General features: G+C 62.9%; 58 protein-coding genes and 1 pseudogene (2 of these 59 cut by a window edge). 37 read left to right on the top strand and 22 right to left on the bottom strand.

All coding sequences use genetic code 11. The features are described from left to right. Positions 1-325 carry the end of a LysR family transcriptional regulator ArgP gene (locus F3J15_RS12135; protein WP_069250391.1) on the top strand. The gene continues 569 nt to the left of window position 1, outside the view, so 325 of the gene's 894 nt are visible here — the last part of the coding sequence; the start codon falls outside the window, past its left edge; its stop codon occupies positions 323-325. A 53-nt stretch (positions 326-378) separates the two neighbouring features. On the opposite strand, the gene fnr is transcribed toward F3J15_RS12135, so the two are convergent. From fnr to F3J15_RS12150, 3 genes are all read right to left on the bottom strand, one after another. Next, a complete protein-coding gene (fnr, locus tag F3J15_RS12140) occupies positions 379-1,125 on the bottom strand; it encodes a fumarate/nitrate reduction transcriptional regulator Fnr (RefSeq protein ID WP_085038217.1) in 747 nt (248 codons plus the stop codon). Positions 1,126-1,228: 103 nt separating this feature from the next. Continuing rightward, entirely contained in the window at positions 1,229-1,696 is a 468-nt protein-coding gene (locus F3J15_RS12145) for a universal stress protein (RefSeq protein ID WP_069250393.1), read from the bottom strand. Between the two features lie 577 nt (positions 1,697-2,273). After that, positions 2,274-2,684, bottom strand: coding sequence for a DUF3005 domain-containing protein (locus tag F3J15_RS12150; RefSeq protein WP_069250394.1), 411 nt, complete (start codon positions 2,682-2,684; stop codon positions 2,274-2,276). Between the two features lie 278 nt (positions 2,685-2,962). Here F3J15_RS12150 and F3J15_RS12155 point away from each other — a divergent pair, with 278 nt between their 5' ends. Further along, positions 2,963-3,196, top strand: a complete 234-nt coding sequence (locus tag F3J15_RS12155; protein ID WP_069250395.1) for a hypothetical protein — start codon at positions 2,963-2,965, stop codon at positions 3,194-3,196. A gap of 137 nt (positions 3,197-3,333) precedes the next feature. Further along, complete coding sequence (epsC, locus tag F3J15_RS12160; protein ID WP_069250396.1) at positions 3,334-4,254, top strand: serine O-acetyltransferase EpsC; 921 nt, start codon at positions 3,334-3,336, stop codon at positions 4,252-4,254. A 45-nt stretch (positions 4,255-4,299) separates the two neighbouring features. Here epsC and F3J15_RS12165 read toward each other — a convergent pair whose 3' ends face one another. The 3 genes from F3J15_RS12165 to F3J15_RS12175 all read right to left on the bottom strand — a co-directional run bounded on the left by F3J15_RS12165 (position 4,300) and on the right by F3J15_RS12175 (position 6,756). Next, positions 4,300-5,103 carry an SDR family oxidoreductase gene (locus F3J15_RS12165; protein WP_166891177.1) on the bottom strand — a complete coding sequence of 268 codons (804 nt, stop codon included), beginning with the start codon at positions 5,101-5,103 and terminating at the stop codon, positions 4,300-4,302. Beyond that, positions 5,103-5,735 carry a GTP cyclohydrolase I FolE gene (folE, locus tag F3J15_RS12170; RefSeq protein WP_069250398.1) on the bottom strand — a complete coding sequence of 211 codons (633 nt, stop codon included), beginning with the start codon at positions 5,733-5,735 and terminating at the stop codon, positions 5,103-5,105. Before folE ends, F3J15_RS12165 begins: the two co-directional genes overlap by 1 nt. A gap of 94 nt (positions 5,736-5,829) precedes the next feature. Further along, positions 5,830-6,756, bottom strand: coding sequence for a LysR family transcriptional regulator (locus F3J15_RS12175; protein ID WP_166891180.1), 927 nt, complete (start codon positions 6,754-6,756; stop codon positions 5,830-5,832). 116 nt (positions 6,757-6,872) lie between these two features. On the opposite strand from F3J15_RS12175, the gene pobA reads away from it, so the two are divergent. The 7 genes from pobA to F3J15_RS12210 all read left to right on the top strand — a co-directional run bounded on the left by pobA (position 6,873) and on the right by F3J15_RS12210 (position 13,816). After that, on the top strand, positions 6,873-8,105 hold the full coding sequence (pobA, locus tag F3J15_RS12180) for a 4-hydroxybenzoate 3-monooxygenase (protein WP_069250400.1): 1,233 nt from the start codon (positions 6,873-6,875) through the stop codon (positions 8,103-8,105). A gap of 141 nt (positions 8,106-8,246) precedes the next feature. Next, positions 8,247-8,960, top strand: coding sequence for a 3-oxoacid CoA-transferase subunit A (locus F3J15_RS12185; protein ID WP_011356717.1), 714 nt, complete (start codon positions 8,247-8,249; stop codon positions 8,958-8,960). 11 nt (positions 8,961-8,971) lie between these two features. Beyond that, positions 8,972-9,628, top strand: a complete 657-nt coding sequence (locus F3J15_RS12190) for a CoA transferase subunit B (protein WP_034189746.1) — start codon at positions 8,972-8,974, stop codon at positions 9,626-9,628. Between the two features lie 88 nt (positions 9,629-9,716). Beyond that, positions 9,717-11,090 carry a 3-carboxy-cis,cis-muconate cycloisomerase gene (locus tag F3J15_RS12195; protein WP_166891184.1) on the top strand — a complete coding sequence of 458 codons (1,374 nt, stop codon included), beginning with the start codon at positions 9,717-9,719 and terminating at the stop codon, positions 11,088-11,090. Continuing rightward, complete coding sequence (gene pcaD, locus F3J15_RS12200) at positions 11,090-11,875, top strand: 3-oxoadipate enol-lactonase (RefSeq protein ID WP_089498043.1); 786 nt, start codon at positions 11,090-11,092, stop codon at positions 11,873-11,875. The genes F3J15_RS12195 and pcaD overlap by 1 nt, the downstream gene beginning before the upstream one ends. A gap of 10 nt (positions 11,876-11,885) precedes the next feature. Beyond that, positions 11,886-12,272 carry a 4-carboxymuconolactone decarboxylase gene (gene pcaC / locus F3J15_RS12205; protein WP_046548861.1) on the top strand — a complete coding sequence of 129 codons (387 nt, stop codon included), beginning with the start codon at positions 11,886-11,888 and terminating at the stop codon, positions 12,270-12,272. 185 nt (positions 12,273-12,457) lie between these two features. Further along, positions 12,458-13,816 carry an MFS transporter gene (locus F3J15_RS12210; protein ID WP_166891187.1) on the top strand — a complete coding sequence of 453 codons (1,359 nt, stop codon included), beginning with the start codon at positions 12,458-12,460 and terminating at the stop codon, positions 13,814-13,816. 60 nt (positions 13,817-13,876) lie between these two features. Here F3J15_RS12210 and F3J15_RS12215 read toward each other — a convergent pair whose 3' ends face one another. From F3J15_RS12215 to F3J15_RS12240, 6 genes are all read right to left on the bottom strand, one after another. Further along, positions 13,877-14,125, bottom strand: coding sequence for a hypothetical protein (locus F3J15_RS12215; RefSeq protein ID WP_166891189.1), 249 nt, complete (start codon positions 14,123-14,125; stop codon positions 13,877-13,879). A 110-nt stretch (positions 14,126-14,235) separates the two neighbouring features. Next, positions 14,236-14,850, bottom strand: a complete 615-nt coding sequence (locus F3J15_RS12220) for a LysE family translocator (RefSeq protein ID WP_166891192.1) — start codon at positions 14,848-14,850, stop codon at positions 14,236-14,238. Positions 14,851-15,524: 674 nt separating this feature from the next. After that, entirely contained in the window at positions 15,525-16,046 is a 522-nt protein-coding gene (locus tag F3J15_RS12225) for a flavin reductase family protein (RefSeq protein WP_166891195.1), read from the bottom strand. A gap of 34 nt (positions 16,047-16,080) precedes the next feature. Continuing rightward, a complete protein-coding gene (locus tag F3J15_RS12230) occupies positions 16,081-17,481 on the bottom strand; it encodes an MFS transporter (RefSeq protein ID WP_166891197.1) in 1,401 nt (466 codons plus the stop codon). A 43-nt stretch (positions 17,482-17,524) separates the two neighbouring features. Beyond that, the gene (locus F3J15_RS12235; RefSeq protein WP_166891200.1) at positions 17,525-17,842 is read right to left on the bottom strand and encodes a DUF1330 domain-containing protein; all 318 of its coding nucleotides are present in this window, start codon (positions 17,840-17,842) and stop codon (positions 17,525-17,527) included. A 1-nt stretch (position 17,843) separates the two neighbouring features. Next, positions 17,844-18,131 (bottom strand): DUF1330 domain-containing protein, encoded by a 288-nt coding sequence (locus tag F3J15_RS12240; RefSeq protein ID WP_166891203.1) that lies wholly within the window; start codon positions 18,129-18,131, stop codon positions 17,844-17,846. Positions 18,132-18,533: 402 nt separating this feature from the next. On the opposite strand from F3J15_RS12240, the gene F3J15_RS12245 reads away from it, so the two are divergent. From F3J15_RS12245 to F3J15_RS12295, 11 genes are all read left to right on the top strand, one after another. Continuing rightward, entirely contained in the window at positions 18,534-19,610 is a 1,077-nt protein-coding gene (locus F3J15_RS12245) for a beta-ketoacyl-ACP synthase III (protein ID WP_166891206.1), read from the top strand. A gap of 3 nt (positions 19,611-19,613) precedes the next feature. Continuing rightward, a complete protein-coding gene (locus tag F3J15_RS12250) occupies positions 19,614-19,844 on the top strand; it encodes an acyl carrier protein (RefSeq protein WP_166891209.1) in 231 nt (76 codons plus the stop codon). After that, positions 19,844-21,061, top strand: a complete 1,218-nt coding sequence (locus tag F3J15_RS12255; RefSeq protein WP_166891212.1) for a beta-ketoacyl-[acyl-carrier-protein] synthase family protein — start codon at positions 19,844-19,846, stop codon at positions 21,059-21,061. The genes F3J15_RS12250 and F3J15_RS12255 overlap by 1 nt, the downstream gene beginning before the upstream one ends. A 53-nt stretch (positions 21,062-21,114) precedes the next feature. Continuing rightward, positions 21,115-22,938: an acyl-CoA dehydrogenase gene (locus tag F3J15_RS12260; protein WP_166891215.1), complete on the top strand. Its 1,824-nt coding sequence runs from the start codon at positions 21,115-21,117 to the stop codon at positions 22,936-22,938. A gap of 38 nt (positions 22,939-22,976) precedes the next feature. Further along, positions 22,977-23,402, top strand: coding sequence for a thioesterase family protein (locus tag F3J15_RS12265; RefSeq protein ID WP_166891218.1), 426 nt, complete (start codon positions 22,977-22,979; stop codon positions 23,400-23,402). Positions 23,403-23,411: 9 nt separating this feature from the next. Further along, positions 23,412-24,287, top strand: a complete 876-nt coding sequence (locus F3J15_RS12270) for a fumarylacetoacetate hydrolase family protein (RefSeq protein ID WP_166891221.1) — start codon at positions 23,412-23,414, stop codon at positions 24,285-24,287. Between the two features lie 87 nt (positions 24,288-24,374). Next, the gene (locus F3J15_RS12275) at positions 24,375-25,817 is read left to right on the top strand and encodes an FAD-linked oxidase C-terminal domain-containing protein (RefSeq protein ID WP_166891224.1); all 1,443 of its coding nucleotides are present in this window, start codon (positions 24,375-24,377) and stop codon (positions 25,815-25,817) included. Between the two features lie 104 nt (positions 25,818-25,921). Then, a complete protein-coding gene (locus tag F3J15_RS12280) occupies positions 25,922-26,689 on the top strand; it encodes a 3-oxoacyl-ACP reductase family protein (RefSeq protein ID WP_345891456.1) in 768 nt (255 codons plus the stop codon). A 104-nt stretch (positions 26,690-26,793) separates the two neighbouring features. Then, complete coding sequence (locus F3J15_RS12285; protein ID WP_166891324.1) at positions 26,794-28,104, top strand: LLM class flavin-dependent oxidoreductase; 1,311 nt, start codon at positions 26,794-26,796, stop codon at positions 28,102-28,104. A 138-nt stretch (positions 28,105-28,242) separates the two neighbouring features. Beyond that, positions 28,243-28,875, top strand: a complete 633-nt coding sequence (locus F3J15_RS12290; RefSeq protein WP_166891230.1) for a glutathione S-transferase N-terminal domain-containing protein — start codon at positions 28,243-28,245, stop codon at positions 28,873-28,875. Positions 28,876-28,955: 80 nt separating this feature from the next. Continuing rightward, a complete protein-coding gene (locus tag F3J15_RS12295) occupies positions 28,956-29,933 on the top strand; it encodes a fatty acid desaturase (protein ID WP_166891232.1) in 978 nt (325 codons plus the stop codon). A gap of 45 nt (positions 29,934-29,978) precedes the next feature. Here the strand turns inward: F3J15_RS12295 and leuB are convergent, their stop codons facing one another. The 3 genes from leuB to F3J15_RS12310 all read right to left on the bottom strand — a co-directional run bounded on the left by leuB (position 29,979) and on the right by F3J15_RS12310 (position 32,316). Next, entirely contained in the window at positions 29,979-31,052 is a 1,074-nt protein-coding gene (gene leuB / locus F3J15_RS12300) for a 3-isopropylmalate dehydrogenase (RefSeq protein WP_166891326.1), read from the bottom strand. Positions 31,053-31,057: 5 nt separating this feature from the next. Beyond that, positions 31,058-31,237: a hypothetical protein gene (locus F3J15_RS12305; RefSeq protein ID WP_166891235.1), complete on the bottom strand. Its 180-nt coding sequence runs from the start codon at positions 31,235-31,237 to the stop codon at positions 31,058-31,060. A gap of 167 nt (positions 31,238-31,404) precedes the next feature. Then, the gene (locus tag F3J15_RS12310) at positions 31,405-32,316 is read right to left on the bottom strand and encodes a LysR family transcriptional regulator (RefSeq protein ID WP_166891238.1); all 912 of its coding nucleotides are present in this window, start codon (positions 32,314-32,316) and stop codon (positions 31,405-31,407) included. 549 nt (positions 32,317-32,865) lie between these two features. Between F3J15_RS12310 and F3J15_RS12315 the strand changes: the two genes are divergently transcribed. The 3 genes and pseudogenes from F3J15_RS12315 to F3J15_RS12325 all read left to right on the top strand — a co-directional run bounded on the left by F3J15_RS12315 (position 32,866) and on the right by F3J15_RS12325 (position 35,138). After that, positions 32,866-33,968, top strand: a protein-coding gene (locus F3J15_RS12315; protein WP_166891241.1) for an IS3 family transposase whose coding sequence is annotated in 2 segments (ribosomal slippage) — positions 32,866-33,877 and positions 33,877-33,968 — 1,104 coding nt in all. Because the reading frame shifts where the segments join, the coding sequence is not laid out codon by codon here. Positions 33,969-34,012: 44 nt separating this feature from the next. Then, complete coding sequence (locus F3J15_RS12320) at positions 34,013-34,315, top strand: hypothetical protein (RefSeq protein ID WP_240158587.1); 303 nt, start codon at positions 34,013-34,015, stop codon at positions 34,313-34,315. A gap of 121 nt (positions 34,316-34,436) precedes the next feature. Continuing rightward, positions 34,437-35,138, top strand: a pseudogene (locus tag F3J15_RS12325) (IS6 family transposase). 42 nt (positions 35,139-35,180) lie between these two features. On the opposite strand, the gene F3J15_RS12330 reads toward F3J15_RS12325, so the two are convergent. Together F3J15_RS12330 and F3J15_RS12335 are read right to left on the bottom strand one after the other, a co-directional pair. Further along, on the bottom strand, positions 35,181-35,471 hold the full coding sequence (locus F3J15_RS12330) for a hypothetical protein (protein ID WP_240158588.1): 291 nt from the start codon (positions 35,469-35,471) through the stop codon (positions 35,181-35,183). Between the two features lie 820 nt (positions 35,472-36,291). Next, positions 36,292-36,699: a nuclear transport factor 2 family protein gene (locus F3J15_RS12335; protein ID WP_166891244.1), complete on the bottom strand. Its 408-nt coding sequence runs from the start codon at positions 36,697-36,699 to the stop codon at positions 36,292-36,294. A 157-nt stretch (positions 36,700-36,856) separates the two neighbouring features. On the opposite strand from F3J15_RS12335, the gene F3J15_RS12340 reads away from it, so the two are divergent. The 11 genes from F3J15_RS12340 to F3J15_RS12390 all read left to right on the top strand — a co-directional run bounded on the left by F3J15_RS12340 (position 36,857) and on the right by F3J15_RS12390 (position 47,611). After that, a complete protein-coding gene (locus F3J15_RS12340; RefSeq protein ID WP_166891245.1) occupies positions 36,857-37,384 on the top strand; it encodes a MarR family transcriptional regulator in 528 nt (175 codons plus the stop codon). Between the two features lie 345 nt (positions 37,385-37,729). After that, entirely contained in the window at positions 37,730-38,902 is a 1,173-nt protein-coding gene (locus F3J15_RS12345) for an MFS transporter (RefSeq protein WP_166891278.1), read from the top strand. A 28-nt stretch (positions 38,903-38,930) separates the two neighbouring features. Then, positions 38,931-39,515, top strand: a complete 585-nt coding sequence (locus tag F3J15_RS12350) for a hypothetical protein (RefSeq protein ID WP_205190786.1) — start codon at positions 38,931-38,933, stop codon at positions 39,513-39,515. A gap of 52 nt (positions 39,516-39,567) precedes the next feature. Further along, complete coding sequence (locus F3J15_RS12355; RefSeq protein WP_166891281.1) at positions 39,568-40,389, top strand: AfsA-related hotdog domain-containing protein; 822 nt, start codon at positions 39,568-39,570, stop codon at positions 40,387-40,389. Between the two features lie 59 nt (positions 40,390-40,448). Beyond that, on the top strand, positions 40,449-41,123 hold the full coding sequence (locus F3J15_RS12360) for an HAD-IB family hydrolase (RefSeq protein ID WP_166891284.1): 675 nt from the start codon (positions 40,449-40,451) through the stop codon (positions 41,121-41,123). 11 nt (positions 41,124-41,134) lie between these two features. Beyond that, the gene (locus tag F3J15_RS12365) at positions 41,135-41,653 is read left to right on the top strand and encodes a DUF2165 family protein (protein ID WP_166891287.1); all 519 of its coding nucleotides are present in this window, start codon (positions 41,135-41,137) and stop codon (positions 41,651-41,653) included. Between the two features lie 10 nt (positions 41,654-41,663). Next, the gene (locus F3J15_RS12370; protein WP_166891290.1) at positions 41,664-42,140 is read left to right on the top strand and encodes a MarR family transcriptional regulator; all 477 of its coding nucleotides are present in this window, start codon (positions 41,664-41,666) and stop codon (positions 42,138-42,140) included. Positions 42,141-42,201: 61 nt separating this feature from the next. Further along, positions 42,202-43,665, top strand: coding sequence for an efflux transporter outer membrane subunit (locus F3J15_RS12375; RefSeq protein WP_166891293.1), 1,464 nt, complete (start codon positions 42,202-42,204; stop codon positions 43,663-43,665). A 43-nt stretch (positions 43,666-43,708) separates the two neighbouring features. Further along, a complete protein-coding gene (locus F3J15_RS12380; RefSeq protein WP_166891296.1) occupies positions 43,709-44,884 on the top strand; it encodes an HlyD family efflux transporter periplasmic adaptor subunit in 1,176 nt (391 codons plus the stop codon). 16 nt (positions 44,885-44,900) lie between these two features. Beyond that, positions 44,901-46,454 (top strand): DHA2 family efflux MFS transporter permease subunit, encoded by a 1,554-nt coding sequence (locus tag F3J15_RS12385; protein ID WP_166891299.1) that lies wholly within the window; start codon positions 44,901-44,903, stop codon positions 46,452-46,454. A 68-nt stretch (positions 46,455-46,522) separates the two neighbouring features. Next, positions 46,523-47,611, top strand: coding sequence for a hypothetical protein (locus F3J15_RS12390; protein WP_166891302.1), 1,089 nt, complete (start codon positions 46,523-46,525; stop codon positions 47,609-47,611). Positions 47,612-47,696: 85 nt separating this feature from the next. Here the strand turns inward: F3J15_RS12390 and F3J15_RS12395 are convergent, their stop codons facing one another. The 4 genes from F3J15_RS12395 to F3J15_RS12410 are packed head-to-tail and all read right to left on the bottom strand — an operon-like array spanning position 47,697 to position 53,348. Then, complete coding sequence (locus tag F3J15_RS12395) at positions 47,697-47,978, bottom strand: PAAR domain-containing protein (RefSeq protein ID WP_166891305.1); 282 nt, start codon at positions 47,976-47,978, stop codon at positions 47,697-47,699. A 30-nt stretch (positions 47,979-48,008) separates the two neighbouring features. Continuing rightward, positions 48,009-48,806: a hypothetical protein gene (locus F3J15_RS12400; protein ID WP_166891307.1), complete on the bottom strand. Its 798-nt coding sequence runs from the start codon at positions 48,804-48,806 to the stop codon at positions 48,009-48,011. An 18-nt stretch (positions 48,807-48,824) separates the two neighbouring features. Next, complete coding sequence (locus F3J15_RS12405) at positions 48,825-50,546, bottom strand: LysM peptidoglycan-binding domain-containing protein (protein ID WP_166891309.1); 1,722 nt, start codon at positions 50,544-50,546, stop codon at positions 48,825-48,827. Between the two features lie 30 nt (positions 50,547-50,576). After that, on the bottom strand, positions 50,577-53,348 hold the full coding sequence (locus F3J15_RS12410) for a type VI secretion system Vgr family protein (protein ID WP_166891311.1): 2,772 nt from the start codon (positions 53,346-53,348) through the stop codon (positions 50,577-50,579). A 308-nt stretch (positions 53,349-53,656) separates the two neighbouring features. On the opposite strand from F3J15_RS12410, the gene F3J15_RS12415 reads away from it, so the two are divergent. Both F3J15_RS12415 and thrS read left to right on the top strand, forming a co-directional pair. Next, positions 53,657-53,833, top strand: coding sequence for a hypothetical protein (locus F3J15_RS12415; protein WP_166891313.1), 177 nt, complete (start codon positions 53,657-53,659; stop codon positions 53,831-53,833). An 814-nt stretch (positions 53,834-54,647) separates the two neighbouring features. Beyond that, positions 54,648-55,856 carry a threonine--tRNA ligase gene (gene thrS / locus F3J15_RS12420; protein WP_166891315.1) on the top strand — a complete coding sequence of 403 codons (1,209 nt, stop codon included), beginning with the start codon at positions 54,648-54,650 and terminating at the stop codon, positions 55,854-55,856. 287 nt (positions 55,857-56,143) lie between these two features. Here the strand turns inward: thrS and F3J15_RS12425 are convergent, their stop codons facing one another. Then, positions 56,144-56,249, bottom strand: the final stretch of a protein-coding gene (locus F3J15_RS12425) for an MFS transporter (RefSeq protein WP_166891317.1). It continues 1,115 nt past the right edge of the window; only the last 106 of its 1,221 coding nucleotides appear in the window; its start codon lies off the right edge, out of view; it ends in the stop codon at positions 56,144-56,146.

Here is a 56,249-nt window from a genome sequence, read left to right on the forward strand (position 1 = left end):
CCGCGCGCCGTGCGTGATGTTCAATCCGAAGGACGGGCTGCAGGCGCGTTTCATCCGGCGCGTGACGCGCGCGGATCTCGATCCGCCGCAGCACTGGATACCGCACGTCGCGGGCTACCTGCGTGCGTGCGAAACGGGATTGGGATGGGGGATGTGTCCGGACCGGATGGTCGACCGCCAACTGGCGGCGGGTGAACTGGTCGACATGTCGCGCGGGCGAACGATCGACATCGACCTTTACTGGCAGAGCTGGCGTTTGTCGATCGGCTGGCTCGACGATTTCAGCGCGGCGCTGAAGGCGCGCGCCGCGCTGTTTCTCGATTGACCGATCGCGTGACGCAGGCGGCGCGCGAGAGGGGCGCGCCGTGCGGCATCACATCAGACGTGATGCAAACCGTCGAAATCGACGATCTGGACGTGGCGGCCCTGCATTTCGATCAGGCCGCGCTTCTGGAATTTCGACAGCGTGCGGCTGACCGTTTCGAGCGTCATGCCGAGGTAGCTGCCGATGTCTTCGCGTGTCATCCGCAGGTTGAATTCCGACGGCGAGTAACCGCGCTTCAGGTAGCGCGACGAGACGTCGAGCAGGAATGCGGCGACACGTTCTTCGGCATTCAGCGAACCGAGCAGCATCGTTTGCGACGTTTCGCGCACGATCTGTTCGCTCATCAGCTTGTGCATGCGCAGTTGCATCGAACCGGCTTCCGAGCAGAGCGTCTTGAGCGCGCTGTACGGAATCACGCAGACCGAGCTGTCTTCCAGCGCGACCGCGGTGCGCGGATGCGTGTCGTCGCAGATGCCGTCGAGGCCGAGCGCTTCGCCGGCGAGATGCAGGCCGGTGACCTGCTCGCGGCCGTCGTGGCGGGTCGCGACGGTTTTCAATGAACCCGAGCGCACGGCGTACAGGTTGTCGAATGCGTCGCCTTCGCGGAACAACGCTTCGCCGCGCTTGACGGGGCGCGCCGCGCAGATGACCGACTCGAGGCGACTGAGCGCTTCGGGCGCCAGGCCCTGCGGCATGCACAGGTGCCGCATTGCGCACGACGAGCAGTGCGCGGCCTGGCGAGGAGCCCAGCTACCGGCATGAGGCGTGGCGGCGGGACGTGTGGCGACGGGCGTCAGCATGATCGTTTACTCCGGCGTTGAATCGACGGAATCATTGTCCCACCGCAACTTGGCGCTGTCGGGTGACAAAACGTCGCGACTGCCCGCGCATGCCGAACGCTGTTTACGCGGCCGGTTCGTCGACGTTGGCGGCAGCCGGAATCAGCAGCACGGGCAGCGTCGCGTGGCGCACGCATTGCTCGGCGATGCTGCCGAGCACGAGACGGCGGAACCCGCGGCGGCCGTGCGTGCCGAGTACGATGAGATCGGCACCGAACGCTTTCGCGCCGTCGAGGATCAGTGACGACACGTCGTTGAGCGACGTCGCTTCGCCCAGCTTCGTCTCGCCTTTCACGCCCGCTGCCTGCATCAGCGCGGTGAAATCCTTCGCGAGTGCGTTGCCCTGCGCGACGAGCTGATCGCGCAGCACGGATGGATCGTAGCCGGGCACGTTGTAGTAGATCGCGGCGTTCTCGACGACGTAGAACGGTTGCAGCTCGGCACCGTGCGATTTCGCGAGCGCCAGCGCGGCATCGAACGCATGGCGGGACGTGTCGCTGCCGTCGACGGCAACCAGAATACGCTTGTACATAGTGTCTCCGAGTGGCGGGTTGAAACGAAGTCGGCCGGATGGCCGATCGGGCTGGGCAATGCGCAAGGCTGCGAGGCAGAGTAAACCAATGACCGGGACTTTGCAGTGAGGTGCCGGTCGTGCCGCGCGGCGGCGCCGCTTCCGTTTCCGCGGCGCACTGGCATGCATCTGGCGCATGCTGCGACGCGCGACGCGTGTCGTGCGACGTGGTGGTCGCTGTTGTCTGCATCGTCGGCGGGAAGGCATGCGCGCGCATCGGCGTCGCGCGTGGCGCACGCACACGCGCACGCCGATCGCATCGACACGGCACGACGGTCACGCGGATGCATTGCCCGCATCGCCATTCAATCGCAACCGCGGCGTTTCGACATGACCTCGATCAACGCATGTGCGTCAGCGCAATTCACGACGTGCATGGCACTGCCGGTGCCGCTGCGTGGAATCGTTCGTTCGTGCATCGTGCATCGTGCGGTTGCCGGTGCAGGATCGGCACACGATCGCGTATGTCGATCCCCGGCCATCGGCTGTCGGCCGATACCGGGTCGCAATCGAACGATCGATTCAAACGCCGCGCCGGCTATCTCGGCACGGCGGTCAGCTCGAAGACGCGTTCCGGCCGACGCTGGTGGCCGGGCCAGTACGTGCTGCCGTACATCCGGTGGACGGGGCCGAACAGCGCGTCGCTCATGGGCGGCGGCGCGTCGAAGCCCTTCTCGATCACCATGTAGCCGGCACGCAGCGCGAACGCCGGATGATTGCCGCCGGGGCGGCTGTCGAAACCGGCGAAGCCGTCGCCGGCTTCCGGCATCGCATTGACGAGCGACGCGTTGCTGCGCGTGATTTCGTCGGGCGAGATCGGTCCGCCGCCGGCAAGGCGCGACGCCTCACGGTTCTTGCCGTCGGTGTCGACCGTGCTGTCGTGCGTGTCGTCGTTGTCGAGCTCGATGCTGCGCGGACGCGAACGATCGGTTTGATCGGATGATTCCATCGCGGCTCTCCTCGCGGCGAAGCGTTCCGGATCGAAGCAAATCCCGTTCCGGGCGTGACGGGAAAAGGCGCGCGGGCGATCGCCGCGGTCGCGCGACGCGCACTGATTTGTCATGATTTATTTCAGCTAGAAGACCCGTTTTCTACAGAGTATGATTCTTTTCCTGCGAAGCGGCGACAGGGGATTCGGTCGCGCCGCCTCTGCCCGCGCCGGGGGGCCGCAGCACCCTTAAAGACGGGTAGTGAACAACAAAGCAAGGGACTAGAGGTGGCGGATTCATGCAAGCGACTACTGCCTTCACGCACCGCGGTTATCTGTTGAACTGCGCGCCCGCGCGTACCAGTGACGGTTCGTTCAAACCCTACGTCGTGATCTCCCGATCGAGCGACGGGGAACTCGTTGCGAACCGATTTTTCCCGATCGAGCTCCAGTTCAACGACGAAAGCGACGCGATCGCGCACGCGCGCGACTGGGCCGTGCGATGGATCGACGCGAGCAGCATCACGATCTGACGCCGTCGCGATCCAGTGCCATCGGCCGTCCGGCCGATCCCCGGCGTGCCGCTCCCGGACGGAAAACGCGGTAATCTTGCGGAACCCGTCACTTTATTAGCGGCCGTGCGACCGAGCGCGGCCGCCTGCATTGGCATATGTCGACATCACCCGCCCGTCAGTGGGGCCTTGAAGAAATCGTTGCCGGCTTGCGCGAGTCGCGCGAGGAACTCCATCGTACGCGCCATCCGCGTGGCATTCGCGAACTGCCGTCGCGCGATGCGATCTGCAAGATTGTGACCGGCCTGCGCGCGTCGATGTTTCCGACGCACTACGGCGCCCCCGATCTGACCGACGAAAGCGTCGACTTCTACGTCGGCCACACGCTCGAGAGCACGCTGCGCATTCTGTCCGAACAGATCCGCCGCGCGCTGCCGTTCCTGCCCGAGCATGCCGATACGCCGTTCGCGGAGCTCGACGAACGCGCGTTCGAAATCGCGCGCGAATTCGGCCGGCAGTTGCCGGCGGTCCGCGCGCTGCTCGTCAGCGATATCCAGGCCGCGTATGCCGGCGATCCGGCCGCGCAGCACATTACCGAGATCCTGCTGTGCTACCCCGGCGTGCTGGCGATGATGCATCACCGGCTCGCACACGCGCTGCACCGGCTGGGCGTGCCGCTGCTGGCGCGATTCATCAATGAAATCGCCCACTCGGCTACCGGCATCGACATCCACCCGGGTGCGCAGATCGGCCCGAGCTTCTTCATCGACCACGGCACGGGCGTCGTGATCGGCGAGACGGCGATCATCGGCGAGCGCGTGCGCGTGTACCAGGCCGTCACGCTCGGCGCGAAGAGCTTCCCCGCCGATGGCGACGGTGCGCTGGTCAAGGGCAATGCGCGGCACCCGATCGTCGAGGACGACGTGGTGATCTACGCGGGCGCGACGATTCTCGGCCGCGTGACGATCGGGCGCGGCTCGGTGATCGGCGGCAACGTATGGCTCACGCACAGCGTGCCGCCCGGCACGAGCGTCGCGCAGGGCAAGGTTCGCGAAGGCGGGAGCGCCGACAAGCCGTAACGCGGCGCGCGGCCGACGGCTGCCGGCCGCCACGGCGCACACCGGTCAGTGCTTGCCGTCGGGCGCGCGGTGCTTGTACAGCACGTCCTGGTCGACGCGGATCAGGTTCTGCCCCGCATCGACGACGAAATCCACGCCGTTGTACGCATTGCCCGTCAGCATCAGGATCGCGCTCGCCACATCGTCGGGGCCCGCGATGCGCGCGAGCGGCGTCGATGCGCGGCTCGCGTGTTCGAAGTCGGCTTGCGTCTGGTCGTCGCTCGGCAGCATCAGCCCGGGGAACACCGCATTCACGCGCAGCACCGGCGCGGACGACAGCGCGAGCATCTGCGTGAGGTTGCCGAGCGCGGCCTTCGCGACCGTATAGCTGAAATGGTCGCGGTGAAAGTTTTCCTTGATCTTCTGGTCGACCACATTCACGACGACACCCTGCGCGCCGGCCGCGCGAGCCCGTTCGTAGAACGCGCGCGTGAGCAGGATCGGCGCGCGGCAGTTGACGGCCCACGCCTGGTCGAACGCCGCGAGGTCGAAGCTCGGGAAATGGTCCTGCCAGAACACCGATGCGTTGTTGACGAGCACGTCGAGGCGCCCGTAGCGCGCATACACCTGGTCGATCAGCGCGGTGATCTGCGCGGCATCCGACAGGTCGGCCTGCAGCGCTACCGAATCGTGCCCGCGGTCGGCGATCGCACGGGCCGCTGCCTGCGCGGCATCGGCCGAACGGTCGTAATGCACCGCGGTGCGATAGCCGTGCGCGGCGAAATACTCGGCGAACGCGCGCCCGGCCCGGCGCGCGGCGCCGGTCACGAGCACGACGGGCGCGTGTGCCGCTTGCTTCGTCTGCTCCATTACGTATTCGTCAGGTTCACTGAAGAAGGATTCGCGACGATCGACAGGAATTCGCGCCGCGTCGACGGATCGGTGCGGAACGAGCCGAGCATGCGCGACGTGACCATCTCGACGCCCGGCTTGTGCACGCCGCGCGTCGAGATGCACTGGTGCGCGGCTTCGAGGATCACGCCGACGCCCTTCGGCTCCAGCACGTCGAACAGCGTGTCGGCGATCTGGACGGTCATCTTTTCCTGGATCTGCAGGCGCTTCGCGAACGCGTCGACGAGGCGCGCGAGCTTCGAGATGCCGACCACGCGATGGTTCGGCAGATAGGCGACGTGCGCGCGGCCGATGATCGGCACCATGTGGTGCTCGCAGTAGCTCTCGAAGCGGATGTCCTTCAGCACGATCATTTCGTCGTAGCCGTCAACTTCGCTGAACGTGCGCGCGAGGATGTCGCGCGGCTCCAGCGCATAGCCGGCGAAGAACTGCTCATAGGCGCGCACGACACGTGCGGGCGTGTCGATCAGGCCTTCGCGCGCGGGATCGTCGCCGGCCCAGCGCAACAGCACACGAACGGCGTCTTCCGCTTCTTCACGGCTCGGGCGGGATGCGGCCGGCTCGGGCCGCGCGGACTTCTTTTTAGCCATCTATCTGCTCCATTGAATGCCGCCGCCGGGGCGGCGCGGAATCCGGGCATTGTTTCATGCTTTCGCGGGGCGCGTGTGCGGCCCGGCACTCACTTCACTGCGGCCATTCGTCCTGCTCGTCGTTGAACAGCGACGCGACGACGCCGCGCAGCCACGCGGTGCGCGGATCGTTGTGGTACTTGCGATGCCAGTGCTGCTTCAGGTCGAAGCGCGGCAGCGCCAGCGGCGGCTCGACCGGCACGATGAACGCATGCTCGGCCGCATATGCGTAGCCGATCGCATGCGGGACCGTCGCGATCAGGTCGGTGCGGCTCAGGATGAACGGCAGGCTCATGAAGTGCGGCGTCTCGAGTACCGCGCGGCGCTGCATGCGCTGCTTCGCGAGATATTTCTCGAGCACTTCCTGGCTGCGGCCTTCGGCGCGCACCACCGCGTGCCCGCACGTGAGGAATTGCTCGACCGTGAACGGCGGCGCCTGCTCGAACGGATGGCCGCGCCGCATCAGGCACACGAACCGGTGCGTGAACAAGCGCTGCTGGAAGAAGTTGTTGCCGTCGAGATCCGGGAAGTAGCCCACCGCGAGATCGATCGAACCGGCTTCGAGGCCACGGCCGACTTCGTCGTGCGCGAGCGAGACCGAGCGCAGGTTCGCGTGCGGCGCGCGCGTCGCGAACGCCTGCAGCAGCTTCGGCAGGAACACGATCTCGCCGACGTCCGACAGCGCGATCGAGAACGTGTGCGTGCTCGCGGCCGGGTCGAAATCGTGCGGCGCGACGAGGCCGCGCTCGATCTGCGCGAGCGCGTCGCGGGCGGCCGGCAGCAGCGCGAGCGCGCGCGGCGTCGGCTCCATCCCGCGCGACGTGCGCACGAACAGCGGATCGCCGAAGTACTCGCGCAGGCGGCCGAGCGCCGTGCTCACGCGCGGCTGGCTGACGCCGAGCAGGTCGCCCGCGCGGCTCACGTTGCGCGTGTCGTCGAGTGCGACGAGGTAGGGAATGAGGTTCAGATCGAGCGCATCCATCGCCGGGCCAGTATCGTCAAAACGTATACAACATATCTCCTGAATCGCATTGCCGCATAGTCGGGAAAGCGCTCAAATGGGTTCCATTACTCGAACCAATGTTCAGGAGACGAACAATGCGCACCCAGGTCGCCATCATCGGCGCCGGTCCGTCCGGCCTTTTGCTTTCTCATCTGCTGCGCCTGCAAGGCGTCGATTCCATCCTCGTCGAAGCGCGTTCGCGCGAATACTGCGAGAACCGCATCCGCGCCGGCGTGCTGGAGCAGGGCACGGTCGACACGCTGAACGAAGCCGGCCTCGGCGACCGGATGCGCCGCGAAGGGCTCGAACATCACGGTATCGAACTGCTGTTCTCGGGCCAGCGCCACCGCATCGACCTGTCGGAGCTGACCGGCGGGCGCGCGATTACCGTCTACAGCCAGCACGAAGTGGTGCGCGACCTGATCGCGGCCGGCGTCGAGCATGGCCACGCGATGCACTTCGAAGTGAGCGACGTCGCGCTGCACGACGTCGAGGGCGAGCACCCGTTCGTCACGTTCAAGCACGCCGACGGCCGCGAGGACCGCATCGACTGCGACTACATCGCCGGTTGCGACGGCTTCCATGGCATCGCGCGCCAGACGATTCCGGCGGAACGACTGAACACGTTCGAGCGCGTCTATCCGTTCGCGTGGCTCGGCATCCTCGCCGACGCGGCGCCGTCGCTCGACGAACTCGTCTACGCGCATCACGACAACGGTTTCGCGTTGTTCTCGATGCGCTCGCCGACGGTCACGCGCCTGTACCTGCAGTGCAAGCCCGATGAAGACCTCACCGAATGGTCCGACACGCGGATCTGGGACGAATTGCACACGCGCTTCTCGAACGACACGGGCTGGACGCCGACCGAGGGCCGGATCACGCAGAAAAGCGTGACGCCGATGCGCAGCTTCGTGTCCGAGACGATGCAGCACGGGCGCCTGTTCCTCGCCGGTGACGCCGCGCACATCGTGCCGCCGACCGGCGCGAAGGGGATGAACCTGGCGGTAGCCGACGTCCGCGCGCTGTCCCGCGCGCTCGGCGCGCGCTACCGCAACGGCGACGCGACGCTGCTCGACACGTATTCCGCGACCTGCCTCGAGCGCGTGTGGCGCGCCGAGCACTTCTCGTACTTCATGACGAACATGCTGCATTCGTCGCCGGAAGACTCGCCGTTCGTCAATCGCCTGAAGTTTGCCGAGCTCAAATACGTGACGCGCTCGCGGGCCGCCGCGCAGGCGCTCGCCGAAAACTACGTCGGCTTGCCGTTCGACGACGCAGCGGCCCCCGAGGCAACCCGCCTTGACAACGCGCTGTGCGCGACTCTATGATCGGCCATCGTTCGCTAATCGAATCTAGGTTCGAATAGCGAACAAAACCGGGATCGACATCGGCCCCGGCGCGGCACGCGGCACGCGCGTGTCCCCTCGACAGGCCGCGCATCGAGCCGCGGGTTCGTATCAGGAAGAGACATGGTCAACAAGATTTTCGAATCGCTTCAGTCGGCGGTGGCCGACATCCACGACGGCGCGACAATCATGATCGGCGGCTTCGGCACGGCAGGCATGCCGTCCGAGCTGATCGACGCGCTGATCGAACAGGGCGCGCGCGACCTGACGATCGTCAACAACAACGCGGGTAACGGCGAGACGGGCCTCGCGGCGCTGCTGAAGGCGAAGCAGGTGCGCAAGATCATCTGCTCGTTCCCGCGCCAGAGCGACTCGCAGATATTCGACGGACTGTACCGCGCGGGCGAGATCGAGCTGGAGCTCGTGCCGCAGGGCAACCTCGCGGAGCGCATCCGCGCGGCGGGCGCCGGCATCGGCGGCTTCTTCACGCCGACGGGTTACGGCACCAAGCTCGCGGAAGGCAAGGAAACGCGCGTGATCGACGGCAAGCCGTATGTGTTCGAGACGCCGATCCACGCCGATTTCGCGCTCGTGAAGGCGTACAAGGGCGACCGCTGGGGCAATCTCGTGTATCGCAAGACGGCACGCAACTTCGGGCCGATCATGGCCAGCGCCGCGAAGGTGGCGATCGTGCAGGTGTCGGAAGTCGTGCCGCTCGGCGCGCTGAACCCGGAACACATCGTGACGCCGGGCATTTTCGTCCAGCGCATCGTCGAGGTGCCGCAGGCCGCGCACGCGGCCGAGCTGGCCGCCGAACACGCATCGCAAGCCGCTTGAGGAGACCTGAAATGAAACGACTGACCCGCGATGAAATGGCCAAGCGCGTCGCCCAGGACATCCCCGAAGGCGCGTACGTGAACCTCGGTATCGGCGTGCCGACGCTGGTGGCGAACCACCTCGACCCGAGCAAGGAAATCTTCCTGCACAGCGAGAACGGGCTGCTCGGCATGGGCCCCGCGCCCGCGCCGGGCGAGGAAGACGACGAACTGATCAATGCCGGCAAGCAGCACGTGACGCTGCTCACCGGCGGCGCGTATTTCCACCACGCGGATTCGTTCGCGATGATGCGCGGCGGCCACCTCGACTACTGCGTGCTCGGCGCGTTCCAGGTATCCGCGACCGGCGACCTCGCGAACTGGCATACAGGTGCGCCCGATGCGATTCCGGCGGTCGGTGGCGCGATGGATCTCGCGATCGGCGCGAAGCAGGTGTTCGTGATGATGGAGCACCTGACGAAGCAGGGCGAAAGCAAGATCGTCGCGCAGTGCTCGTATCCGGTCACCGGCGTGCAGTGCGTGAGCCGCATCTATACGGATCTCGCCGTGCTCGACGTGACGGCCGACGGCCTCGCGGTGAGCGAGATCTTCACCGACCTGTCGTTCGACGAACTGCAGAAGCTGACCGGCGTGCCGCTGATCGACGCGACGCAAAAGGCCGCTGCCTGAACCCCGAGCGTGCCGGCGCGTGCGCTTGCGCGCATGCCGGCACGCTTGGGTGGACAATAGGCGCACGCCGTTTCCCCAATCTGATGCCATGCTCGAAGACAGCGCCCGCCTGACCTCCCTCATCTGCGGCACCGAGCCGCTCAACCGGATCTGGTCGCCCCGCGCGACGATCCAGCGGATGCTCGACGTCGAGGCCGCGCTCGCGCGTGCGCTTGCCGCGCAGCAGGTGATTCCCGCCGCCGCGGTCGCGCCGATCGAACGCGCGTGCGATGCCAGCCGGCTCGACGCCGACGCGCTCGCGCACGGTGCGGCGCTCGGCGGCAATCTCGCGATTCCGCTCGTCAAGCAGCTCACCGCGCAGGTGAAGGCCGACGATCCCGAGGCCGCGAAGTTCGTGCACTGGGGCGCGACGAGCCAGGACATCATCGATACCGCCACCGTGCTGCAGTTGCGCGACACGCTCGACGTGCTCGAGCCGATGCTGGACGAAGCATGCGCATCGCTCGCGGCGCTCGCGCGCACGCATCGCGCGACGCCGATGATCGGCCGCACATGGCTGCAGCAGGCGCTGCCGATCACGCTCGGCCTGAAATTCGCGCAATGGCTCGATGCGCTGCTGCGCCATCGCGCGCGCTTCGCCGAATTGCGCGAGCGTGCGCTCGTGCTGCAGTTCGGCGGTGCGGCCGGTACGCTCGCGAGCCTGCGCGAGCAGGCGGCCGGCGTCACGGCTGCGTTGGCGGCGGACCTGAAGCTCGCGGCGCCGGCCGTGCCGTGGCACACGCAGCGCGACCGCATTGCGGAAGCCGCGTCCTGCTTCGGGATGCTGACGGGTACGCTCGGCAAGATCGCGCGCGACGTGTCGCTGCAGATGCAGACCGAAGTCGGCGAGCTTGGCGAGCCGGCCGCCGCCGGCAAGGGCGGCTCTTCGACGATGCCGCACAAGCGCAACCCGGTCGGCTGCGCAGCCGTGCTGACGGCTGCCGTACGTGCGCCGAACCTCGTCGCGACCGTGTTCGCGGGCATGGTGCAGGAACACGAACGCGCGCTCGGCGGCTGGCAGGCCGAGTGGGATGCGTTGCCCGATCTCGCGCGCCTGACCGGCGGCGCGCTCGCGCAGATCGCGCAGATCGTCGCGGGCCTCGACGTGAACACGGAACGCCTGGCCGCGAACCTCGACCTGACCCGCGGGCTGATTCTCGGCGAAGCGGTGATGCTCGCGCTCGGCGACAAGATCGGCCGGCTCGACGCGCATCACGTCGTCGAAAACGCGTCGAAGGAAGCCGTGCGCACGGGCGCGACGCTGTTCGACGTGCTCGCCGCCGATGCGACCGTGTCGGCGCACCTGTCGCGCGACGCGCTCGCGCGGCTGCTCGATCCCGCTCATTACGTCGGCGAGGCGCAGGCCTACGTCGACGCCGTGCTCGCGCTGCATGCGGGCGCGCAATCACCAGGAGAACATTGATGCCTTTCGCCACTGTCAACGGCGTGAAACTGCATTACCGGATCGACCGTGCCGCGCGCGACGACGCGCCGTGGCTCGTCTTCTCGAACTCGCTCGGCGCCGACCTGCAGATGTGGGCGCCGCAGATCCGCCCGCTCACGCAGCACTTCAACATCCTGCGCTACGACACGCGCGGCCACGGCCATTCCGACGCGCCGGCCGGTTCGTACACGATCGAGCAGCTCGCCGGCGACGTGATCGGCCTGCTCGACCACGTCGGCATCGCACGCGCACATTTCTGCGGGATCTCGATGGGCGGGCTGACGGGGGCTGCGCTGGCCGCACGCTTCCCGTCGCGCATCGTTCGCGCGGTGCTGTCGAACACCGCCGCGAAGATCGGCTCCCCGGAAGTGTGGGCGCCGCGTGCGCAGAAGGCGCGTACCGAAGGGATGGCCGCGCTCGCCGACGCCGTGCTGCCGCGCTGGTTCACCGACGCGTTCGTCGAACGCGAGCCGCGCCTGTTCGACGCGATCCGCGACACCTTCGTGCATACCGACAAGGACGGCTATGCAGCGAACTGCGACGCGCTGAACGCAGCCGACCTGCGCGAAGAGGTGAAAGGCATCGCGCTGCCGGTGCTCGTCGTGACCGGCGCGAAGGACATGTCGACGCCGCCCGATCAGGGCCGCGCGCTGGCTGCCGCGATTCCGGGTGCGCAGCACGTCGAATTCGACGCCGCGCATATTTCGAACATCGAGTGCACCGACGGCTTCAACCGCGCGCTGCTCGATTTCCTGACCGCGTGAGGCACCGGCGATGGATGACCAGGAACGTTATGAAGCAGGGATGAAGGTGCGTCGCGCGGTGCTCGGCGACGCGCACGTCGACCGTTCGCTCGAGAACCGCACCGAGGTGACCGACGAATTCCAGAACCTGATCACGCGCTATGCGTGGGGCGAGATCTGGACGCGCGACGGCCTGCCGCGCCATACGCGCAGCCTGCTGACCATCGCGATGATGGTGGCGCTGAACCGCGGCGAGGAACTGGCGCTGCACCTGCGCGCCGCGCGCAACAACGGCGTGACGCGTGACGAGATCAAGGAAGTGCTGCTGCAGACCGCGATCTATTGCGGGGTGCCAGCCGCGAACTCCGCGTTCCATCTCGCGGACAAGATCTTCAAGGAGCAGGACGGGGCCGCCTAGGTGCGGCCGGCCAAGTTGCCGGGCGTAGTCCGAGCTTGAGTCGAGGCCCGCTGAGGGTGGCGGGCCTCGACGATGAATGAACGCGCCGGCAGAGCATCGGCGCGCGGCGCACCGGATGGCCGGTGCGCGAACAAAGGCAAGACGTGGTTCCGAGGCCGCGTCGCTTATATATCAGGAGACTCGCGATGAATCGCGCACCCGTGGTCGATGTCCAGACCTTCATCAACGAGCAGCCGTTCGGCGGTTTTCAATGGCTCGTATTCCTCATGTGTTTCGTGATCGTGCTGCTCGACGGCTTCGATACGGCTGCGATCGGCTTCATCGCGCCGTCGCTGCTCGGCGAATGGAACCTCACCAAACCGGATCTCGCACCGGTGCTGAGCGCCGCGCTGTTCGGCCTCGCGTGCGGTGCGCTCGTGTCGGGCCCGTTGTCCGACAAGCTCGGGCGCCGCTCGCTGCTGCTCGGCTCGGTGTTCCTGTTCGGCGTCGCATGCCTGATGTCCGCATTCTCGACGACCATCGGGCACCTGACGATCCTGCGTTTCATCACTGGCGTCGGGCTGGGCGCGGCGATGCCGAACGCGGTCACGATGATGGGCGAGTTCTGCCCGGACAAGCGCCGCGCGACCGTGATCAACCTGATGTTCTGCGGCTTCCCGCTCGGCGCCGCGTTCGGCGGTTTCCTCGCCGCATGGATGATTCCGCATTTCGGCTGGCGCAGCGTGCTGATCCTCGGCGGCGTGACGCCGCTGCTGCTCGGCGTGCTGTTGCTGCTGAAGATGCCGGAGTCGGTGCGCTTCATGGTCGCCAACAACCACACTGTCGATAAAGTTCGCGCGACGCTCGCGCGCATCTCGCGCGATGCGCTGAACGCCGGCTCGTTCGCGATGACCGAAGCCGCACCGCAGACCGGCAGCAAGGGCCTCGGCGTCGTGCTGTCGCGCTCGTACATCGTCGGCTCGGTGATGCTGTGGCTCGCGTACTTCATGGGCCTCGTGATCTTCTACGCGTCGATCAACTGGATGCCGATCCTGCTCAAGGATGCCGGCCTGACGCCGAAGAGCGCGACGCTGATCTCCGCGCTGTTCCCGCTCGGCGGCGTCGGCGCAGTGCTGTGCGGCGTGCTGATGGACCGCTTCAACGCGAACCGTGTGATCGCGGTGTGCTACGCGCTGACCGCGGTGAGCGTCTATGCGATCGGGCAGGCGGCCGGTAACGTCGGGCTGCTCGTGCTGGTCGTGTTCGTGGCCGGCGTGCTGATGAATACCGCGCAATCGTCGATGCCGGCGCTGGCTGCCGCGTTCTATCCGACCGAAGGGCGTGGCACGGGTGTCGCGTGGATGCTCGGCGTCGGCCGCTTCGGCGGGATTGCAGGATCGTTCCTCGTCGCCGAGCTGACGCGCCGGCATTTCTCGTTCGCGGGCGTGTTCGCGACGATCGCCGTCGCGGGCTTGCTCGCGTGTGTCGCGCTGCTGATCAAGCAGATGGCGCGGCCGCATGGCGTGACGCAGCCGGCAGGCAAGATCGAATCGCTCGGGCATTGAGCGAAGCGCGGGCCGGTGCGATGCGCCGGCCCGTCGATACGGCGGCCGGCGGGCCGCCGGCTATTCCTCCGCGTCGTGTTTCTTCACGAAGTCGCGCAGATACGCGCGCAGCGCGGCCTCCCGGCTGCGATGATCGGCGAGGTTCGCGGCGCCCATCTCTTCCTCTTCGCCGAACATCGTCGGCGGCGCGCTGTAGATACCGATCTCGATGTCCTCGCGCAGTACGCGAATCTCGTGCGTGAACGGGTGATACTCGGCGATCCAGTGCATCCCCTCGATGTGTTCGCCCGCCCTCAGCAATGGCTTCATCGATACTCTCCCGGCAGCAGCGGCGCAACCGGCGAAACGGTGGCGCGCGCCCGTATCAAAAGGGTACGCCTGCATCGGGCGAATCTCAACGGGCGCGCGGTGAGCGCTCACTACGCCAGCAGGTGCGCGGCCAGCGGATACAGCGACAGGATCAGCAGCACGGCCATCGTCATGTTGAACATGCGCAGCGCGCGGGGGTTCGACAGGAAGCGGCGCAGGCCGAGGCCGAAAGCGGCCCACAGGCAGATACACGGGAAGCCGATCAGGATGAACACGACGGCCATCCAGGCGGCGTTCATCCCGTAGTCGGCGGACAGGCGAACCGTCGTCGCGGCGGTCAGCACCATCATCCAGGCCTTCGGGTTGATCCACTGGAACGCTGCGGCTTCGATGAACGTCATCGGGCGCGGCTTGCCGCCGTGCGCCTTCACTTCGCCCGACGTGCCGATGCGCCACGCGAGGTACAGCAGGTACGCGACGCTCGCGGCTTCGAGGATTGTATACAGCAGCGGCATGCGCTTGAACGCTTCGCCGAGGCCGAAGCCGACGCAGAGCATCAGGATCGCGACGCCGATGCTGATGCCGAACAGGTGCGGCATGGTGCGGCGGAAACCGAAATTGACGCCGGATGCGAGCAGCATCGTGTTGTTCGGGCCGGGCGTGATCGACGTGACGAGCGCGAACAGCATGCCGGCGGGCAACGCGCTGAGGGTGAGGAATTCCATCGCGGATTCTCCATTCGGTTCTGGACTGGGATGGAGGTCAGTTTAGCGACGGTTTTCTGTACAGTACCGGTACAGTTGGGTTGACGAATACCGGTACGGGGGGGAAGGGGTGGGATGGGGTTGCGGGCTTGTTGTTGGCTCTCAGAAAAGATGTCCGCAGTCTCAATATGTTGTCTTTGAATAAAAGGCGACATATCAGCGGCTATCAGCCAAATTTGTGTCATCCCGAGCGGATACGAGGTTAATCCTTGCGAACGAAGAGCTTTTGCACAATTTTCGATCGATAGCATCGTATCGTTGACGTCTCATTTGACGGTGAGCACAGCCGTTTCTCCCCCGGCGGTTTGCAAGGTCCCGTGCCTGGGCGCGCAGACATTTAACGACCGCCTTGTCGCGGGCGGCTGACATACGGCAAAGCGTATTCGCGATAGAAGAAAGCGATGGCGATGGACGGTTGGGATCCGCGCCATTCAAACAACTGCTTTCTGTGGATGCCGTCCTCCGGCGGCGATAGCGTCTACGCTCGCCCGCCCTGCACCACCAGCGTTTGCAGGTAGCGCAGCGACGCGTGAACCAGGCCGCCACGGAATGCCGGTGTGTCGAGGTTGTCGCCCCATACGAACGCATGACGATGCGCGGCTTCGCATATTAGCGTCTGTCGCTGGCGCCTGCCTTCAGTCCTGCGCACTCAATTCCCGATATCGCCCGCCGTGGTAGACGAGGGGCTTGCGGGGTACCGCGGAAAACCGCTCGACGGAACCGATGAACATCCGATGATCGCCCGCATCAATGCGCGATGCTATTTGACATTCGAAGCGTGCGCTACAGCCTTCAAGGAGCGGCGCTCCTCCCAGCCCCGGCGACACGACCAACCCGAGGAATTTATCTCCGACGCTCGTCGCGAATCGCTGTGCCAGTTCTACCTGGTCGAGCGCGAGCACATGTGCCGCGTAGTGCGTGACCTGCTGGAACGCGTCAAATCGGGAACTGGTGCGTGACAGGCTCCATACGATGAGCGGCGGCTCCATCGACACCGAGTTGAACGAGTTGACGGTCAGGCCGATCACGCAGCCGTCCGGCGCGCGCGCAGTGATGATGGCGACGCCGGTGGCAAAGCTGCCGAGCGCGGTTCGCAACGCACGCGTATCGACCGAGGAGCCGCAGTCGGGGCGGGTGACAGTGTCGTGGGTGGACATGGGCAGCGGTATCGTGAAAACGGGGATCAGCAGGTTATCGGTCCGACGCCAGCGGTCGGGACGCAATCGCTGGCACCGCTTCGTCTTGCGCCGGGGCTTGCACCCGTCTGAAGACGCTGGAGCTTGCGGCTACCAGTGCGAGCACGGCACCGATCGACGTTATCAGGATGGCGGGGCGGTCATGTACGAGACCGAATACGATGGCAACTACGACCGCACCGATCGACTGGCCCAGCAGTCGGCCCAGCGACTGGAGGCCGGATGCGCCACCGCTGCGTTCGCGAGGTGCGCTGCCCATGATGACGCGGTTGTTTGGCGATTGGAACAGACCGAAGCCGAGGCCGCACACGGCCAGTCGCCAGCCGATGTCGAACGGGGACGGTGAATCACCGAGCCAATGGAGCGTCGCAAGGCCGCTACCGAGCAGGAGCAGCCCGATGCTGCTGATGCGTTCGGCCGGCATGCGGTCGGAGAGCCGGCCTGCGATTGGCGCAATCAGCGCGGTCATCAACGGCCAGGGCGTCATCAGCAAGCCGGTTACGCTCTCGGAGTGGCCGAGCGTCTGCTCGAAATAAAACGGTAGCGCGACCAGGGCCATCGTCTGAGAGGCGAACGAGCAGATCGACGTTACCATCGACAGCGCGAACACCGGCATGCACAGCAGGTCGATCGGCAACAATGGCGCAGTGAGACGCCTTTCGCGCAGCACGAACACAGTACCGACCACCAGTGCGCCGGCGACCATCATGACCCCGCGTTGCGTAGAGCCGGCTTCGCTGAACGTTGCCAGTCCCGAGATGAGCAAACCGAATGTGATCGCGTTGAGAACCGAGCTCAGCTTGTCGAGGTGCTTGCTGGACGCTGGAGTAATCGGCAGCGCGCGAGCGCCGATGGCGAGCGCCAGCAGACCGAGCGGCACGTTCACGAGGAACAGCCATTGCCAGTGCGCCACCGACAGGATCGCCGATGCAACGCTCGGTCCTGCCGCCGACGACACGGCGACGACCAGAGACGCGTACCCGACACCGACGCCGAGTTGCGCCTTCGGATAGATGAAACGCACCAATGCGATATTGACGCTCATGATGCCTGCCGCGCCAAGCCCCTGGACGATGCGCGCGCACGTCAGCACCGGCAGCGTATGCGCGCTGGCGCAGGCAAACGAGGCCGCGGTGAATACCGCGAGCCCGGACCAGTAGATCCGCTTGTAGCCCACGATGTCGCCGAGTGCGGCCAGCGGCAGCAGCGAGACGGTGATCGCAAGCTGGTACGCATTGACAACCCAGATGGCGAGGGCCGGCGACACCGCCAGATCGCGGCCGATCGTGGGTAGGGCGACGCTGACGATCGAGCTGTCGAGCACCGCCATGATGATCGCAATCGCGATCGTTACAAAAGCAAACGAGCGTTGAGGATTGGGCAGGCCGTCAGTCATTTTCTCGATGGGTTGTTCATAAGGAGGTGCGACGTGCAAACGCTCATTTGTTCGGCGCGCCGGGTTGGCGGCCGTCATAGCCTTCGACGATCAGCACGTCCGCCGTCGAGTAAGGGTCGCGCTTTGCCTTGATCTTCACGTAATCGGCCGATTCGTAGCAGGCAAGCGCCGTCGCGTAGTCATCGAACTCAATCACGACCGTGCGGGCGCGGCTCGCGCCTTCCTTGACGACATGAGGCGCGCCGCGAATCAGGAAGCGCGCGCCGTACTTCGCGAACACTTCCGCATTTGCGGTGATATAGGACTGGTATCCGTCGGTGTCGTGAACGTCGACGTGACCGATCCAATAGCCTTTCGCCATGTCACACTCCCTCCACGACCACGATGTTGGCCACCGCTTTGCCCGCGCGGCACTTCATCGCGGCCTGATACTCGGGTGAGTAATAGTATGCGTGCGCCGCCTCATAGGACGGGAACTCGAGGATCACGTTGCGCATCGTACCGTCGCCTTCGAGGACTTCGCAGCGCCCGCCGCGTGCCAGCAACTTTGCGCGATGGTGCTGGATCGCCTTCGTCGCGGCGTCGATGTAATGCTGAAAGCCCTCTGGATCGGAAACGCTGATATTGCCGATAATGTAGCCTCTTGCCATCGTTTTTCTCCTGCTCAGGTTCTTGATTGGCTTCGTCGTCCAGGTAGTCCGGCAAGGGCTCGGAAAAATGAGATGGACGGCGGCCCAAGTCGCACGACATGGCGATTCAAGCTCGTCACATTACCCGCTTCGTCCCGGCGTCGGTTGACGAATCGTGATGCGTGACCTCTCGGTTTGAGATGCCTCCATTTCTGGCGCTACGCTAGACTGCGAAGCGTTGTCGCAGCGAGTCCCCAGGCGACCGAGCATTCTTCGCCTGGAGATATATATGATTCTGCGTGGCATCTGAAGCGATTAAATTAGTTCTACAAAAAAATCGTTTCAGAGACAAATGCGATTTCGGCGTCGGCGTGTCGGCGTCGTGATCCTTCGTCAAGCTCGACAAATCCCCAGGGGGCGCAAATGAACGCAGTGTTGTGCGGCATCGGTGGCTGCATTCCACCGAATGTAGTCACCAACGAAGGGGTTCTCGGAAAAAAGCGCCTGTCGGACTGGATTGAAAGAATGACCGGGATCGTCGAGCGCCGGATGGTGACGGATGGCCTGTCCACCCGCGATCTCGCGATCGTGGCCGGCGCCCGCGCGCTGAAGTCGGCCAGCTATCCGCCGATCGATGCGGTGGTCGTGGCGACTGCATCGCCTGACCGCATCTGCCCGGCGATTGCGCCGGAGGTGGCCACACGGCTCGGTCTGGGCACGGTGGCGGCCTACGATATCAATTCCGCCTGTAGCGGCTTCGTCTACGGCCTGGCGACTGCGGCCGGCCTCATCGGCGCCGGCATCGCGCGGCACGTGCTGTTCATCGGTGCCGAGGCGTTCACGACGATGGTCAATCCGGACGATCGGAACACTCGGCCTATCTTCGGCGATGGCGCCGGCGCCGTCGTGTTGCGCGTCGGCGGTGCCGACGAGCCGGGCGCCCTCGGTGCGTTCGATCTGGGCAGCGACGGTGAATGGCCGGACCTGCTTTCGATCAATGCGGGCGGTTCCAGGCAGCGCGCGTCGAGCGGTCTCGGGCATGGCGAGCTGGCCATCGAGGACTGGTACCTGCAGATGGACGGCGCGAAGGTCTACAGCCATGCGGTCTCCCGTATGACCGAGTCGGCGAAGCGGGTGCTCGCACGCGCCGAATGGTCGCGTCACGACATCGACTGGTTCGTCGGACATCAGGCGAACGTGCGGATCCTCAATACGATCGGCTACGAACTCGGTCTTCCTGACGACAAGATCGCCGTGAACATCGGACGCGTGGGTAACACAGTCACCGCGTCGATCCCGTTGTTGCTCACGGAGTTGGCCGATGCGGGCAGGCTTGTCGCGGACGATCGTATCGTGATCAGCGCATTTGGTGCGGGCCTGTCATGGGGCTCGACCGTGATGACCTGGCCCAGGCTTGAAGTCGAGGGTATTGAATGGCCGGCATCCGAAGCTTCTGCAAGCTCAAACCCACAACCTGAACAAACCTACGTAGGAGAGTAAGAAATGCACGTGACCATCGAATCCCTGGCGAAAGTCGTTTCGGAACGCTTCAAGATCGATCCGAGCCAGATTGTTCCGGATGCAACGCTCGAGCAGCTCGGCTTTGATTCGCTGTCGCAGGTCGATCTCGCCGTACTGCTCGAGCGCAAGCTCGATCTCAAAATCAGCGACGCGAAGCTGTACGAAATCTCGAAGATCGGCGATATCCTGGCCGTGGCCAACGGAAGCATGTGATGCAGCCGTTCTCGGCCACAATCACCGGCTTGGGGCTCGTGACGTCGGCAGGCACGGACGTCGCGGCCAACTGGCAGCGCGTGCTGTCCGGCGCGGCCACGGCCACCACCGATGCCGCGCTCGACGACTTGCCTGTCCGGATCTCGTGCCGGGTGCCGGGGTTCGAGTCGATGGATCTGGGCCTGGCCCATCCATGGCAATGGGATCGTTTCTCTCAGTTCGCGTTGCTGGCGGCACGAGAGGCGGTACGCGATGCCGGTCTCGAACCCGGGCAGTGGGAGGACAGTAGCCGCGTCGCGGTCATCATCGGGTCGGGCGCGGGCGGCACCCTGACGCTGGAAGCGCAGCATGCGGTGCTGTTGAACGAAGGCGCGGACGACATCTCGTCGCTGACCCTGCCGATGGGACTCCTCAACATGGCGGCCGGGCAGGTCGCCATCGCGCTCGGCGCCAGAGGGCCGTGCTTTGCCCCTTGTTCGGCCTGCGCCTCGGGCGCATCGGCGATTGGTCTGGGCAAGGAGCTGCTGCGCAGCGGCGCAGCAGACATCGTGATTGCGGGCGGCAGCGAGGCGCCGATTACGCGATTCTACGTGTCGGCGTTTGCGCGGATGCGGGCGTTGTCGCGCAACCCAGATGCCGGCACCGCGTCTCGTCCGTTCGACGCCGCGCGCGACGGCTTCGTCATCGGCGAGGGCGCCGGCATCGTCGTGCTGGAGTCCGACGAACACGCACTGCGCCGCGGCGCGCGTGCGCGAGCCCGGTTGCTCGGCTATGGCGCATCGGCAGATGCGCATCACGTCACGTCTCCGCATCCGCAAGGGCTCGGAGCGACGCTCGCGATGCAGGCCGCGCTCAGGGATGCCGGGATCGACGCGTCGATGGTTGGCTATGTCAACGCGCACGGCACGTCGACACCGGGCAATGATGTCGTCGAGGCGACTGCCATTCGCGAACTCTTCGGTGCGCGCGTTCCGGTCAGCTCGACGAAGGGTGTCACCGGCCACCTGCTCGGCGCGGCGGGTGCAGTCGAGGCCGTGTATGCGGCGTTGGCCGCGTCGCAAGGCTATGCGCCGCCGACTGCCAACTTGCGCAATCCGGACCCGCGGATCGATCTGAATCTCGTCGTCGGGGAGCCCCGGCGGCTGGACACGCCAGTCGCGCTTTCAAACTCGTTCGGATTCGGCGGGCAAAACGTATCACTAGTCATTGGCGCATAACGACGCGCAACCAGAAAGGCACTCAGAGGGACACTATGTCAACGGCAGCAGCTATGTACGCGGAGACGGACACCGTCTCCGCTCGCGACGAACTGGTCGGGATCGTATTCGACGGGAATTTTGAAACCGTGCACGAGGATATTCGGAATGCACTGTTCGATCCGGTGTTCGAGCATCATCCGAATCTGACGCTGGCACAGGCGGGCCGCCTGTCGTATGAGCGCAGCCGGAAATTGCATAGCAAGCTCGAAGCGCCACTCGAAATCCTGCGCAACCCGCTGCGCCTGTATGCCCTCGCGGAGTGGTGCGGCCTGATGGACGTGTCGTGCTTTTCGCTGGTGATGGTTCACAACAACTTGAGCCTCGGCACCGTGTTCGATCACGCGGCGAAGCGCGACGACATCGCCGACTATGTCGGCGAGCTGAACTCGCTGACGTCGTTCAGCCCGTACATGGCCACCGAGCTTGGCTATGGCAACAACGTGGCGGCGTTGCGCACGGAAGCGGTCTACGACCATGCGACGCGCACGTTCGTGCTGAACACGCCGGACCAGATGGCTCAGAAATTCATGTCGTACAGCGGCTTTTCGGATATCCCGAAGATCGCGATCGTGATGGCGCGGCTGAAGGTCGAGGGGGTCGACTGCGGTGTGTTCCCGTTTCTCGTGCGGATTTCCACCGAAGCCGGGCTGTGTGAAGGCATTCGTGCAGTGCCTTGCCCGGAGAAGCCGGTGCAGGGCCTCGACAACGGCCTGACCTGGTTCGATCACGTTCGCATTCCCGCGCGCAACGTCATCCTCGGCGACATGGCGGAGATCACCGAGGACGGCAAGTTCAAGCCCGCGATCGCCAATTCGCGTACACGGTTCCACAAGGCGATGTCCCGCATCGTCCCGGGGCGGCTGTGCGTGTCCAGTTCGGCGGCAGCGCTGGGCCGCGCGAGCGTCTACCTCGCGTTGCGCTACGCGCAGAAGCGACTGACCAACGCGCCCGGCACGAACGAGATGCCGATCATCGAGTATCGCAGCCACCAGCTCGCGACGTTCACGGCACTTGCGAAGGTCTACGGGCTCACGCTGTTTGCGAACTACGTGAAGCGGGAGTATGTGCGCGAAATCGACGATCCGTCGCCGCGCGTGCTGACCCTGATCAACATCCTGAAGCCGGTGGTCACGTGGGAGGTGGACGCGATCGTCACACTGTGTCGCGAACGGTGCGGCGCGCAGGGGATCTTCGGCATCAACCGGATTATCGATTTCGGCACGTTGTTGCCCGGTGTCGTTACCGCCGAAGGCGACAACCCGGTGCTGCTGTCGACGACCGCCGGTCAGATGCTGGCCCAGCCGTGGCGAGAAAGTGTTCCGGCGCCGCAGCAATGCGCGAGCGGTGACGTGACGGACTGCGAATGGCTGATAGAGCTGCTCCGTTTCCGCGAGTACAAGCTGTGGACCTCGATCCGCGAGAAAAAGGAACAGTCAGAGCACAAGGGTTACTTCGATGCGTGGAACGACGTGATCAACGATGCAATCGAGATGGCTCGACTGCACGGAATCCGGGTCGCATTGCAGGAACTCAGCGGGGCCGCGGCCCGCGCGCGGAACACCGAGGTCGGGCAGGCGCTGAATCTGCTCGGCTCGCTGTTCGGGATCAGCGAGCTGCAGCGCCATGCCGGCTGGTACATGGCGCACGGCGTGCTCGAGGGGCAACAGGTGCTGTCGCTGCCGGCGGCCGCCGATCGGCTGTGCATGTCGCTGCGAGCGCATGTCCCGATGCTGATCGACGGTTTTGCACTGACACCGGAGCTGCTTCGCGCGCCGATCGCGTTCGACGACTACGCGACGGAGTTCTGCCGCCAGGTTGGGGAAAACGTACGCTGACGCGTGCGATAGCCTGATCCGAAACAAGGGAGTGACGAATGGCGGTGCATGTTTATCCGTGCCCGGTACGCTGGGCCGACATGGATGTTTATGGCGTGGTCAACAACGTGTCCTTTCTGCGACTGCTGGAAGAGGCCCGGGTCGACCTGATCTGGCGGCTCGGCTCGCAGGACGGCGATGCGTTCTTCAGCGGTGGCTCGGTCGTCGTGCGGCACTCGATCGCGTACAAGAGCCCGCTCGTGCATCGCCATGCCCCGGTCGATATCCACCTGTGGGTGTCGGAGATCAACGCTGCCTCGGTCACGATCGAGTACGAGGTGAGGGACGGCGACACGCTTTACGCGCTCGCGTCGACGACGATGGCGCCCTATTGCTACGAGAGCCGCCATCCGCGCCGTCTCAATGAGCGCGAGGTCGCGTTCCTGGAACGTTTCTTCGACGATCGCCGCGCGATCAAGGCCTAGGAGCCAGACATGCGTCTACTGCGGACAGGCTTGCCAGGCCGCGAGCGCCCGTGTGCGTTCGGGGCGGACGGTGTGGTACGGGATCTTTCGGCATGGGTCGATGATTGGGCGGGCGATGCACTTGATCCCGCGTTCATCGACAGGCTGGCCGAGCGGCTCGTACGCGAGGGCGGCACGTTGCCGAGCGTGGATGTCGAGAGTGAGCGAATCGGTCCTCCGGTGTGTCCGCGCCAGATCATCTCGATCGGTCTGAATTACCATCGGCATGCAGCCGAAGTCGGCATGGCGGTTCCCGACGAGCCCATCGTCTCGACCAAGGCCTGTAACGCGCTCTCGGGCCCCTATGATGACATCGTCATTCCGCCCGGCGCCGTGAAGACCGACTGGGAAGTGGAGCTCGGTATCGTGATCGGCCGTCGCGCGCAGTATCTGCAAAGCCCGGCGGATGCCTGCGCGCACATCGCCGGCTATTGCACGGCAAACGACATCTCCGAGCGGAGCTGGCTGCTGGAGCGCGGCGGGCAGTGGTTCAAGGGCAAGTCGTTCGAGACGTTCGCGCCACTCGGGCCGTGGCTCGTCACGCCGCACGACGTTGCCGATCCGGGGGCATTGCGGCTCACTTGCCGCGTGAACGGGCAGTTGATGCAGGACGACAACACCAGCGACATGATCTTCGGCGTCGCGGAGCTGGTGCATTACCTGAGTCGCTTCGTGATCCTCGAGCCGGGTGACGTGATTCTCGCGGGCAGCCCGGGCGGGATGGCGCTCACCCGGCCGGGGCAGCCCTATCTGCGCGCGGGCGATGTGGTCGAGACGGAGATCGCCGGACTCGGCGTCCAACGTCAGCACTGCCGGGAACATGCACCGGTCGCCGTATCCGCTTGACGTATTGCCTGCATCGTCTGACAGCCGCGCGATCGCTGCGCGGCATCGGAGCATGCGTATCCATACTCATCATCAAGGCTTCAACGAATGGAAAATCACGAGGGTATCGGGAGGTCCGGGCGCAGCCGTCCGTTGCCGGAGCAGATGCTGGAGGAGCTCAAGCTCCGGTTCGGCGCGCAGGTATCGACGGCGGCCGCCGTATGCGAGCAACACGGCCGGGACGAATCGCCGTTCGTCGACGTGGCGCCGCCGCAGGCCGTGGTGTTCGCACACAGCACCCAGGACGTCGTCGACGCGGTCGAGGCCGCGTCGCGCCATGAGGTCGCGGTGATCCCGTTCGGCGCGGGTTCGTCGGTCGAGGGGCATCTGCTGGCTGTCGAGGGCGGCATCAGCCTGGATGTCAGCGGGATGAACCGGGTGCTCGCGATCGATACCGACGACCTTACCGTGACGGTACAGCCGGGGGTGACAAGAAAGCAGCTCAACCGGGAACTGAAGGGCACGGGTCTCTTCTTTCCGGTCGATCCCGGCGCCGACGCGTCGATCGGAGGGATGTGCGCGACACGCGCGAGCGGTACCAACGCGGTGCGCTACGGAACGATGCGCGAGAACGTCCTTGCGCTGCAGGTCGTGATGGCATCGGGCGAGGTGATCCGCACCGGCACGCGCGCGAAGAAGAGCAGCGCCGGCTACGATCTGACGCGCCTGATGGTCGGCAGCGAGGGCACGCTCGGCGTGATCACTGAAATCGTGTTGCGCGTGCATCCGTTGCCGGAGGCCGAGTCTGCCGCCGTGTGTTCGTTTCCGTCGATCGAGACGGCTGTTCGCACGGCGATCCAGATCGTCCAGGCGGGCGTGCCGATCGCGAGGATGGAGCTGATCGACGCGAACAGCATCCGGATGGTCAATGCATACAGCGGGCTGGCGCTGTCGGAAGCGCCGATGTTGCTGATGGAGTTTCACGGGACCGCGAGCGGAGTGGTCGAGCAGGCCGAGACGGTGCGAGCGATCGCCGACGAGTTCGGCGGAGGTTCGTTCGAATGGGCGACGAGCACCGAGGAACGCTCGCGCCTTTGGGCGGCGCGTCACCACGTTTACTTCGCCGCGATTCAGACGAAGCCGGGGTGCCGGGCCGTCAGCACGGACGCGTGCGTGCCGATCAGCCGCCTTACGCAATGCCTGCTCGAGTCGGTGGAAGAGGCCAATGCAACGGGATTGCCGTATTTTCTCGTCGGGCACGTTGGCGACGGCAACTTTCATTTCGGCTATCTAATCGACCCGGAATCGCCCGAGGAGCGCGAGATTGCCGAATCGCTGAATCGGCGGTTGGTGGAGCGCGCAATTCGCCTCGACGGCACCTGTACCGGCGAGCATGGGATCGGTATGCACAAGATGGACTTCCTGGTCCGAGAGGCCGGTCACGGCGCGCTCGAGATGATGCGTGCGATCAAGCGCACTCTGGACCCGAAGAACATCCTGAATCCGGGAAAAATCCTCTACGGGCAAACCACCGATGCCGTAGCCGGCTGACGTGGCCAGTCGCGAATCCGGCCTGGGCGCCGGGATCGTTCGAATGCGTCGTGCGGCCGGTCACGCGCGCGACGAATGACACTCATTCAGGGATGGGGCCAGCGGTGAATACGAATCACGAACTGAGTAACACGCGATCCAGCACCGAGCGTGCGGCATTCGTTACCGGCGGTTCTCGGGGTATCGGCTCGGCGGTGGTCCGCGAGCTCGCACGCCGAGGCTATCGCGTGACGTTCACGTATCTCTCGAACAGCGAGATCGCCGCGTCGCTGGCCGACGAATTCGACGACGGCCGCGTTGTCGCCATACGCGCCGATGCGCGCGACAGCGACGCGATGCGCTCGGCCGTCGATCAATGTATCGAGCGCTTCGGCGGTCTCGACGTGCTGGTCAACAATGCGGGCATGAAGAAAGACCGCGGCGTGAGCGGGTTGAGCATCGCCGACTGGCAGGATGTGATCGACGCGAACCTTGGCAGCTCCTTCTACGGATGCAAGGCGGCGATTCCGCATTTCCTTGCGCAGCGGCGCGGTGCGATCGTCAACATCGCATCGGTCGCGGGACTGATCGGCGTGCCAGGCCAAACCAACTACTGCGCGAGCAAGGCCGGCCTGATCGGGCTGACGCGGGCGCTGGCCGCCGAATGCGCGTCGCGCGGCGTGCGCGTCAATGCGGTTGCGCCGGGCTACATTGCAACCGACATGACGCAATCGCTTGGAGAACGCCGGCTCGAGGAAGCCGCCGACCGCATCCCGATGCGACGCCTCGGGACGCCGGAGGAAGTCGCGAGAACGGTAGCTTTCCTGGCATCCGAAGACGCGTCCTATGTCACCGGTCAGGTGCTTGTCGTGGACGGCGGGTTGATCGCGTAGTCCCGCCGGGGGCGTCGCGCATTGCCGCTCGGGATCGATCCGCGACGGGGCTGGCCAAAGTGAAGTGCCGGTGATCGAAAACTCATAATATTATGGATAACGTAATGAATAGGAAACTTTGCCTGGGCGCATTCATGCGGCCTATCAGTCTTCATAGCGCGTGGTGGCTTCATCCGGATGCTGCTCCACAGGCCAACTTCGATTTCGCGACCATCAAGGGGCTGGTCAAGAAGCTCGAGGATGCATGTTTCGACGCGGTATTCCTGGCCGATCACCTTGCGGTGATGTCGATGCCGGTCAACGCGCTCAAACGAAGCGGCACGATTACGTCGTTCGAGCCGCTGACGCTGTTGTCGGCGCTATCCGCATGCACGACCGACATCGGCCTCATTGCGACCGGTACGACGAGCTACGAAGAGCCTTATCTCACCGCGCGACGCTTTGCGTCGCTCGATCATCTGAGCAACGGCCGGGCCGGGTGGAACATCGTCACGACCGTCAACCCCGAGGCGGCGTTCAACTTTGGACTCGAGTCCGCGCGCGCGCACGCCGAGCGCTACGAGCGCGCCGAGGAATTCTTCAAGGTCGTTACCGGATTGTGGGATGGATGGGGCGACGATGCGCTGGTGATGGACAAGGAGCAAGCGATCTTCTTCGATCCGGACAAGGTAAAGCCGCTCAATCACAAGGGCAAGCATTTTTCCGTGAAGGGCCCGCTGAACATCGCCCGACCGGTGCAGGGCTGGCCGGTGATAGCACTGGCCGGCGCGTCGGACGCCGCGCGCCAGATGGCCGCCGAGTCCGCCGATCTCGTGTTCGGCAACGCCAAGAACATCGATACCGCGCGCAGCTTCTACCGGGATGTGAAAGGACGTGCGGCGGCGGCCGGCAGGGATCCGTCCTGTTTGAAGATACTGCCGGCGAATCAGGTGTACGTCGCCGAGACGCGCGAAGCGGCCTACCGCAAGAAGCAGTTCATGGATGACCTCGTGCACGTCGACAGCAACCTTCCCAATCTGTCGCTGAAGCTCGGTGTGGACGCAACCCGGTTCGATCTCGACAAGCCGCTTCCTGAGATCCCCGAAACCGAGCAGAGCAAGGGGCATCAACGCGAGTGGATCGAGCTCGCGCGACGTGAAGGGCTGACGGTGCGGGAACTGGCGAAGCGCGCGGCCGGTTCAGGCATCGGCGAGATGATCGGCACGCCGTCGGAGATCGCCGACCAGATGGAAGAGTGGCTTGTCACGGATGCGTGTGACGGCTTCATGATGGTGTTCCACAGCGCCCCGGACGGCTACGACGACTTCACACGCATGGTCGTGCCGGAACTGCAACGACGCGGCCTGTTCCGCACGAAATACGAAGGCGCGACTCTGCGCGAGAACATGGGTTTGCCGCGTCCGGCGAGCCGCTGAACGGGGTCGCTAGTCGTGCGTTCCTGGCATGGTCATGACGATCGTTAATGCGCCGCAGTCGGCAGGTTCGATGCCGGCGCCCCAGGTTCGTCGATGAAGGGGAAACTTGCAGTTCGTCGATGAAAGAGTGGAGTCCTGATGGAAAATCTCAAGCTGTACTATTGCCCGGGCCATATGTCGTTTGCCCCGCATGTCGTGCTCCGTGAACTGGGCGTGCCCTTCGAGGCCATCCAGGTTTCGATCAAGGAAGGCGAAACCCAGTCGACGGAATTCCGGCGCATCAATCCCAAGGGCAAGATTCCCGTGCTGGACACCGGCACGGAGATTCTCACGGAATCGTCCGCGATCATGTATTACCTCGCGCTCGCCCATCCCGAATGCAAGCTTGTGCCGGCAACGCCGATGGGCGCGTCCCGCGCGATCGAGTGGACCAACTGGCTGAGCACGATCCTGGCGGGACCGATCAGCCAGCATATTCGTCCCGAGCGCTTTACGGACGAGGAAGCGGGGCGGCCGGGCGTCAAGGACAAGGGTACCGAAAACATCCTCGCGGCCTACGCGGCGATCGATGAACGGCTGACCGGGTGTGAGTGGGCGCTGCCGGACGGCTATTCGATCGTCGATCCCGCGCTGTTGATTTTCTTCAAATGGGGCAATCAGCTGAAGCTGGACATGGGGCAATACGGGCATTGGTGCGCGCATGCGAAGCGCATGGAGGCACGTCCCGCGGTTGCCGCGACGATCCGTGCGGAAAACATTTCGATTTGGTGACGATTCCTGTGTGTCGGGGCCGGCCGGTTTGACCGGAAATGGAGCAATCGTGGATTGGAACTTGAGAGATAAGGATCGGCATGTCGCAGAACCTGGACGATAACGAAGACAACAACGCCGCTGTGCCCGGGGCGTCGAGCAGCGACGCGGGCGGGCGGCGGATGATCAACAGCCCGCACCTGCACAAGCTGCAGAAGCGGCACTTTCTGATGTTCGGCGTCGGTCCGTTCGTCGGCACGCTCTGTGCGCTGTCACTGCTGTTCGTTCGCGGGATCGGCTGGCCGGAGGTCGTCGCATTCTTCGTCATGTGGGCCGTTACCGGCTTGTGCGTTTCGGCAGGGTTCCATCGACTGTTCGCGCACAAGGCCTATGAGACCGGGCCGATATTGCGAAGCGTGATCGCGATCTGCGGCTCGATGGCGGCGCAAGGCAGTGTGGTCGCGTGGGTTGCGATTCACCGGCGGCACCATGAGTATTCGGACAATGAAGGCGATCTGCATTCGCCGAATCTCGCCGGGCCCGGATTAAAGGGGAAACTCAAGGGCTGGCTCCATGCGCACCTAACGTGGATGCTCGCCTATCCGTTTCCGAACCCCACGCAATATGCACCTGATCTGCTGCGCGACGAGCGGATGATGTTCGTGAACCGTCACTACCGGAAGTGGGTGCTGCTCGGTCTCGTGATCCCCGCGGTCGGCTGCGCTCTGATCGAGCATTCATGGTGGGGCCTCGCCACGGGCTTCCTGTGGGGCGGCATGGTTCGCATCTGCGCGGTTGCGCACGGGATGTGGTCACTGAACTCGGTATGCCATCTGATCGGCACGCGCCGCTTCGCGACTTCGGACGAAAGCCGCAACGTGTCATGGCTCGCGCCGTTCGTGTTCGGCGAATCGTGGCACCACAATCATCACGCGTTCCCGCGATCCGCGTCGTTCGGTCTCGAGTGGCACCGCATCGATCCGGGATTCTGGCTGATCTGGCTGCTCGGCAAGACTGGGCTGGTCCACGGCATTCAGGTGCCGTCCCGCGAGCAGATCGTCCAACGCGCGATCGGGTAGTTCCCGGCCCACCCCCGCGTGATTCGATGGGGGGGCCGCGGAGCTTCAGCGCGTGAGCGCGGCTACGATTGCGTCTCCCATCTCGCGCGTGCCTACCTTGCGGGTACCTTCCTCCCAGATGTCTGCCGTGCGCAAGCCTTGCTCCAGCACCGACTTGACCGCGTGCTCGATGCGCTCGGCCGCAACGTGCAGATCCAACGAGTAGCGCAGCATCATCGCCGCCGAAAGGATCGTCGCGAGCGGATTGGCGAGGTCCCGGCCGGCGATGTCGGGCGCGGAGCCGTGCGAGGGCTCATACAGTCCCTTCCCGTTTGCGTCAAGCGACGCGGACGGGAGCATACCGATCGAGCCGGTAAGCATCGCGGCCTCGTCCGACAGGATGTCACCGAACAGGTTGCCGGTGACGATGACATCGAATGCCTTCGGTGCGCGTACCAGTTGCATCGCAGCGTTGTCGATGTACATGTGCGAAAGCTCGACGTCGGGATACGCACGTGCGGTTTCGATCATCGTGTCGCGCCAGAATTGCGAAGTCTCGAGCACGTTGGCCTTGTCCACGCTGCACAGACGCTTGCCGCGCCGTTGTGCCGCCTGGAACGCGACGTGCGCGACGCGTTCAATTTCAGGCTTGCTGTAGCGCATTGTGTCGAAGCCTTCGGGGCTGCCCTCGAACAGTCCATCCGGCGCGCGTCGTACCCCGCGCGGCTGGCCAAAATACACGTCGCCGGTCAGATCGCGGATGATCAGGATGTCGAGGCCGGAAACGACTTCGGGCTTGAGCGTCGACGCGCCGGCCAGTTCCGGGTAAAGCATTGCCGGGCGCAGGTTCGCGAACAGGCCGAGTTGCTTGCGCAGCCCGAGAATCGCCTGTTCCGGACGCAGCGGACGCTCGAGCGTGTCGTATTGCCAGTCGCCCACCGCCCCCAGGAGGATCGCGTCGGCCGATCGGGCGAGGGTGAGCGTCGACTCAGGTAACGGGTGGCCGTGTGCCGCATAGCCCGCACCGCCGACTGGTGCTTCCTGCAGTTCGAACGGCTGGTCGAGGGCGTTCAGCACCTTGACTGCCTGTTCGATGATTTCGGGACCGATGCCGTCACCCGGCAAGACTGCTATTTTCATACTCATCAGAAATTTGCCTCGTTGATTGGAAGAGAAAGTGTTGCGTCAGCGAACACCGCTGCCTGTCCTTCGAGATGTCGCGCGCCATTGCGGTCGTTCCAGATCAGGAAAGGATGGGCCGGTTCCCAGCGGTTGCGGCGGCGCACGTTGCTCGCGCGATGCGCCGGATCGCGCGGTGCGGACAAAGGTATGCACCGGTTCCGAGCGCGGGAAATCGCCGGTTCGTCCACGTCAGCGTGGCGCGAGTGCCGGTAGCGGACACTATAGTGACCGCATATCCGATGCCGAAGTGCCGACTCGGCATGGCATTCATCTCCAAAATGGAGCGGAAGCCGGCATTTCGCCCGCCCGGTTAGGCCTGCTGTTCGCGTTGGATCAAGAAATTCGCCAGCGTGGCGGCAGCTGCGCTCAGATGCGCTCGCCCGTGGGAGATCAGAAACAGCTGGCGCGCTGCCCATGGCTCCGCGAGCGGTCGCAGCACGACGTCGAGCGTATCGACGTAGAGTTCGCCGACATGCTGCGGCACGATCGCGATGCCGAGCCCCGCGTGCACCATCCGGCACATGGCGTCCAGGCTGCATGCTCGAATCCGGGTGTTCAGCGTCGTACCAAGCGCCGCGGCTTCGTGCTCCAGCAGTTGCATGAGGGCCGTTTCGTGCCGTAATCCGACGAAGCCTTCGTCGATCAACTCCCGCAGTCTCAACGAGTCGGCCGCCACGAAGCGATGCTGCTTTTGCAGGATGACGAACAACTGGTCCGTGCGGTAGGGCGTGCTTTCGAACTGGTCGATCCCGCTGACCGCGGTGCAGATGCCGAAATCGGCACCACGCTTGGCCATCGTGCGTAGGGTGTCCGCGCTGCTGCACTCGTCGAGTTCGATGGTGATCTCGGGAAACAGGTGCCCAAAATCGGCAATGTCTTCAGGCAGGAACTGCACAATGGACGACAGATTGGCAACGACCCGGACGCAGCCCTTGACGCCCGAGCAGAACTGCGAAAGCTCGGTGCCGAGCAATTTGATATTGCTCGCGATGGTAAGTGCGCTGCGGCGCACGACCTCTCCCGCGGGTGTGACGGTGATGCCGCGCGCGTGGCGCTGGATCAGGGGCAATCCGACCAGTGCTTCGATTTCGGCAATTCGTCTGCTCACGGCTGAGGGCGTTATGAATTCGCGCTCAGCCGCGCGGGCAATGTTTTTCTCCTGGCAGACGGCGACAAACAGGCGAAGGGAAATCAGGTCGAGCTTTCTTATTAAATTTTCCATCTTGACACTGGCCTTAAATGCCCAAAGACGCAGAAGGATCGGTAGTCACTTCCTCGACTGCAAACCTGATTAGTACGGCGGCCTGCGACGTTTGTGCCAGATACCGAATCCAATGATGCGGCACCAATATCTCTCTCTCAGAAGATATTGGTCGCGAGAAGAATTAGTTTGTCAAATTTTCTCTTATTCGTAGACCGCCTCCTGATTTGAGATAATGATGCCGACCGTACGCAGCGGGAAATTATGCGGTCACCTTACGCTTTTCAGGCGATACGCGGATTATTCATCCTGATTGGACTTTGAATAACCTCGTGGCCGACAGTTTGCGGGAGTGATGATCTATAATTCACAATTAAATAGTAGATGACTAACTTCGTCATTACAATAGAACTGAAAATACCACCATAATTATTTCAAATTCCTTTCTTTATTATTTCAAATTCAAGCGAGTCGATCTACCACGTCCGGCGAGATGGAGTTGACCTGAGACGTTTCTTGTAGCCGTTCGGCAAGTGAGTTCTCTTTTATCCTAGAGGCACGGAGAACTCGATGAAGAAGCGATTTTCCGACGAGCAGGTCATTCGAATCTTGCGCGAGGCCGAGAGCCGGGACGAGCCGGTGAAGGATCTGTGCAAGCGCCACAACATCTCGGAACAGACGTTCTATCGTTGGCGCAACAAGTTCGGCGGCATGGATGTGGCCGATGCCCGCCGGCTCAAGGATCTGGAATCGGAGAACGAGCGGCTCAAGCGTTTGATCGCCGAGCAATTGCTGGTCGGTCATCGACGGCCTGAAGGAATTCGGTCGAAAAAAATGAGTACCCCAACGGGCCGGCGCGACGCGCTGGAAGTCCTGACTCGGCGGGAGCTATCTCAACGCAAGGCATGTTGCTATCTGGGGCTGAGTCGCCGGGTGGCAACCTATACGCTCAAGCATCCGGAGAAGGATCGGAGCCTGGGCGAGCGACTGATTGCTGCCGCTCAGGAAGTGCCGCGCTTCGGCTACCGACGTATGTCGGCTTGGCTGGCGCTGAGCGAATCGCGCGTGCGGCGAATGTGGCGGGCCTTGCAGCTCAACATTCCGCGGCGGCGGCCTCGCCGTCGTCGTTGTGGTAGCGACATTCGTCTGCCCGGTGCGACACAACCCAATTCGGTATGGAGCTACGACTTTGTGCACGACCAGTTGGTGGACGGGCGGGCGTTGAAGATGCTTTGCGTGATCGATGAATTCACCCGCGAGTGCCTGGCGATCGAAGTCGGCGCCAGCTTGCGGTCGCAGGATGTGATCTTGACGCTGTCGCGGCTGATGCGGCTGTGCGGCAAGCCCACGTTCGTTCGGTCTGACAACGGCGCTGAATTTGCCGCTGCCAAGGTCACGCGCTGGCTGCGAGACGCTGCAATCGGTCCGGCCTTCATCGCGTCCGGCAGTCCGTGGCAAAACGGATTCGTCGAAAGCTTCAACGGCAAGCTGCGTGACGAATTGCTTAACCGCGAATGGTTCCGCAGCCGGGCCGAGGCCAAGGTGCTCATCGAACGCTGGCGGCAGTTCTACAACGAACACCGCCCCATAGCGCACATCGCTATCAACCTCCCGACACGGTCCGTCGAGCCTGGCTGGATTCCAATAATATCGACGTGAGACTCACTGCCTGATTGGTCACAAAATTCCGCCTCAGGTCAAGTATGCGGCGGCTCAATTGTGTGCGCGGCTGATTAAGGGTAACTGGGACGATACGCTTTGCCCACGCGACGCGATCGAACTGCTGGAGGACGTGACGGAATTCGGCTACCGGCTCGACCGCAGCCTGGCGCAACTGCGTCTGAGCGGCGCGTTCGACGGGGCCCGCGCGTTCGTGCTCGGGCAGTTCACGCGCTGCCCGATCCCGGACGGCGCGGATTTCACGCTCGAGCAGATGCTTGTCGACGTGCTGGGCGGCTTCGGCCTGCCGATCTGTTCGGGTCTGCCGATCGGACATGAACACCGCAACATCACTTGGTAATACGGCAACCAGGCTGCCATCGAGAACAGCGCGATCCGGTTCGTCGCGTAGCGTCGAATCTGGTTCTGTCGCAATAAGACCGTCTGGTAGAGTGACGAGACGAGAGCGAGGGAGTCGAGAGATGAACCCCAAGCTGAATACCGGCCTAGCAAAAGTGTTCAAGCGCCTACATTATCCTTTCGATGTGATGTTGTTGTGCGTGCGCTGATACGTCGCTTACCCGCTGAGCCTTCGGCATCTTGAAGAGATGATGGCGGAGCGCGGGCTGTTGGTCGACCACTCGACGGTGCATCGCTGGGCGCTGAAAATGTTGCCGCGGCTGGAGAAGGCGTTTCAGTGCCGCAAGCGGCCGGTCGGCGGAAGTTGGCGGATAGACGAGACCTATGTGAAGATCGGCAAGGAGTGGAAGTACCTGTACCGTGCCGTCGACAAGGCGGGCGACACCATTGACTTCCTGCTGCGAGCCAAGCGGGACAAGGCTGCGGCCCGCCGCTACTTCGAGAAGGCGATCGATCAGAGCGGCGCACCCGAGACTGTGACGATCGACAAGAGCGGCGCGAATCTGGCCGCCTTGAAAGACATCAACGCCGAACGCGAGGAGCCGATCAAGGTTCGTCAAAGTAAGTACCTGAACAACATCGTCGAGCAGGACCACCGAGCGATCAAATGGCGAACTCGCCCGATGATGGGCTTCAAGAATTTTCGAGGTGCGAGGATAGTGCTCGGCGGCATCGAAGTAATACATATGATCCGAAAAGGGCAAATGAAGTCGATTCGCAAGAATCAGACAGCTGTAGAGCAATTCTATTCGTTGTATTTCTAAGGAATCCTGGGGGATCCCAGGGACGTCTGTCGACCTTCGTCCTTATCGCGACAGAACCCGCGACAGAACCAACGCGGACGTTGCGTCATATCCGCCGACGAGAAACTCGAGCTCGGGTTGATACCCCAGAGGCAGTGAGTACGCTTCCATGTCGCGCTCATACAGCTGACGCATGTGATGAAGAAAGGCTTCAGCTACACCAGCCACGGTTTCTGCGGCATCTCCACGACTCAGGAAGTCCTCGGCATGAGAGTGAATGGTGGACCCGGCTAAGGTTGCCAAGCCAGATGTGACTGCGGCTGCTTCTACCCCGCCGTGAGAGATGGAGAACATCTCATGAACCGGTCGAAATCGAGGGACGGCGGCGAATCGCGGGCCAGATCAGGATTCGTGGCGGATTACTCGGCGCACACTATTTGCACATTTATGGCACAAGCAGTGTCGACGGTGCTGGTCGTTGAAACGCCCGTCTGTGGCGCCGCTTGTTGCCAAGTTCCGTCGAGGGATCTAGGCAGGGCCGTGACATTTCCAAGGACGACTATTTTGAGAATTATCGCGGCCAAGGACAACTTTTCTGAGACGCGAAGCATGCGGAACTCTCAGAAAAGATGTCCAAGTCCTTGATTTTTTTAGGGTGCCAAAGACACCTTTTTTGAGAGCCCACACTTGTGTTGTCCCTCAGAAAAGATGTCCGTGGTCTCAATATGTTGTCTTTGAATAAAAGACGGCATCCTACGCGTTGGGGATGAGATTTGACTCGCTCTTCGAGAATGTTGTGGGCAATATTTGGCAGTGTGTGATTTTGACGCAATATTGGATCGACATCATCGTGTCGTTGTTGCCGCACTGAGGGTACCCAATCGCCACTTCACTTCGAACGCTTATCGGCAGAGCCAGGAGCGGGGGAGCGTGAACGGCTAACGCTTAAGCTACGCAGGACGTAACTCGACCGAGCCTCCTCCAACTGCGTTCGTCTTAAGTGCCATGCCTGCGATGACATGAGCCACATATTGGCCAGATTGCCGTTAACCTCTGCCGATCGCCAGCAACGCGGTGCGGCGTGGGGCCGGCACCGAGAAAGTCTTGGCTGTCGACTGAAAAATCCGGCGCAGGCCTCTTTCCGAGAACCCAGCGGGTCGCTGCGGTTGGGACGCTATCGACCGCCGTGAATCGCCGCCTCGAGCGCCGCAGTGTCCTCATAGAAGTGGTACAGCACCAGCTTGCCTTCCCGTACGCGGCAAATCAGGGCCCAGTCGCTGGCGAATGCTTGCCCGGTGGCCCGGCCGCGGTGACGCAGTGCGCCATACATCGCCACATGCTCGCCGTCGGAGAAGCGGGCATCGACGTCGAATTGCCCGGGCTCCAGAAGTTCGTCGAAGCGATGAAACAGTTCCGCCGCGCCGGCTGGGCCGACAAACACACCATAGAGCGCCGTCGCGTCATCGCGCTGCGGCCGGCTGGCGATCAGGCGGCAATCTTCGTCGACCAACGCGAGGGCATCCGCCCGGCGTCCGGAGAACAGGTGGTCGAGAAACGTCTGGACGGTTTCGATCGGTGTCATCGGCATTCCTGGTTGCCAACGGGCATGGGCCCGGGGAGGGCTGTCACGTCTGCCCGCGCCGGGGCGGTAGCTGCCCTCGCGCGGAACCGGTTCATTGACAGGATTTAGTTAGCATACTACTCTTTAGCAAGTTACGAAGCTCCGTGGAGGAGACATCATGTTTGATCTGAAAGACATGCCGAATTCGGACACGCTGTCCGAGTTCGCACTGAAGTACAAGAATCCGGACGTCGCGGGTTTGCAGTCGTGGCTGTACATGGCACGAACCTGTAGCGACATGATGGCGGCGTTCGAGGCGAACCTGTCCCGGCACGGGCTGTCGCAGACGAAGTTCTTCGTGCTGCTGCTGCTCAAGCGCCACCCGGATGGCCTGGGTGTCGGTCGGCTGGCCGAAGGCACCGGCGTGTCGTCGCCCACGATGACCGGGATCGTCGACCGGCTCGAACAGGCGGGTTTGTGCCAGCGCGTCGCCGACGCCGACGACCGCCGCGCATGGGTGATCCGCTTGTTGCCCGGCGGCGACCAACTGCTGGGGGATGCGCTCCCGGATCACTATCGCTGGGTTGCCGAACTGATGAGCCATTTCGGCGAAGACGAGCGCGTGCAGCTGGGCGCACTGATGCTGAAATTGAACCGTGCGCTTGACGGCATGGACACCGCCAGGAAAGGTGTGTTTCTCAAGTGAATATTTAGCTTGCTATATATTCGGAACCTTCCTAAGATAGGGTCAATGCAGCACGGTGTGTCGGGTGGGAGCCGGGTCGAACGGAGCAGGCCGCAACGCTGGCCGGATCCCGAAAAGCCCCGCACCACGGGCATGACAGAAGTGTCAGGCCGCGCGGCACATGAAGGTTGAGTTGACGTAGGAACCTTGCGTGTCCATCTGGGCGCGCGAACATATGCAAGCCGGCATGCCGGCTTTTTCTTGGTGGATATAAATAGCATGCTACATAGTAATGTGCTATTAAATTGGCTCTGAATAAGTGACCCCGGTAACGAAGCCGCTGTTCGCAAGGAAAAGGACCCCGTGATGAAACATCCGTATGCCGTCATTGCGTTGCTCTCGGTCAGCGGCCTGGCCGTGGTTTCGCAGCTTTACCTGCCATTGCCGCTACTCGGGCTGATCGGCCAGCGCTTCGGGCTGGGTGCCGCCGGCGCCGGCGCCGCGATGGGCGCGTTCAGCTTCGCTTATGCATGCGGCTTTCTCGTCTTCGGGCCGCTGTCGGACCGGATCGGCCGCAAGCCAGTGATGGTCGCGGGGCTGCTGTTGCTGGCGGTCATCACGCTGCTGCTCGGCGGCGCGAGCACCCCGGGCGAGCTGATCGCGGGCCGTGCGCTGCAGGGGCTGGCCACCGCTTCGTTTCCGCCGGCCGCGCTGGCCTATCTCGCGGAAGCGTTGCCGGCCCGCGCCCGTTTGTGGGGACTCGCATCGCTGAGCACCGCCTTCCTGCTCGCCGGCCTGATCGGCCAGATCTATGGTGGACTGGTCGGCCGTGCATACGGGCTGGGCTGGGCGTTCGCACTGCCGTGCCCGCTGTACCTGGCGGCCGCCGTGCTGCTGGCCCGCCAGCCAGCCGAGACCCGGGCCGCGACGCGTGGCGGCCCGTCGATCGCCGGCAACTTCGTCACCGTGCTGCGCCATCGCGAACTGCGCAGCGTGTACGGCCCCGCGCTGCTGCTGCTGATGTGCTTCGTCGCGTTCTACATCGGCCTCGATCGCTACCTGGGCGTGCAACTGCGCGAGGCCGGCCTCGATCCGCTGACGACGCGTGCCATCGCAATGCCCGGTTTCCTGATGCCGCTCGCGGTGCCGGTCCTGATGCCGCGCCTCGGCGCCCAGCGGATGGTAACGCTTGGTCTCGTCGTCGCACTGGCCGGCCTGTTGTGCTCCGCACTGGCCCACGGCGTGGTGTCCGCGTTGATCGCCAGCGTGATCTTCGTCGCCGGGATCGGCATCGGCGTGCCGAGCCTGATCGCCCGCACCAATCTGCTCGCCGCGGCCGAGTGGCGCGGCCAGGCGGTGGCTGTCTACAGCTTCGTGCTGTTCAGCGGCGCGAGCTTCGGCCCCTGGCTCGCGAGTGTCGCGTCGCCTCTGAGCGCCCCCGCTTTCTTTGTCTGTCTTGCAGTCCTGATGGCGTGTGCCATCTCGCTGAGCCTGCCCTCGAGCCGGCCGGCACCGGTAGTCGTATCCAGCAACCACTGACCTAATCGATTTACTTCGGAGAACGATCATGCAAAGCATGCTGTATCACGCCCTGCCTGCCGATGTCTGCGATCGGCTCGATCCGCCCGCCTCCTATACCCGCTTCGCGGATGCGCAGATGGTGCGCGTCGACGGCGTCGCCGCGTGGCGCGTCCGTTACGAGCGCAACGACGGCCTGAACGTCGGCATCGGCGGCGAGCACTACAGCCTCGTCGTGACCGAGCAAGGGCGCCTGCTCGGCACCACCTGGTTCAACCAGACGCTGGTGGCAGGCGAGCTGCCGGACGAGGACGACGCGTACCGGATCGCGCTCGAGTATCTCGGGCAGCACGCCCCCGACCTGCTCCCCGGCCTGTCGTTGCAATGGATCCAGCCTCACGACGAGTCGTTCGTGATCGGCAACGCGCACGGCGGCAAGCGTGCCTGCACGCTCACCGGCATGAAAGTGAAGTGCCGCAACCGTACCGACGGCCGCTACTTCTGGGTGATCGTCGGCGCAGGCGGACAGGTCATTACGTTCGAGCGCGATGTCGTCTGGGATACGCCGCGCGCGCGACGGCAGACGGAGAAATGGCTGCACGACGAGTGGCTTGCCACCCGCCGCGCCGCCTGATGCATCGATAACGAGAGACGTGCCCCCAATACGAACCTGAGAGAAAACAAACATGCAACTGCATCTGATTGTCGCCGACGAGTTCCGCCACTTCGCCAGCAAGCCGGGCGTGATGCCGTACAGCGTGCTGCTCGAGCATCTGCGCCATGGTCGCCTCGACGCGCTGCGCGGCGCCACGCTCGTGGCCGGACAAGGTCTCGGCGAGATGGAGATCGATCACGCGTACTGCCTGGGCATGAGCCTGGGCCTGCTTCCCGAATTCGAATGCTGGCGCACGTGGCACAACCAGGGTCGCGCCGACTACTCGCTGTCGCACAAGCACCGCAGCGAGAACGTGCTGATCTCGCGGCCGCGTCGCCTCGCCGACGACCGCTTCGAAGCGGACCTGCTGATCAATGCGCGCAATGAACTGATGCTCGACCACCTCACCGGCATGCACGTGCAGGGCATGGTGCTGACCGAGGCCTGCAGGCAGATGTTCATCGCGACGACGGAGGCGCATTGCCTGTCCGCCGATGCGCCGCCGAAGCGCTACTTCGTGATCAACGAAATGAATATGCGCTTCCTCGAATTCGCGTTCCCGCTGCCGGCGACGATTCGCTACCAGCTGCTCGAGCGCCGCCAGCCGCGCGCGAACCGCGTGCAGATCACGGCCGACATGGCGGTGTGGCAGAACGGCCGCGAAGTTGCGGGCATGGCGGTCAAGTTCGGCGTGTTCGACGGTGCGCAACTCGCGCCGCGCGAGACGCAGCTCGCGGATGCGGCGCTCGCGCAGTGCCTCGACGACACCGTCGCGCATTTCGCGTCGCTGGGGCGGGTCGTCGCACTGCCGGCTCCGCTGGAGGCGTCGCAGCCCGTGGCCGCGATGGCCTGAGCGCCTTTCTCCGAGACCAGCCGGGTCGCGGCATCGCGATCCGGCCAACGGAACCAGCCATGGACAATATTCGTTTTGCCTTCTTCGACGTCGATGAAACGCTCATCAACCTGAAAAGCATGTTCAGTTTTCGGGCGTTCTATTTCCGCCAGCGGTTCGGCGCGCTCGGCGGCCGTGTCGCCGATCGCGTCGCGCATCGCCGGCTGCTCGCGAGCGGCCGTGACCGGGCCCAGGTGAACCGGGCGTTCTACCGCGCGTTCCGCGGGCACTCGCAGGCCGCGTTCGCCGAATGCGCGCGGCGATGGTTCGCCGAGGTATCGGCGCAGCCGTCGCTGTACATCACGCCAGTGCTCGACGCATTGCAACGACATCGTGCGGACGGTGTCGAGCCCGTGTTCGTGTCGGGCTCGTCGATCGAAATCCTGCAGCCGCTCGCCGATGCGCTCGAGGTCCGCCACGTGCTAGCCAACCGGCTCGAGGTGTCGCGCGGCCGCTTCACCGGCGAGCTGCTGGCGCCGCAAACGATCGGCGACGGCAAGCGCGCGGCGGTCGACGCGTTTCTGGCACGGCACCGCGCGAACGCGATGCGCTGCTACGGCTACGGCGATCACCTGTCCGATTTGCCGCTGCTCGAAGCGGTCGGCCTGCCGACCGTCGTCGAGCGCGACCCGGCGCTCGTCGAGATCGCGCAGGCGCGCGGCTGGCCGGTCGTGAATCCCGCATGCACCTTCTGAGGAGTTCGATCATGTCGATTCGCATTGCTGCACTCAGCCGCACGCTGCTGCTGGCCGGACTCGCGACCTGGCTTACGATCGCGGTATTCAACAACATCACCGATTCCGGCACCAACCGGGTGCTGCTCGGACACATGCTGTCGATGGACCTGCTGCGGGCCGATCCGCAGCTCGGCGCCGGCCTCGTATGGCGGGCATGGCCGCTGACGTGCGTCACCGTGCTGCTCGACGCGGTGATCGCCGCGCAACTGACGGTTGCCGGTGCCCTGTGGAGCGCGGCCGTGCTGTTTGCCTTCGCGACCTGGCGCGCCGACACGCAGCGGTTCGTCCGCGCACGCGGACGTGCAATCGTCGCGCTGTCCGGCTTCCTGGTGCTGTGGATCTGGTTCGCGTGCGGTGGCCTGTGGTTCGGCTACTGGATCAAGCAGGGTGCCGTGCAATCGGTGCACATGACGCTGATCCTGATCGCGATGTCCGCGTTGCTCTACGTGCAGGGCCTGCCGTTCGCCGATTCGGCGAACGCAGCCTGAGGAGGCCGCCATGAACACCACCGTTTCCGTGCCGTGCAGCTTCCGGCCGTATAGCACCGACAACTATCGCGTCGAAGACAGCCTCGGACACCTGATCGTCGTCGCACATGGCCTGCTGCTGCGCCATATCGACCAGCGGATGGAGCCGTTCGACATCACGTCCGCGCAGTGGAAGGTGCTGATCCGCGTGCTCGTCGGCGACGTGCGCAGCTCGTCGGCCCTGTGTCGCGAGCTCGGCTGCGACACCGGTGCGATGACGCGCATGCTCGACCGCCTCGAGGAAAAGGGCTTCGTGCGCCGCGAGCGCAGCCACGAGGACCGGCGGCTCGTGCTCGTCACGCCGACCGAGTCGAGTCGCGTGATGCAGCGGCCGCTGGTGTCCGCGGCGGTAAACGCGCTCAACGACGCGTTGTCCGACTTCTCGGTCACGGAGTTCGCGCTGCTCAAGCGCCTGCTCGGCCGGCTGATCGCCAACCTCAATCCGTGATTTTTTTTGCGCCGATTGCTGCCATGTCAGTCGACGACATGGCAGCCATAAGGAGATGACCATGAAACGGTCTTGCTTGATTCTCGCCCTGATCGCCAGCCTGCAATTGGCGGGATGTGCCAGCGACGGCGGACTGACGTCGCACGGCCGCATGCTGGATCCCGCCGCGCTCAAGCTGGGGCACGCGGCCGATGCTGCCGCGGCCGCCAATGCCAAGGGGAATGCCAACGCCGCTGACTGGCCCGCGCCGAACTGGTGGCGCAGCTTCCGCGACCCGCAGCTCGACGACCTGATCGCACGTGCGTATGCCGGTTCGCCGACGCTCGAACAGGCGCGCGCACGCATCGGCCGGGCGAGCGCGATGCTGTCCGCGCAACGTGCGGTCGGCGGCGCGTATCTGGGTGCGGACGGCGCAGTCGAACGGCAGCGCTTCAGCAACAACGGGCTGTACCCGGCGCCGCTTGCGGGCAGCGTGCACACGTCCGCGGACCTTGCGCTGAACTTCCGCTACGAGTTCGATTTCTGGGGGCTCAACCGGAATCGGGTGAAGGCGCAGTTGTCGCGCGTCGCGGCCGAGCACCTCGAAGCGCGTGCGATCGAGCTCACGCTCGCGAGTGCGGTGTGCCAGAGCTACGTCGACCTCGCCCGCACCGAGCAGCAGCTCGTGCTGGCGCAGCGCAATGTCGCGTTGCGGGAGCGCGAGGTGGCGCTGCTGCGCGCGCGCATCGGCGAGGGGCTCGACACGACCGTCGCGCAGAAGGAGGCGTCGGCCGCGGTGCCGATGGCGCGTGCCGACGTCGAGGCGCTGCGCAACCAGGCCACGCTGCTGCGCCATCAGCTCGCGGTGCTGGCCGGCGAAGATCCGGCCGCGAGCGAGCGGATCGCGGTGCCGACGCTGCGGCTCGACAGCGCGTTGGCCCTGCCGCCGCGGCTCGACGCCGACCTGGTTGCGCACCGGCCGGAAATTGCCGCGCAGCGCATGCGTGTCGAAGCCGCGAGCCGCGATGTCGATGCGGCACATGCGGAGTTCTATCCGAACATCGATCTCGTCGCGTCAGGCGGCCTTGACGCACTCGACGCGAGCAACCTGTTCCAGGCGGGCAGCAAGATCTTCGGCTTTGGCGTCGCGGTGCATTTGCCGATCTTCGATGCGGGCCGGCTGCGCGCCGGTCTTGCGATCAGCAACGCCGACTACGACGCGGAAGTCGCGCTGTACAACAAGCTCGTGCTGGACGCGTTCCGCGACGTCGCCGACCAGGTCTCGACCTGGCGCTCGCTGGATGCCCGGCAGGCCGAGCATGCGCTCGCGCTGCGCGAGCTTCAAGACACCGTCAAGGTCGCGAGCGCGCGGCATCGCGAGGGGCTGACCAATCGTCTCGTGGTGCTGACCGTCGAGGATCGGCTGCTCGCGCAGCAGCGCGCGGACGTCGATCTCGACGCACGCCGCCTGCAGACGGCGATCCAGCTCTACCGCGCACTTGGCGGCGGCATCGATCTGTCCGCCCCGACGAACAGCGCTTCCTGAACCTCGCGCCTTCATCCGCATCCAGAAAAAACGGAGTACTCAAATGAGCACGCAAACCAGAGTTGAAGTGGCACCGGTCGCAGACGAACAACAACCGCGCCGCAAGCGCATGGTGCTGGCCTTTTCGGCGGCACTCGCCGTCGCAGCGCTCGGCTACGGCGCGTACTGGCTGACAGTTGCGCGTTTCGTCGAAAGCACCGACGACGCGTATGTCGGCGGCAACGTGATCCAGCTGGCGCCGCAGACGCCGGGCACCGTGGTGTCGATCCGCGCGGACGACACGAATTTCGTCAAGGCCGGCTCGGTGATGGTGCAGCTTGACCAGACCGACGCGCGCCTCGCGGTCGAGCAGGCGACCGCGCAGCTCGCGCAGGTGATCCGCCGCACTCGGACGTTGTACCAAAGCCAGTCGGCGCAGGCCGCCAACGTCGCCGGCCGCGAGGCGGACCTCGCGAAGGCCCGCGCCGACCTCGCGCACCGCCGTGCGCTGGCCGGCAGCGGCGCGGTATCGGACGAGGAAATCCGTCACGCGCAGGACAGCGTGAATCTCGCGAGCGCATCGCTCGATGCGGCGCGCGAGCAATGGTCGAGCAGCCGCACGCTGGCCGGTGCGAGCCCGCTCGACGAGCACCCGGAAGTCGCGCAGGCCGTCGCGCGCGTGAAGGAGGCGCAGCTTGCGCTCGAGCGCACGTCGGTCGTCGCGCCGGAGAGTGGTTTCGTCGCACGCCGCAGCGTGCAGGTCGGGCAGCGGGTGGCGGTCGGCACGTCGCTGCTGTCGGTGGTGCCGCTCGACCAGCTCTGGGTCGACGCGAACTTCAAGGAAAGCCAGTTGCGCCACATGCGCATCGGCCAGTCCGTGACGCTGACGACCGACCTCTTCGGCAAGGGCGTCGTGTACCACGGCAAGGTGGCGGGGCTCGGCGCGGGCACGGGCAGCGCGTTCTCGCTGCTGCCGCCGCAGAACGCAACCGGCAACTGGATCAAGGTCGTGCAGCGGCTGCCGGTGCGCGTCACGCTCGATCCGGCGGAGGTGCGCGCGCATCCGCTGCGGGTCGGGTTGTCGGTGGTGGCCGACGTGGACATCAAGGACCGCAGCGGCGTGCAACTGGCCACGACCGAGCCGGATCGGCCGGTCGTGCAGACCGCGGTCTATGACGCACAGGCGCAGGCCGTCGATACGGCGGTGGAGCGTCTCGTGGCCGCCGACACGCGTAACTGAACACTGGGAGACCGTCATGACAACCCCGAATGCGGCGCCGCTGCCGCCGCTTGCCGGTGCGAAACTGGTGCTCGCGTCGATTGCGCTCGCGCTTGCGACGTTCATGAACGTGCTCGACATCACGATCGCGAACGTGTCGATTCCGTCGATCGCCGGCGATATCGGCGTGAGCGCGAGCCAGGGGACGTGGGTCATCACGTCGTTCGCGGTCGCGAACGCGATCGCCGTGCCGCTGACGGGCTGGCTCACGCAGCGCTACGGGCAGGTGCGCCTGTTCGTCGCGGCGGTGTTGCTGTTCGTCGTCGCGTCGCTGCTCTGCGGGCTCGCCACGAACCTCGGCACGCTGATCCTGTTCCGGATCCTGCAGGGCGCGGCAGCGGGCCCGATGATTCCGCTGTCGCAGGCGCTGCTGCTGCAGAGCTATCCGAAGCAGAAGTCGGGTACCGCGCTGTCGATGTGGGCGATGACGACGATGATCGCGCCGGTGCTGGGTCCGATCCTCGGCGGCTGGATTTCCGACAACATCTCGTGGCCGTGGATCTTCTACATCAACATCCCGACCGGGATGTTCGCCGCGTGGCTGACCTGGGTGCTGCTGCGCGACCGCGAATCGCCGCGCGTGAAGAAGCCGATCGATCGCATGGGGCTCGGGCTGCTCGTGATCTGGGTCGGCTGCCTTCAGGTGATGCTCGACAAGGGGCGCGAGCTCGACTGGTTCAGCTCGGAGCTCATCGTCGCGCTGGCCGTGATCGCCTTCGTCGCGTTCGTGCTGTTCGTGATCTGGGAGACGACGCAGTCGCATCCGGTCGTCGACCTGTCGCTGTTCGCGAGTCGCAATTTCGCGATCGGCACGACGGCGATTTCGCTCGGCTACGGCGTGTTCTTCGCGAACCTCGTCCTGCTGCCGTTGTGGCTGCAGCAGTTCGCCGGCTACACGGCCACGTGGGCGGGCGTCGTCAGCGCCCCGGTCGGGCTGCTCGCGCTGCTGCTGTCGCCGATGGTCGGCAAGAACGTGGGGCGGGTCGACGTGCGCTGGCTGGCCAGCCTCTCGTTCTTCGTGTTCGCGGTGGTCTGCCTGATGCGCTCGCGCTTCAACATGCAGGCCGACATGTGGACGATCATGGCGCCGCAGTTCGTGCAGGGCGCGGCGATGGCGACGTTCTTCGTTCCGCTGACGGCGCTCGCGCTGTCGGGGCTGCCGCAGTCGCGGTTGCCTGCTGCATCCGGGTTGTACAACTTCGTGCGGATCACGGCGGGGGCGTTCGGCGCGTCGGCGGTCGGGACTCTGTGGGAGTCGCGTGCGGATGTGCACCACGTGCGGCTTGCCGAAATGGTCACGTCCGATTCAACGATGACGCGCGCGGCGCTCGACAATCTCGCGCACCTCGGCTATTCGCTGGCGCAGTCGTATCAGTTCCTGGAACAACAGATCAATACGCAGGCGTACATGCTGGCGGCCAATGAGCTGTTCTGGGGATCTGCGGTGCTGTTTCTGCTGCTGATCGGGGTGGTGTGGCTGGCGCGTCCGGTGCGGGCGCAGGGGAGTGTGGATGCGGGGGGAGCGCATTGAGCTGACCTCGACGAACAGGGTCACCTATAGACGCGACGGATACACGAACATCAATAGCAGGAGGACTTATGAAGTATTGTCTTGATGTGGCCCTTGAGGCATTGCGGCGTCCAGGGGTTCGGCTTGCGGTCAGCTTTGCCGGATTGATGATTGCGATGAAAATCGTCGCTTACGGCTGGGGAGCCAGGCTCACTGGTGCAGCTCTGTTCGGCTTCGTCTTGTGGGGGTTGTATTCGGAATGGCGGCGATTCCTGCCAGCATTTCGCCGGATGATGGTGAGACGAACGATGCGCATCATGAAAGCGCTACGGCCGCTGCGCCAGCTTCCCCCTGACGTTCCGGTCATCTACGGCGCTGTCATGATGTACATGATCATCCGCGTGATCCTGGTCGCACTGCAATTGACCCCACCGAGGCACTCCGCATCCGAATTGTTCTTCATCGGCTTGGCGATATCGATCGGCGCGCTTCGACATGCACATTTGATCGTCGCTAGGATCGCGAAGTGGTCTTGGGGAAAGGTTCTTGGAAAGGCGCTCTATGCGGTCTCGACGGCGGTATGTGTGGCGGTGGGTGCCGCACAGGCGATACGTATGACGCGACTCCTGACGCACGCGGATGCCAAATATTTCCCGAGTTTTCTTGGACTTTTGTCGTCGTGGTACGTCATTCTGAATTTTGTACGTTGCGCCGCCATTTTTCTTGCTGTGTGTGGGCTCGTACTTTTATTGATCAATCTGCCGTCACTCTTTCTGCGTTCCATGCGAGGTTGGTTTGCGCACATCCCGCAGGACAGGGCGAACAGGATATTCTTTTGGTGGCGAAGGGTGCGCCTCGGCCGCAGCGGCGATCCAGCCATTATGCAAGGACGCTATTTGCGCGACGTCGTCGAGCTGTTCACGCCGATAGCATTAATGGTTGTCGCCGCGGCGATCATTTCTGCCCCCGAGTCAATCGCAAAAGCACAAGCTACGGAAGCAATTCTCAACCAGGCATTGTTTGCGATGGAGTACACCGCAGATGGTGGTTGTCCCGCGATTCAAGGGAATCTGCCAACCGTTCACCTCGATCGAGACTTCGTGTCGACGGGAGTTTTGGTGGGCAATCGGCTGGTTACCACGCGGCAGGAATGTCATGCCTCGCAGAATGCCAAATAATAGGTCGTGTATGGATAACGAGGCCACATCGCCGCCGCTCAACAGCGGCGACGTGGCACGGGAGCGCCTCGGAGATCTCGACGTACTAGTCACCGACGCATATGGTGGTGCTACCGAGTAGTGCACAACCGCATTCCGTACGATGGCCGTGAAGTGCGACACGTTCGCCGCCGATCGTCAATGTCGGATGAGCATCAACGATCTTGTTGACGCCGTGGGGTCGCCCGTCTGGGTATTTTTCCGGGCAATCCACCAGGTCGTGCAAACGGGCAATTGCCTTGCCGTTGATCGTGTGGGTGTCCGAGCCTGTAATGACACGGCCGCCATGTGAAGTTGTATCGCCGACCACGATAATTTGCAATGCCATCTCGATGCCCTTCGCAAAAATTACCGTGACTTAGTCATTCTCGGGATTCGGATACGATGGGTAGCTATCTGTCACTTTCCCCTTGATGTATTCTATTCTCGAAGAATAAACTCTTTGCAGGCAATCGGTCGTCGAACATTTGTTTCTGACCGTTGAGATCCACTTGATTTGATCCAATTTGACGGGGTCCTGATAGGAAATTTCCTTCGAATACTTTCTTTGCATCAGGACAAAACCATAGCTCACGTCGGCATCCATCTTCTTAAGATTTGGGTCACCACAAATCAGGTGCTCCACGGTAGTTTTGGCCAACGCGCAATCAAACCCTTTGCTCACGTCTCGAAAGTGACTGCGTTCGATCTTGAACAGATACAGGAACGATCCGTCAAGCAATGCAAGTTCGTCGTTCGATGCATATATCTTCGAGAATCGCAGGACAGTGCAGCTTGATGAAGTGGCATCGTCAAGCAGATATATTTGAGTCCAGTCGTTTGCGTTGGTGTGGAATTTGTCCTCGAGAAATCTATTCAGCTTCTGAGGAGTGCCAAGGGGGGCTGAATCGAACGAGAATGGCATCTTCTTCTTTACCGGTACGCCACATTCGTTCGGAGTCGATCCATCGTAGTTCAGGTAAAACGAACCATTCTTGAGCGTCAGGACGGAGGAGTATGCAGGATTTGCCGGTAATTCCAGATTCGGTTGAGATGATCCGATGCTGTATACCCTGGCTGCACCAACCAGGCGATAAGAATCTTCGGCGAAAGCCGATGTGCAGAAATTAAGTGCCAACAGTAGCGTCAGCATCAACTTGATTGTCTTGTTTGTCATCAAAAATCCTCTCGTTGCTCAATGACTTGCGTCATAGGTGCCATTGCAGAACATGTCATGTTCGCGCTTCCTACGCTTTGGAATGTCCATGTCCAGAAACTCTACCGGGGCACCCGCGTAGTCGCAACTATTGACTTTCTGGCAAAGCTTCGGGGCGACGGTCCCTATGTGGCCGACGTTGAATGCCAGTGAAACCAGTGCGTCAAATTCGTGTTGATACAAGGGAACCTTGATAGCGCTGGTCACATATCCTTCGTGCGTGAGGATATCCTTCTGAAACAGGGCCTGTGCTTCTTCGACGGAGATCTTGCTCACGTCCGCCGTAAATCCCAGGCTGGCACAGCTCTTTCTGTCAATCAGGCTCCCCCAGCCCACCGTGCAAAAGCCGTTCTTATCGTTGTAGTAATAAGTGTTCTGCTTGGTTGAATCATATTTAACCGATTCCCAACATTTTATAAATTCCTTGCCACGATCTGATGTCTTGAGCTGCGCAATTGGGATTCGATCGCCAACCGGCTTGAGAGGTGGCGCATCCAGAAACGTGGCGTGATATCCCTCTTCGAGAATTGCCAGTGAGTCGATCAGATCTGAGCGCCGATGAAAAGGCCCGGGTAATGTCGATGAATTTATTGTCGAATGCGGATCAAATCCACCCTGGCCGGAATACATTTCGAAGTGAAGCATGGAAACATTCTGATTCCCGACAATGTGAAGAGGCGTATTGTTTGCATGAAGCAATACACCGCTTTTGGCCAGAACGTCCCCTTGGTTCACGATGCTCCCGACCTTTACTTGAATCGTCTCGGGGGCGACTTCGCCATAAAGTGCAATGAACTGACGTCCATCCGTCGTTGTATGGTGAACGCTGATCTGATTTGTCTTGCTATAAAACAGCTCGCATTTGATGACGACACCTGCGGCAATCGCGACAACCTCGGTATGTTTCTCGAGATACAGGTCTCGTGCCGCGTGCTTCCGGCCACCGGTATCCCGAATCGCACCGAAGCGAGGCGTCTGATGACCGGGAGAGCCCAGCGGTTTGTTCCAGATGTAATTGCAGTTCGGCGTTCCATAAATGGCACCCTCGTCATTCAGCGGCCGCACCTTGACCGGAAAGATGATGGGCGCGGCGCCCTTGCGGGGCGTCGTCGTCGGTGCACCTTTGTGGTTGTTGTCAGGATCGCTCTTCGGCGGCGTTCCTTTCGGATCAGGCTTTTTGGGTGCGGGGGCGTCGGACTTTCTCGACTGGACCGGCGGTACCTTGAGTATCTGCCCAACCTTGATCAAGTCGGACTTCAGGTTGTTGACATGTTTCAGGAGATCGACACTTGTGTGATATTTGTGGGCAATCACAGTCAGGTTGTCGTGTGCTTTCACTTTGTATGTCCCGCGCCAATAGTTGCCGCTTGCACCATCGTCGGTTTTGGTCGGCAAGTCATGTAGCGTTTTCGGACTGGTCAGGTGGAATTTGATCTGCGACAGGGTGGCGTTGAGCCGCGCAATTTCCTTCATGCCGTCACTGGTCCAGCGTTTCACATGGACAGAAAGCGCATCTCCCAGGCGCGCGGAAAACTCGACAGCGCCCTGGGCATTTGTCGATGCACTATGGTAAATATGCTCGGCCTTGCTCTCCAGGCCCTTTATCTCGACCTTGAGATTCTGGATCGGCTGACCGAAGTGGTCCTTGAAGTAGACGGTGACTGCGGAAAGCGCGTCGTTGCTATTGTTCGATTGCGTCATTGGAAATCTCTTCAGCAGGCTGTATGTCGGTCAGGCACTGTGATGGACGTAGTGATACGGATCCTCCGGCAATACGTCGCCGGAACTGTCGTGATGGTTGGCGTCGCCCTCGGTCTCAACCAGCCACGAACCCTGTGTGCCGACAAGAACCTGGATCGTCTCCGCCTGATCCGTCGAAAGGCGCGCCGTCCGCCCCTCCTGATCCAGCATGCCTTGGGTAAGGATTTCTCCACTAGCGCGTCGAGCCGTATACTCAACTTCTTCGAATGACCGCGGCCAGTAGATGTCATAGACGTCAAGCCGGTTGCTGAACGCCTTCGGCATGTCCATGCCCGGGATGAAGGCCGGCAACGACTTCGGCCCTGGCAGTGCATGGCTGGCGGCATGAGCGATCCAGTTCGCCGGCGTGCCCTGTTCGATACCCGCTCCGTTGATCCGGATGTAACTTCCCTTCGCCTGCAGCAGGATTTCCTCGGCCGCCGTTATCTCGATGCTCTTCTTTGCACTGATCAGTTTGAGTACCTGATCGGCGATCAATTCCAGGTTGTCGGATTGCGCCTGAATCTCGACCTTCCCCTTGGCGGCGAACAGCTTCATTCCTGCGCTTTTTGCGAACAGGCTGATTTTTTCTCTCACACTGGCCACCAGCGATTGACCGGCTGCCAGATGCACATTCTCACCGCTTACCACGTTCACATGCTGATCGGCAGCGATCTGCGTCGATTGCCGCGTTGACATTCCGATGCCGGCCGGGCTGGCCATCAACATGATCGGTGTCTTGAAGCTGTTTGCGTTCCCCATCCCGCCGCCGGCCGTGCGTCCGCCTGCTGCAGAGCCGGCTACGTTCGACTGCGTTGCGTCGGAAAATTCGCGGAGAGAGTCGTGGCCCGGCGCAAGCCCTTCCGCCTGATGCGAGATGCTCGCATCCGAAAGCGACTTGACGAGCGTCTGTGCGTTCGAGAGCTGGCCGGCTGCCTGGCGTACGTCTAGCGGTTGATCAACCGACGTGGAATAGCTGGACACGTACAGCCCCTGACCTGCCCGAATCGCGCCATAGGCATCCGACTTCAGATCAAAGCCGGTCCCCAGATACGAGCCGCGTGCGTTACTGCTCTGGTCGATCAGGTATCCCAGGTGCAGAAGACTGTTTGCCGTACTACTGTACAGTTTCAAACGATTCTGGCCCGTCGCATCATCCAGAACCATTTCGTTATAGCCGGATCCCGAATACTCCTTCGATCGATAGCCGGACAAAAGCCCATTGCTGTGCCATTGCGGTTGAACGTTGCCGTTATATACGCGGTGCAGGACGATGGGGCGATCACAGTCCCCGCCTATGTAGCCGATGAGGACTTCTTCGCCGACTCTCGGAACGTGAACGCTCCCGTATCCACCACCCGTATCCGACTGCGCGACACGTACCCAGCACGACGCGCTCGCATCTCCCGCATTTTGGCGGTCCCATACGAACATGACCTTGACGCGATTCAGTGCGTCCGTGTACACCTCTTCGCCCTGCGGCCCGACGACGATTGCCGTTTCCAACTCCATCGCCGGCTTCCGGTGCTCGAACGGGCTCCGATATGGGACCGTCACACGCTGCGCCTCGACTTCGACCCGATAAAAGCCGGCCGAGCCGTCCTCATGCATGACGGTTCCGCCGGCTTGCCCGAGCCTGGCCTGAGCCAGTTCGACTTGCAGGCTGTATGGAAAATTCGCTTCGTGATTCGAAAGCGGCAGGTTGTTCTCGATATACCGATGTACCTTGATCGCGGCGAATTCACGCTGCCCCGTGGAGTCACGATCGTGTTCCGGATGCCCGGTCAGCACGAAGCGGTAGCCGGCGTCGACCGCCCGTACACCGCCCACACCGAGGAACCGCTTTGCGCGCGATTCCCACTCCTCCAGATGCATCTTCGACAGGTGCTCGCCACGATTTCGGTCCGGATACGTATACGCGCCGGTGTATTCGTAGACTTCGGCCTGCTCCGGCAAATCACCTTGGCCCGACATTGTCGGCAACGTCGTGCCTTTGGGATTGACGAGCGACGACGGTGCCTTGTAGTCAAACGTGCGCGTTGTGTGAACGGTGCTCTGCAAGGTTCGCGATCCCGCCCACTGCGTAAAGGCATTCGTTTCACTCCCGGTGCCCGACCTCGAGAATCTGACCGAATGGGGCGACATTTCGTCGAGCGAGTAAATGTCGTCCGTTACGACCAGCCGGTGCGAGCGCCCGTCCTGACCCTGGCGCCAGAAACCGAACAGGCCTTCTTCTTCCATTAATCGATGGACAAAATTCCAGTCAGTTTCGCTCTGACGGCAGTACGAGCGCGAAGGCAGTGGCTTTCGCAACGCGAATTCGAACTGCCCCCGAGCCTGCGGATGTGCATTGAATACGTCGGTGATGACGGCGTCTACACTCGTGTCCTGCCAGTACCGCATGTCGCTACGGAACTTGAGGAAATGCATCCACGACGCGAAAGCCAGTTGGTAGCTCGACAGGCTGCCGTCGGCCCCGAGCCTGCGCGAGGTGTGGATGTATCCATTAATCGGCAAATAGGACCGATCCGCTTGCTGAATCCAGAGCGTCATCGGTTGGGCAATCAGCGTCTTGAGCTCGATGTCGCCTGCCGTGGATACCATGTCGAGCGTGACGCTGAAATCACGGCCGAGTTCGGAGCGGGTTACGGCCCGTCGCGGCACCAGTGCGTTTTCCGGCAACGCCGGGATGCTCGTCTTAAGCAGGCGGTTTTGCTGGATCAGACCGCCACGAATCGCCTGAGCCACTTCGGTCATGTTCATTCGTTATCCATCTTCTTGTTTTTGCAGGCCCGCAGCGGCCTGCGCTCTCACGGGAACGGCTGCCCCGATATGCCGCGCGCAATTCTAGCGGGATCGATGGGTCATGAGAATGTACGTTGATCGTTAAAACAACGACGCCTGACAAAATTTCAAACTGAATTGTGGAAAGTGCCGATTTCGCTGCGATCAGGATTTCAAAGTATTTAATTTTGCTTTCATATTTCTTTCGTAATTATTTTGAAGGATTTTGTTGTATTTCGAAGCGCGTAAGGGGAAATTCTACTGATCTTGACAGAAGGATCATCGCGGTGCTGATCCCGATTTGCGAGTGCTTTCTTGGCGTCTTCGAATTGCATGGATTGTCCGGCATGCTGGGTGTCATATTGCGTGCGTGCCTTTTCGATGTCGTCACGGAGGCGATCAGCTATTTGCTCCTGCAATCGTCGCCGGCGGCGTCACGCGATCGCGTGATGGGCACCTCATAAGTCACAGAGCGCAGCGGGCTCGGGTCAGGCTTGCTGGCGACAGCGTTCGCGTTTCTCTGACCGGCGACGCGATGTTCGCGATGATCGCGCCCGCTGGAGATGCATGTAATGACGGCAACATTCCCGAGGACGATTTTTCGGAGAATTTCCGTTCCCAAGGACATCTTTTCTGAGACGGGCAGCATGTGGTTGTCTCAAAAAAGATGTCCAAATCCTTGATTTGTCTAGGGGGGGGCAAAGACACCTTTTCTGAGAGCCCACATTGCTTGTGAAGTGTCGATCTGGTCGCGCGACGTCCCGCAACATCTCCGCGGCAACGTCGCGTTCGGCTCGGCTGGCCTGCACATTGACCACCAGACCGTGCAAGGATTCGTTATAACCGTCCTCGACTCGACTCGACTCGACTTGCTTTTCCTTGATCTCGGGAACGGCCTGCTAGTGATCGCCTTTTCTGATAGCCCGCAACTACCAGTCCATGAATAAAACCATTATTTGTTTACTTTGAAGAGTGTTTCATTATGCTTTCCGCACACTTCATTTATTTTCCGTTTGAGGATTCTTAACGAATCACAAAATATTGGCGCTGAATTTGGATTCGAATGTTTTGTTGACAGACGTTGGCAGGTTGACTAGATTAGTCTCATGAACGCACTTTTCGTTACGACTACCGCGACCACTACCACGACCGCCAACGGCGGGCCGGGGGGAGGTTGCACGTCGTAAGTCAGTGCCTCAAACCATCCCTAAGCCCCGCCGGAAACGGACGGGGCTTTTTTGTGCTCCGTCGACCGGTATCAAGTCAATGGAGAACACGATGGACGAATTCGATCACCGAGTGCTCGGCAACAAACTCGATCTGTTTCATCAGCAGGATGAAAGTCCGGGTGCCGTCTTCTGGCATCCGCGCGGCATGGTTATTTATCGGGTTGTCGAGGAATATATCCGAGTCCGGATGCGTCAGGCGGGCTTTTCTGAAGTGCGGACGCCTCAGATCGTCTCGCGCGATCTTTGGGAACAGAGCGGTCATTGGGAGAAATTCGGGCGAAACATGTTTTCACTCGAGAGTGATAACAATCCGTACTGTCTCAAACCGATGAGTTGTCCGTGCCATGTGCAGGTTTTCAAAAAAGGCAGTCGGTCGTACCGCGATCTCCCAATCCGATATTCCGAATTTGGGGCGGTCCACCGGGCCGAACCGTCCGGGGCGTTGCATGGCCTCATGCGTGCCCGTGCGTTCACGCAGGACGACGCTCACGTGCTTTGCATGCGGGATCAGGTCGAGGTTGAAGTTGCACGATTCTGTGTGTTGCTGAAGACGATCTACGCAGACTTCGGATTTGGCGCATTCGATGTGGCTTTGTCGACGAGGCCGGCGGTCCGCGCGGGTGACGATGCAGTCTGGGATCGCTCGGAAGCGATGCTGGCATCCGCTGCGCGCGCGGCAGGTCTCGATTTCGCGATCCAGGCAGGAGAAGGAGCTTTCTATGGTCCCAAGCTCGAATTTCATCTGCTCGACCGCCAAGGACGAAAGTGGCAGTGCGGGACGATCCAGCTCGATTTCGTATTGCCGGAACGGCTCGGTGCGTCATATGTCGCAGAGGACGGTGCGAAGGCAACGCCCGTCATGTTGCACCACGCGATCCTGGGAAGCCTCGAACGGTTCATCGGTATTCTTCTCGAACACTACGAGGGATGGTTGCCGACGTGGCTGGCACCGGACCAGATCGTCGTTGCGAACATTGGGAAAGATGACCGCGCATTTGCCGACAACGCGGCGTTCGCTTTCGAAGACATCGGCTGTCGGGTGCTGAGGGATTTCCGCGCCGAGCGCCTGCCGCGCAAGATCTTCGATGCAAGGGAACTGGCCGCGCCGATCGTCGCAATTGCAGGACGCAAGGAGGCGCTGGCCGGGGAGGTGTCGTTGCGAATGAGGGACGGGGAGCAGCACGTTCTGACGATCAACGATGCGCTTGCGTACCTCAAGAAGCATGCACGCGTCCCGTCAGCGACGCGGGTGTTCTGATCCGACGACGGGGCCTTTTCCTGCTATCGCAGGCGGATTGACGACACCTTGAGAATTCATCGAATCGATTTTCAAACATAACTTGATCAGTAACTCTAACAATTATGAGAGAAGCAATCGAACGCATCATTCTATGGGCCGAAGGATGTCGTGAGTCCGCATCGTGTCGGTGCGGTGAGCGGATGCTTGAGATGGTGTTCAAGATCGGCGGTTGCACTTGCATGGACGAACTGGGCCGGATGCTCGCGCTGTACTCGAAGTATTGCGGGAATCGTTCAATCATGCCATCAGCCTTCATGCGAGGACACCGAGGCCGACGAGGGGCTGTGGCCTTTTCGAATGCGGGGCGCGAGCGAGACCAGCAACCCGAGGCAACCCATGCACACGGCCAGC

The sequence above is a fragment of the Burkholderia sp. Ap-955 genome, from assembly GCF_011753045.1.
Lineage (GTDB): Bacteria > Pseudomonadota > Gammaproteobacteria > Burkholderiales > Burkholderiaceae > Burkholderia > Burkholderia lata_D.

Coding starts and splice junctions, on each gene's coding strand:
- fnr (WP_085038217.1), bottom strand. CDS start 1,125: ATGCTGACGCCCGTCGCCACACGTCCCGCCGCCACGCCTCATGCCGGT.
- F3J15_RS12145 (WP_069250393.1), bottom strand. CDS start 1,696: ATGTACAAGCGTATTCTGGTTGCCGTCGACGGCAGCGACACGTCCCGC.
- F3J15_RS12150 (WP_069250394.1), bottom strand. CDS start 2,684: ATGGAATCATCCGATCAAACCGATCGTTCGCGTCCGCGCAGCATCGAG.
- F3J15_RS12155 (WP_069250395.1), top strand. CDS start 2,963: ATGCAAGCGACTACTGCCTTCACGCACCGCGGTTATCTGTTGAACTGC.
- epsC (WP_069250396.1), top strand. CDS start 3,334: ATGTCGACATCACCCGCCCGTCAGTGGGGCCTTGAAGAAATCGTTGCC.
- F3J15_RS12165 (WP_166891177.1), bottom strand. CDS start 5,103: ATGGAGCAGACGAAGCAAGCGGCACACGCGCCCGTCGTGCTCGTGACC.
- folE (WP_069250398.1), bottom strand. CDS start 5,735: ATGGCTAAAAAGAAGTCCGCGCGGCCCGAGCCGGCCGCATCCCGCCCG.
- F3J15_RS12175 (WP_166891180.1), bottom strand. CDS start 6,756: ATGGATGCGCTCGATCTGAACCTCATTCCCTACCTCGTCGCACTCGAC.
- pobA (WP_069250400.1), top strand. CDS start 6,873: ATGCGCACCCAGGTCGCCATCATCGGCGCCGGTCCGTCCGGCCTTTTG.
- F3J15_RS12185 (WP_011356717.1), top strand. CDS start 8,247: ATGGTCAACAAGATTTTCGAATCGCTTCAGTCGGCGGTGGCCGACATC.
- F3J15_RS12190 (WP_034189746.1), top strand. CDS start 8,972: ATGAAACGACTGACCCGCGATGAAATGGCCAAGCGCGTCGCCCAGGAC.
- F3J15_RS12195 (WP_166891184.1), top strand. CDS start 9,717: ATGCTCGAAGACAGCGCCCGCCTGACCTCCCTCATCTGCGGCACCGAG.
- pcaD (WP_089498043.1), top strand. CDS start 11,090: ATGCCTTTCGCCACTGTCAACGGCGTGAAACTGCATTACCGGATCGAC.
- pcaC (WP_046548861.1), top strand. CDS start 11,886: ATGGATGACCAGGAACGTTATGAAGCAGGGATGAAGGTGCGTCGCGCG.
- F3J15_RS12210 (WP_166891187.1), top strand. CDS start 12,458: ATGAATCGCGCACCCGTGGTCGATGTCCAGACCTTCATCAACGAGCAG.
- F3J15_RS12215 (WP_166891189.1), bottom strand. CDS start 14,125: ATGAAGCCATTGCTGAGGGCGGGCGAACACATCGAGGGGATGCACTGG.
- F3J15_RS12220 (WP_166891192.1), bottom strand. CDS start 14,850: ATGGAATTCCTCACCCTCAGCGCGTTGCCCGCCGGCATGCTGTTCGCG.
- F3J15_RS12225 (WP_166891195.1), bottom strand. CDS start 16,046: ATGTCCACCCACGACACTGTCACCCGCCCCGACTGCGGCTCCTCGGTC.
- F3J15_RS12230 (WP_166891197.1), bottom strand. CDS start 17,481: ATGACTGACGGCCTGCCCAATCCTCAACGCTCGTTTGCTTTTGTAACG.
- F3J15_RS12235 (WP_166891200.1), bottom strand. CDS start 17,842: ATGGCGAAAGGCTATTGGATCGGTCACGTCGACGTTCACGACACCGAC.
- F3J15_RS12240 (WP_166891203.1), bottom strand. CDS start 18,131: ATGGCAAGAGGCTACATTATCGGCAATATCAGCGTTTCCGATCCAGAG.
- F3J15_RS12245 (WP_166891206.1), top strand. CDS start 18,534: ATGAACGCAGTGTTGTGCGGCATCGGTGGCTGCATTCCACCGAATGTA.
- F3J15_RS12250 (WP_166891209.1), top strand. CDS start 19,614: ATGCACGTGACCATCGAATCCCTGGCGAAAGTCGTTTCGGAACGCTTC.
- F3J15_RS12255 (WP_166891212.1), top strand. CDS start 19,844: ATGCAGCCGTTCTCGGCCACAATCACCGGCTTGGGGCTCGTGACGTCG.
- F3J15_RS12260 (WP_166891215.1), top strand. CDS start 21,115: ATGTACGCGGAGACGGACACCGTCTCCGCTCGCGACGAACTGGTCGGG.
- F3J15_RS12265 (WP_166891218.1), top strand. CDS start 22,977: ATGGCGGTGCATGTTTATCCGTGCCCGGTACGCTGGGCCGACATGGAT.
- F3J15_RS12270 (WP_166891221.1), top strand. CDS start 23,412: ATGCGTCTACTGCGGACAGGCTTGCCAGGCCGCGAGCGCCCGTGTGCG.
- F3J15_RS12275 (WP_166891224.1), top strand. CDS start 24,375: ATGGAAAATCACGAGGGTATCGGGAGGTCCGGGCGCAGCCGTCCGTTG.
- F3J15_RS12285 (WP_166891324.1), top strand. CDS start 26,794: ATGAATAGGAAACTTTGCCTGGGCGCATTCATGCGGCCTATCAGTCTT.
- F3J15_RS12290 (WP_166891230.1), top strand. CDS start 28,243: ATGGAAAATCTCAAGCTGTACTATTGCCCGGGCCATATGTCGTTTGCC.
- F3J15_RS12295 (WP_166891232.1), top strand. CDS start 28,956: ATGTCGCAGAACCTGGACGATAACGAAGACAACAACGCCGCTGTGCCC.
- leuB (WP_166891326.1), bottom strand. CDS start 31,052: ATGAAAATAGCAGTCTTGCCGGGTGACGGCATCGGTCCCGAAATCATC.
- F3J15_RS12310 (WP_166891238.1), bottom strand. CDS start 32,316: ATGGAAAATTTAATAAGAAAGCTCGACCTGATTTCCCTTCGCCTGTTT.
- F3J15_RS12330 (WP_240158588.1), bottom strand. CDS start 35,471: ATGTTCTCCATCTCTCACGGCGGGGTAGAAGCAGCCGCAGTCACATCT.
- F3J15_RS12335 (WP_166891244.1), bottom strand. CDS start 36,699: ATGACACCGATCGAAACCGTCCAGACGTTTCTCGACCACCTGTTCTCC.
- F3J15_RS12340 (WP_166891245.1), top strand. CDS start 36,857: ATGTTTGATCTGAAAGACATGCCGAATTCGGACACGCTGTCCGAGTTC.
- F3J15_RS12345 (WP_166891278.1), top strand. CDS start 37,730: ATGAAACATCCGTATGCCGTCATTGCGTTGCTCTCGGTCAGCGGCCTG.
- F3J15_RS12350 (WP_205190786.1), top strand. CDS start 38,931: ATGCAAAGCATGCTGTATCACGCCCTGCCTGCCGATGTCTGCGATCGG.
- F3J15_RS12355 (WP_166891281.1), top strand. CDS start 39,568: ATGCAACTGCATCTGATTGTCGCCGACGAGTTCCGCCACTTCGCCAGC.
- F3J15_RS12360 (WP_166891284.1), top strand. CDS start 40,449: ATGGACAATATTCGTTTTGCCTTCTTCGACGTCGATGAAACGCTCATC.
- F3J15_RS12365 (WP_166891287.1), top strand. CDS start 41,135: ATGTCGATTCGCATTGCTGCACTCAGCCGCACGCTGCTGCTGGCCGGA.
- F3J15_RS12370 (WP_166891290.1), top strand. CDS start 41,664: ATGAACACCACCGTTTCCGTGCCGTGCAGCTTCCGGCCGTATAGCACC.
- F3J15_RS12375 (WP_166891293.1), top strand. CDS start 42,202: ATGAAACGGTCTTGCTTGATTCTCGCCCTGATCGCCAGCCTGCAATTG.
- F3J15_RS12380 (WP_166891296.1), top strand. CDS start 43,709: ATGAGCACGCAAACCAGAGTTGAAGTGGCACCGGTCGCAGACGAACAA.
- F3J15_RS12385 (WP_166891299.1), top strand. CDS start 44,901: ATGACAACCCCGAATGCGGCGCCGCTGCCGCCGCTTGCCGGTGCGAAA.
- F3J15_RS12390 (WP_166891302.1), top strand. CDS start 46,523: ATGAAGTATTGTCTTGATGTGGCCCTTGAGGCATTGCGGCGTCCAGGG.
- F3J15_RS12395 (WP_166891305.1), bottom strand. CDS start 47,978: ATGGCATTGCAAATTATCGTGGTCGGCGATACAACTTCACATGGCGGC.
- F3J15_RS12400 (WP_166891307.1), bottom strand. CDS start 48,806: ATGACAAACAAGACAATCAAGTTGATGCTGACGCTACTGTTGGCACTT.
- F3J15_RS12405 (WP_166891309.1), bottom strand. CDS start 50,546: ATGACGCAATCGAACAATAGCAACGACGCGCTTTCCGCAGTCACCGTC.
- F3J15_RS12410 (WP_166891311.1), bottom strand. CDS start 53,348: ATGAACATGACCGAAGTGGCTCAGGCGATTCGTGGCGGTCTGATCCAG.
- thrS (WP_166891315.1), top strand. CDS start 54,648: ATGGACGAATTCGATCACCGAGTGCTCGGCAACAAACTCGATCTGTTT.